General features: G+C 67.1%; 51 protein-coding genes (1 of these 51 cut by a window edge). 28 read left to right on the forward strand and 23 right to left on the reverse strand.

Features of this window, described 5'->3' with window-relative positions; translation table 11 throughout:
- The first annotated feature begins 144 nt into the window (after positions 1–144).
- Positions 145–1,104, forward strand: coding sequence for a GlxA family transcriptional regulator (locus tag U1E69_RS13375; RefSeq protein WP_322244868.1), 960 nt, complete (start codon positions 145–147; stop codon positions 1,102–1,104).
- Here U1E69_RS13375 and U1E69_RS13380 read toward each other — a convergent pair.
- The 4 genes from U1E69_RS13380 to U1E69_RS13395 form a co-directional block, all read right to left on the reverse strand.
- On the reverse strand, positions 1,101–1,568 hold the full coding sequence (locus tag U1E69_RS13380) for an MgtC/SapB family protein (RefSeq protein ID WP_322244869.1): 468 nt from the start codon (positions 1,566–1,568) through the stop codon (positions 1,101–1,103). The two genes, U1E69_RS13375 and U1E69_RS13380, sit on opposite strands and share 4 nt — an antisense overlap.
- Before the next feature lie 8 nt (positions 1,569–1,576).
- Positions 1,577–3,586, reverse strand: a complete 2,010-nt coding sequence (locus tag U1E69_RS13385) for a M3 family metallopeptidase (protein WP_322244870.1) — start codon at positions 3,584–3,586, stop codon at positions 1,577–1,579.
- 173 nt (positions 3,587–3,759) lie between these two features.
- Positions 3,760–4,554, reverse strand: a complete 795-nt coding sequence (locus tag U1E69_RS13390; protein WP_322244871.1) for an amino acid ABC transporter permease — start codon at positions 4,552–4,554, stop codon at positions 3,760–3,762.
- A 34-nt stretch (positions 4,555–4,588) separates the two neighbouring features.
- Positions 4,589–5,374, reverse strand: coding sequence for a transporter substrate-binding domain-containing protein (locus U1E69_RS13395; protein WP_322244872.1), 786 nt, complete (start codon positions 5,372–5,374; stop codon positions 4,589–4,591).
- Positions 5,375–5,656: 282 nt separating this feature from the next.
- On the opposite strand from U1E69_RS13395, the gene U1E69_RS13400 reads away from it, so the two are divergent.
- A complete protein-coding gene (locus U1E69_RS13400) occupies positions 5,657–7,030 on the forward strand; it encodes an amidase family protein (RefSeq protein WP_322244873.1) in 1,374 nt (457 codons plus the stop codon).
- A gap of 70 nt (positions 7,031–7,100) precedes the next feature.
- Here U1E69_RS13400 and U1E69_RS13405 read toward each other — a convergent pair whose 3' ends face one another.
- From U1E69_RS13405 to U1E69_RS13435, 7 genes are all read right to left on the reverse strand, one after another.
- The gene (locus tag U1E69_RS13405) at positions 7,101–7,265 is read right to left on the reverse strand and encodes a hypothetical protein (protein WP_322244874.1); all 165 of its coding nucleotides are present in this window, start codon (positions 7,263–7,265) and stop codon (positions 7,101–7,103) included.
- A gap of 102 nt (positions 7,266–7,367) precedes the next feature.
- Positions 7,368–7,655: a hypothetical protein gene (locus U1E69_RS13410; protein ID WP_322244875.1), complete on the reverse strand. Its 288-nt coding sequence runs from the start codon at positions 7,653–7,655 to the stop codon at positions 7,368–7,370.
- A 478-nt stretch (positions 7,656–8,133) separates the two neighbouring features.
- Complete coding sequence (locus U1E69_RS13415; RefSeq protein ID WP_322244876.1) at positions 8,134–9,168, reverse strand: molybdopterin-synthase adenylyltransferase MoeB; 1,035 nt, start codon at positions 9,166–9,168, stop codon at positions 8,134–8,136.
- Entirely contained in the window at positions 9,165–9,635 is a 471-nt protein-coding gene (gene dut, locus U1E69_RS13420; RefSeq protein WP_322244877.1) for a dUTP diphosphatase, read from the reverse strand. The genes U1E69_RS13415 and dut overlap by 4 nt, the downstream gene beginning before the upstream one ends.
- A gap of 49 nt (positions 9,636–9,684) precedes the next feature.
- Positions 9,685–10,878 (reverse strand): bifunctional phosphopantothenoylcysteine decarboxylase/phosphopantothenate--cysteine ligase CoaBC, encoded by a 1,194-nt coding sequence (gene coaBC / locus U1E69_RS13425; RefSeq protein WP_322244878.1) that lies wholly within the window; start codon positions 10,876–10,878, stop codon positions 9,685–9,687.
- Positions 10,879–10,932: 54 nt separating this feature from the next.
- The gene (locus U1E69_RS13430; protein ID WP_322244879.1) at positions 10,933–11,631 is read right to left on the reverse strand and encodes a gamma-glutamylcyclotransferase; all 699 of its coding nucleotides are present in this window, start codon (positions 11,629–11,631) and stop codon (positions 10,933–10,935) included.
- Positions 11,632–11,705: 74 nt separating this feature from the next.
- Entirely contained in the window at positions 11,706–12,584 is an 879-nt protein-coding gene (locus U1E69_RS13435) for an RNA polymerase factor sigma-32 (protein ID WP_322244880.1), read from the reverse strand.
- A gap of 66 nt (positions 12,585–12,650) precedes the next feature.
- On the opposite strand from U1E69_RS13435, the gene cobU reads away from it, so the two are divergent.
- The 4 genes from cobU to U1E69_RS13455 all read left to right on the forward strand — a co-directional run bounded on the left by cobU (position 12,651) and on the right by U1E69_RS13455 (position 16,504).
- Entirely contained in the window at positions 12,651–13,181 is a 531-nt protein-coding gene (gene cobU / locus U1E69_RS13440; protein ID WP_322244881.1) for a bifunctional adenosylcobinamide kinase/adenosylcobinamide-phosphate guanylyltransferase, read from the forward strand.
- Between the two features lie 64 nt (positions 13,182–13,245).
- Complete coding sequence (locus U1E69_RS13445; protein WP_322244882.1) at positions 13,246–13,809, forward strand: histidine phosphatase family protein; 564 nt, start codon at positions 13,246–13,248, stop codon at positions 13,807–13,809.
- A 73-nt stretch (positions 13,810–13,882) separates the two neighbouring features.
- A complete protein-coding gene (locus U1E69_RS13450; protein ID WP_322244883.1) occupies positions 13,883–14,755 on the forward strand; it encodes a glutathione S-transferase in 873 nt (290 codons plus the stop codon).
- A 231-nt stretch (positions 14,756–14,986) separates the two neighbouring features.
- A complete protein-coding gene (locus tag U1E69_RS13455; protein ID WP_322244884.1) occupies positions 14,987–16,504 on the forward strand; it encodes a YifB family Mg chelatase-like AAA ATPase in 1,518 nt (505 codons plus the stop codon).
- 63 nt (positions 16,505–16,567) lie between these two features.
- Here the strand turns inward: U1E69_RS13455 and U1E69_RS13460 are convergent, their stop codons facing one another.
- The 7 genes from U1E69_RS13460 to U1E69_RS13490 all read right to left on the reverse strand — a co-directional run bounded on the left by U1E69_RS13460 (position 16,568) and on the right by U1E69_RS13490 (position 24,140).
- Entirely contained in the window at positions 16,568–17,659 is a 1,092-nt protein-coding gene (locus U1E69_RS13460; RefSeq protein ID WP_322244885.1) for a sn-glycerol-3-phosphate ABC transporter ATP-binding protein UgpC, read from the reverse strand.
- Positions 17,660–17,662: 3 nt separating this feature from the next.
- Positions 17,663–18,658, reverse strand: a complete 996-nt coding sequence (locus tag U1E69_RS13465; protein WP_322244886.1) for a levansucrase — start codon at positions 18,656–18,658, stop codon at positions 17,663–17,665.
- Positions 18,659–18,670: 12 nt separating this feature from the next.
- Complete coding sequence (locus U1E69_RS13470) at positions 18,671–19,549, reverse strand: carbohydrate ABC transporter permease (RefSeq protein WP_322244887.1); 879 nt, start codon at positions 19,547–19,549, stop codon at positions 18,671–18,673.
- On the reverse strand, positions 19,549–20,622 hold the full coding sequence (locus U1E69_RS13475) for a sugar ABC transporter permease (RefSeq protein WP_322244888.1): 1,074 nt from the start codon (positions 20,620–20,622) through the stop codon (positions 19,549–19,551). Before U1E69_RS13475 ends, U1E69_RS13470 begins: the two co-directional genes overlap by 1 nt.
- Before the next feature lie 100 nt (positions 20,623–20,722).
- Complete coding sequence (locus U1E69_RS13480; RefSeq protein WP_322244889.1) at positions 20,723–21,973, reverse strand: sugar ABC transporter substrate-binding protein; 1,251 nt, start codon at positions 21,971–21,973, stop codon at positions 20,723–20,725.
- On the reverse strand, positions 21,970–23,058 hold the full coding sequence (locus U1E69_RS13485) for a LacI family DNA-binding transcriptional regulator (RefSeq protein ID WP_322244890.1): 1,089 nt from the start codon (positions 23,056–23,058) through the stop codon (positions 21,970–21,972). The genes U1E69_RS13480 and U1E69_RS13485 overlap by 4 nt, the downstream gene beginning before the upstream one ends.
- A gap of 101 nt (positions 23,059–23,159) precedes the next feature.
- Entirely contained in the window at positions 23,160–24,140 is a 981-nt protein-coding gene (locus U1E69_RS13490) for a radical SAM protein (RefSeq protein WP_322244891.1), read from the reverse strand.
- Positions 24,141–24,264: 124 nt separating this feature from the next.
- Between U1E69_RS13490 and U1E69_RS13495 the strand changes: the two genes are divergently transcribed.
- Entirely contained in the window at positions 24,265–26,337 is a 2,073-nt protein-coding gene (locus U1E69_RS13495) for a caspase family protein (RefSeq protein WP_322244892.1), read from the forward strand.
- Entirely contained in the window at positions 26,324–28,273 is a 1,950-nt protein-coding gene (locus U1E69_RS13500) for a hypothetical protein (RefSeq protein WP_322244893.1), read from the forward strand. Before U1E69_RS13495 ends, U1E69_RS13500 begins: the two co-directional genes overlap by 14 nt.
- On the opposite strand, the gene U1E69_RS13505 is transcribed toward U1E69_RS13500, so the two are convergent.
- Genes U1E69_RS13505 through U1E69_RS13515 form a run of 3 tightly spaced genes read right to left on the reverse strand, consistent with a single transcriptional unit; the run spans position 28,270 to position 29,648 of the window.
- Positions 28,270–28,827 (reverse strand): hypothetical protein, encoded by a 558-nt coding sequence (locus tag U1E69_RS13505; RefSeq protein ID WP_322244894.1) that lies wholly within the window; start codon positions 28,825–28,827, stop codon positions 28,270–28,272. The genes U1E69_RS13500 and U1E69_RS13505 overlap by 4 nt on opposite strands.
- Positions 28,824–29,120 carry a hypothetical protein gene (locus U1E69_RS13510; RefSeq protein WP_322244895.1) on the reverse strand — a complete coding sequence of 99 codons (297 nt, stop codon included), beginning with the start codon at positions 29,118–29,120 and terminating at the stop codon, positions 28,824–28,826. Before U1E69_RS13510 ends, U1E69_RS13505 begins: the two co-directional genes overlap by 4 nt.
- A 30-nt stretch (positions 29,121–29,150) precedes the next feature.
- Entirely contained in the window at positions 29,151–29,648 is a 498-nt protein-coding gene (locus U1E69_RS13515; RefSeq protein ID WP_322244896.1) for a hypothetical protein, read from the reverse strand.
- Between the two features lie 95 nt (positions 29,649–29,743).
- Between U1E69_RS13515 and U1E69_RS13520 the strand changes: the two genes are divergently transcribed.
- The 9 genes from U1E69_RS13520 to U1E69_RS13560 all read left to right on the forward strand — a co-directional run bounded on the left by U1E69_RS13520 (position 29,744) and on the right by U1E69_RS13560 (position 41,110).
- Positions 29,744–31,951, forward strand: a complete 2,208-nt coding sequence (locus U1E69_RS13520; RefSeq protein ID WP_322244897.1) for a hypothetical protein — start codon at positions 29,744–29,746, stop codon at positions 31,949–31,951.
- Complete coding sequence (locus tag U1E69_RS13525) at positions 31,948–34,149, forward strand: glycosyltransferase family 2 protein (protein ID WP_322244899.1); 2,202 nt, start codon at positions 31,948–31,950, stop codon at positions 34,147–34,149. The genes U1E69_RS13520 and U1E69_RS13525 overlap by 4 nt, the downstream gene beginning before the upstream one ends.
- 9 nt (positions 34,150–34,158) lie before the next feature.
- Positions 34,159–35,181, forward strand: coding sequence for a hypothetical protein (locus tag U1E69_RS13530; protein ID WP_322244900.1), 1,023 nt, complete (start codon positions 34,159–34,161; stop codon positions 35,179–35,181).
- A gap of 90 nt (positions 35,182–35,271) precedes the next feature.
- On the forward strand, positions 35,272–36,540 hold the full coding sequence (locus U1E69_RS13535) for a HEAT repeat domain-containing protein (protein WP_322244901.1): 1,269 nt from the start codon (positions 35,272–35,274) through the stop codon (positions 36,538–36,540).
- A 25-nt stretch (positions 36,541–36,565) separates the two neighbouring features.
- Entirely contained in the window at positions 36,566–37,630 is a 1,065-nt protein-coding gene (locus tag U1E69_RS13540) for a DUF2169 family type VI secretion system accessory protein (protein ID WP_322244902.1), read from the forward strand.
- Positions 37,623–38,708 (forward strand): 3-oxoacyl-ACP synthase, encoded by a 1,086-nt coding sequence (locus tag U1E69_RS13545; protein WP_322244903.1) that lies wholly within the window; start codon positions 37,623–37,625, stop codon positions 38,706–38,708. The genes U1E69_RS13540 and U1E69_RS13545 overlap by 8 nt, the downstream gene beginning before the upstream one ends.
- Positions 38,705–39,724, forward strand: coding sequence for a DUF4150 domain-containing protein (locus tag U1E69_RS13550; protein WP_322244904.1), 1,020 nt, complete (start codon positions 38,705–38,707; stop codon positions 39,722–39,724). The genes U1E69_RS13545 and U1E69_RS13550 overlap by 4 nt, the downstream gene beginning before the upstream one ends.
- Before the next feature lies 1 nt (position 39,725).
- Entirely contained in the window at positions 39,726–40,457 is a 732-nt protein-coding gene (locus U1E69_RS13555; RefSeq protein ID WP_322244905.1) for a hypothetical protein, read from the forward strand.
- Positions 40,454–41,110 carry a hypothetical protein gene (locus tag U1E69_RS13560; protein ID WP_322244906.1) on the forward strand — a complete coding sequence of 219 codons (657 nt, stop codon included), beginning with the start codon at positions 40,454–40,456 and terminating at the stop codon, positions 41,108–41,110. The genes U1E69_RS13555 and U1E69_RS13560 overlap by 4 nt, the downstream gene beginning before the upstream one ends.
- A gap of 105 nt (positions 41,111–41,215) precedes the next feature.
- Here U1E69_RS13560 and U1E69_RS13565 read toward each other — a convergent pair whose 3' ends face one another.
- Positions 41,216–41,620 carry a hypothetical protein gene (locus U1E69_RS13565; protein ID WP_322244907.1) on the reverse strand — a complete coding sequence of 135 codons (405 nt, stop codon included), beginning with the start codon at positions 41,618–41,620 and terminating at the stop codon, positions 41,216–41,218.
- Positions 41,621–41,631: 11 nt separating this feature from the next.
- Entirely contained in the window at positions 41,632–44,340 is a 2,709-nt protein-coding gene (gene tssH, locus U1E69_RS13570) for a type VI secretion system ATPase TssH (RefSeq protein ID WP_322244908.1), read from the reverse strand.
- 154 nt (positions 44,341–44,494) lie between these two features.
- Between tssH and U1E69_RS13575 the strand changes: the two genes are divergently transcribed.
- The 11 genes from U1E69_RS13575 to tssK form a co-directional block, all read left to right on the forward strand.
- Positions 44,495–46,600, forward strand: a complete 2,106-nt coding sequence (locus U1E69_RS13575; RefSeq protein WP_322244909.1) for a serine/threonine-protein kinase — start codon at positions 44,495–44,497, stop codon at positions 46,598–46,600.
- Between the two features lie 74 nt (positions 46,601–46,674).
- Complete coding sequence (locus U1E69_RS13580) at positions 46,675–47,817, forward strand: ImpA family type VI secretion system protein (protein ID WP_322244910.1); 1,143 nt, start codon at positions 46,675–46,677, stop codon at positions 47,815–47,817.
- Between the two features lie 30 nt (positions 47,818–47,847).
- Positions 47,848–48,372, forward strand: a complete 525-nt coding sequence (tssB, locus tag U1E69_RS13585) for a type VI secretion system contractile sheath small subunit (RefSeq protein ID WP_322244911.1) — start codon at positions 47,848–47,850, stop codon at positions 48,370–48,372.
- 3 nt (positions 48,373–48,375) lie between these two features.
- Positions 48,376–49,887 (forward strand): type VI secretion system contractile sheath large subunit, encoded by a 1,512-nt coding sequence (tssC, locus tag U1E69_RS13590; protein WP_322244912.1) that lies wholly within the window; start codon positions 48,376–48,378, stop codon positions 49,885–49,887.
- 41 nt (positions 49,888–49,928) lie between these two features.
- A complete protein-coding gene (locus tag U1E69_RS13595) occupies positions 49,929–50,405 on the forward strand; it encodes a type VI secretion system tube protein Hcp (protein WP_322244913.1) in 477 nt (158 codons plus the stop codon).
- 36 nt (positions 50,406–50,441) lie between these two features.
- Positions 50,442–51,173, forward strand: coding sequence for a type VI secretion system baseplate subunit TssE (gene tssE, locus U1E69_RS13600; RefSeq protein ID WP_322244914.1), 732 nt, complete (start codon positions 50,442–50,444; stop codon positions 51,171–51,173).
- Positions 51,173–53,038 carry a type VI secretion system baseplate subunit TssF gene (tssF, locus tag U1E69_RS13605; protein ID WP_322244915.1) on the forward strand — a complete coding sequence of 622 codons (1,866 nt, stop codon included), beginning with the start codon at positions 51,173–51,175 and terminating at the stop codon, positions 53,036–53,038. The genes tssE and tssF overlap by 1 nt, the downstream gene beginning before the upstream one ends.
- A complete protein-coding gene (gene tssG, locus U1E69_RS13610) occupies positions 53,002–54,030 on the forward strand; it encodes a type VI secretion system baseplate subunit TssG (protein WP_322244916.1) in 1,029 nt (342 codons plus the stop codon). The genes tssF and tssG overlap by 37 nt, the downstream gene beginning before the upstream one ends.
- Complete coding sequence (tagH, locus tag U1E69_RS13615) at positions 54,027–55,538, forward strand: type VI secretion system-associated FHA domain protein TagH (RefSeq protein WP_322244917.1); 1,512 nt, start codon at positions 54,027–54,029, stop codon at positions 55,536–55,538. The genes tssG and tagH overlap by 4 nt, the downstream gene beginning before the upstream one ends.
- On the forward strand, positions 55,528–55,986 hold the full coding sequence (gene tssJ, locus U1E69_RS13620; protein WP_322244918.1) for a type VI secretion system lipoprotein TssJ: 459 nt from the start codon (positions 55,528–55,530) through the stop codon (positions 55,984–55,986). Before tagH ends, tssJ begins: the two co-directional genes overlap by 11 nt.
- Before the next feature lie 32 nt (positions 55,987–56,018).
- A protein-coding gene (gene tssK, locus U1E69_RS13625) for a type VI secretion system baseplate subunit TssK (RefSeq protein ID WP_322244919.1) crosses the window boundary here: on the forward strand, positions 56,019–56,980 show its 5' portion. The gene runs 370 nt beyond the window's last position; 962 of the gene's 1,332 nt are visible here — the first part of the coding sequence; its start codon is at positions 56,019–56,021; the stop codon falls past the right edge of the window.

Raw genomic sequence — 56,980 nt, forward strand, 5'->3', positions numbered from 1 at the left:
CGGTCCTGAGTGCCACCCGATCCGGTGACGGCGCAGGTGATGAAGACTTCCTTGTTCATGTTCAGCGGCATGGCATCCTCCCAGGGGCTTGGGACCCACCATAGCCGCCTTGCACGCCGCCGCTTTGCGCTTTACGAAATCTTGATGACGGAAAATGCCATCTTCCAGCCCTCTGATCAGCCGCTCTCCTTGGCGCTTCTGGTCCTGCCGCAGGCGTCCATCCTGGAGGTCGCTTCCGCGCTTGACCCTTTGCGCAACGCCAACCGCCAGCTTGGGCACGAGGCCTACCGCTGGCGCGTCGTTTCCCCTGACGGAGCCCCCGTCCCCCTGACCTGCGGGATCGAACTGCCCTCCTCCGGCCCCCTTTCCCATGCCACAGGGGCCGAAGCGCTGATCGTCGTCGCGGGCTACCGCCTGGCCGAGGTCGCCACCCGCCCCCTGATCCGGGACCTGCGCCGCATCGCCCCGCGCTTCCAGCTGGTCGGCGGGATCGACGCCGGCCCCTGGGTCCTCGCCCGCGCGGGCCTTCTGGACGGCCACCGCGCCACCGTGCACTGGGAAGACCTGGAGGACCTCGCCTCAAGCCACCCCGAGATCGACGTCGTCCCCGACCGCTTCGTGATCGACCGCAACCGCGTGACGATCTCGGGCGCGGCTCCCGCCGCCGACTTCATGCTGCACCTGATCCGCAGCCGCCACGGCGCGGCGCTGGCCCGCCAGGTCGCGGCCAGCTTCCTTGCCACCGTCCGCAAAGGGTCCGAGCCGCAGATCGCGCAGGGCCAGGACCCCACCCTTGACCCCCGCGTCGCTGCGGCGCTGGCGCGGATGGAGGCGCAGATCGACGCGCCGGAACCGGCGTCACGGACCGCCCGTGCCGTCGGCCTTTCGCCCCGTCGCCTGGAGTCCCTGTTCCGCGCCGCCCTTGGCACAACGCCCGCCGCCCATGCGCTTGACCTGCGCCTGCAGGCCGCCCGCCGGATGCTGACCGACACCCCGCATCCTTTGGCAGAGGTGGCGCTGAGGACCGGCTTCTCCAGCCCCTCGACCCTGTCCCGGGCCTTCCGCGCCCGCTTCGGCCAGCCGCCCGGCAGCCTGCGGCGCTAGACCTTGTCCTCGTCCGAACCCGAGCCGTCCTGCACCACCTTGCGCAACGGCGTCATCACGACCAGCGTCAGCACCGTGACCAGGCTCAGGATCACCGCGATGTCCAATTGCCCATAGCCCACCGCCGCCCCGATGGCGCCCGTGGCCCAAAGACTTGCCGCCGTCGCCGTGCCCTTGGCCTGGTTGCCCTGCTTCAGGATCGCCCCGCCGCCGATGAAGCCGATGCCCGTCATCAGCCCCTCCATGATCCGCGACTGCTGTTCCGAGTCAGCCCCGATCACCTCGATCGCGATCATCACGAAGCCGCAGGCCGCCATCGCCACCAGCGGAAAGGTCCGCAGACCTGCGCTGCGTTCCTCGCGCTCGCGGTTCCAGCCGATGGGCAGCGCCAGCACATAGGCGACCGCCAGCGCGATAAGATGCTCCAACGCCGTGTCGGAATTCCAGCTCTGCAGCAGGTCCATTCAATCCCCTACGCCGCGTCCAGAAGACCGCGGCCCTTGAGCAGTGCCTCGACGCCCGGCATCCGCCCCCTGAACTTCAGATACAGCGCCTCGGCATCCTCGGAGCCGCCCGCACTCAGGATGTAACGCTCTAGCCGGGCCGCGGTTTCCGGGTCAAACGGATTTCCCGCCTCCTCGAAGGCCGCGAAGGCATCGGCGTCCATCACCTCGGACCACATGTAGCTGTAGTAGCCGCTGGAATAGCCGTCGCCGCTGAAGACATGCGCAAAATGCGGGGTTGCGTGGCGCATCCGGATCGCGCGCGGCATCCCCAGACTTTCCAGCACCTCGGCCTGGCGTTGCATCGGGTCCGCCGAGGGCGCCCCACTATGGAACTCCAGGTCGACCATCGCGCAGGCCACGAACTCCACTGTGGCAAAGCCCTGATCATAGGTGCCTGCGTCCAGAAGCCGTTTCAGCATGTCCGCAGGCATCGGTTCTCCGGTCACATGGTGCTTCGCATGGGCCTCCAGCACCGAAGGCACTTCCAGCCAGTGTTCATACAACTGGCTCGGCAGCTCGACGAAGTCGCGCGCCACGGACGTCCCGCTGATGAACCCATAGGTCACATCGGACAGCATCTGGTGCAGTGCATGGCCGAATTCATGGAACAGCGTCCGCGCATCGTCATAGCTCAGCAGGCACGGGTCGCCCTTGGCGAAGTTGCAGACGTTCACCACGATGGGCCGCTGCTCGCCCCCCAGCTTGCGCTGCGACCGCATCGCACTGCACCAGGCGCCTGACCGTTTCGATCCGCGCGCAAAGTAGTCCCCCAGAAACACCGCCACATGCGCGCCCTTGCGGGTAACCTCCCACCCCCGCACGTCCGGGTGATAGAACGGACCCTCGATCTCGCGGAACTCCAGCCCGAAAAGCCGGGTCGAACAGTCGAACATCGCCCCCAGCATCGCGTCGAGACTGAGATACGGCTTCAAGACCGCCTCATCCAGGTCATGCTCGGCGCGGCGGCGCTTTTCGCTGTAATAGCGCCAATCCCAGGGCTCCAGCGGCCCCGGATAGCCGTCCGCCCGCAGCATCGCCTCCAGCACCGCCGCATCCTCCAGCGCCTTCCCCCGCGCCGGAGCCCAGACCCGCATCAACAGATCCCGCACCGCATCGGGGGTTTTCGCCATCTCCGGCTCAAGCTTGAAGGCCGCGAAATCCGGGTAACCCAGCAGCTGCGCCCGTTCATGCCGCAAGGCCAGGATCTCGGCCGCAATTCCGCGGTTGTCCGTCTCGCCCCCATTGGCCCCGCGCGCGACCCAGGCCTCATAGGCCTTTTCGCGCAGCGCCCGGTTCGGCGAGAACTGCAGGAACGGCACGATCAACGACCGGTTCAGCGTCACCACCGGGCCGGTGCCCTTCTCGGTCCCCGCCGCCCGTGCCGCGTCCTGAACGAACCCCGGCAGCGCCGCCAGATCGGCCTGCGCAAGCGCCATGAACCACGACCGCTCATCGGCCAGAAGGTTCTGCCCGAACTGTGTCCCCAGCACCGCCAGCCGCGCCTTCACGGCCGTCAGCCGCTCTGCTTCGGCCCCCTCCAGCGCCGCACCCGAGCGCACGAACATCTGCCGGTAAAGCTCCAGCACCCTCCCCTGCTCTGCCGTCAGACCAAGGGCCTCACGCCCCTGCCAAAGCGCCTCGATCTTCGCCCAAAGCGCCTTGTTGTTGGTGACCTCGCTGGAAAACGCCGACATCTTCGGCGCAAGGTCGCGCATCAAAGCCTCGCGCGCCTCGGTGCTGTCCGCCCCCGCCAGATTGTAGAACACCCCCGCCACCCGGTCGAGGTAACCCTCCGCCAGCTCCAGCGCCTCGATCACGTCCGCGAACGAAGTCCCCGGCCCGTCAGCAATCGCCATTATCGCCGCCCGCGCCCGCACCAGCGCCTCGTCGAAAGCCGGCCCGAAATCCTCGTCCCGGATCGCCGCGAAGGGCGGCAGGCCAAAGGGCGTTTCCCAAGTCTGCAAAAGCACATTCATCGCAAATCTCCTTTGGCGTGAAAGCTAGGCGCGCCCTCGACCAAGGTCCACCCATGCCCTTTCACATTTGCCCAAATATCCTCTGGGGGTTTGGGGGGCGAAGCGCCCCCAACGACCGAGGAGGAGGCGAAGCCCGACGACGAGACAAAAGGCTTGCGCGGAACGCGCTCCGCTCAGTCCGCGTCCTGCCCGCGTGACCGCATCCGCGCCTCGAACCGTCGCAGGATCAGCGAAAGCCCGATGGTCATCGCCAGGTACAGGAACGCCGCGACGTTGTAGGTCTCGAAGTACCGGAAGTTCCCCGCCGCCGTGACCTTGGCCAATTGCGCGACGTCAGAGATTCCCAGCACCGCCACCAGGCTCGAGTCTTTCACCATTGCAACAAAATCATTGCCCAACGGCGGCAGGATCAGCCGAAAAGCTTGCGGAAATCGAACATGGCGGAACCTTTGCCAGCCGCTCAGCCCCAAAGCTTGCGCCGCTTCGATCTGGCCCTTGTCCACGGCTTGCAGGCCCGCCCGGAAAATCTCGGCAAGGAAGGCCGAATAGGCCAGCATCAGGGCAAAGACCGCCCGCCACAGCAACGGCACGTCACGCGTTCGCAGGATATCGTCGCCAGCCAGGGCGTTCACTCCGGCGACCACGCCCGGAACCAGCGCGAAGGCGACGTAAAGCAGCAGCACGATGATCGGGACGCCCCGCATCACCTCGATGTAAAGCCGCGCCGCCTGCCGCAGGACGACGTGGCGCGACATCCCCATCACCGCCAGCCCCAGGCCGATGGCACAGGCCCCAAGATAGGCGACCACTGCCACCGAAAGCGTCACCACCAGCCCCTTGGACAAGATGGTCAACGCCCCGGCGTAGAACGGGTCGGCCAACATCTTGTACAACAGCCAAAGGCCGGCGATCACCAGGATCACCAGCCACCAGGGAAAGTCCTTGTCGGGATCGGCGTTCGGCGCCATGTGGTTGCCCCCGGCCTGAACCGGGGGCCGCCTTTCACTCGCCCATCTTGTACTCGACGAACCACTTCTGGTTCAGGCCGTCCAGCGTCCCGTCCGCCTTCATCGACGCAATCGCCGCGTTCATCGGCGCCACCAGATCCGAGCCCTTGGGGAAGATGAACCCGAAGTCCTCCGACGCCAGCGGCTCGCCGATGATCTTCAGCCCTCCGTTCGAGGCCGCCACATAGCCGTTCGCCGCCGTCGAATCCGACAGCGTCAGGTCCACGTCGCCCGCCTTCAGCGCCTCCAGCCCGGCCCCAAAGGTCTCGAACTTGATGACGCGCGGGTTTTCCTCGTTGCCGTCCAGGATGTTGTAGATCGCCGCATAGAAGGGCGAGGTCCCGGGCTGGGCGCTGACCAGCAACTCGGGGATCGCCGCAAACGAGGCCGCATCGGTGAAGCGCTCCTCATCGCCGCGCACGATCATCAGCATTTCCGACCGCATGTAGGGCTCGGAGAAATCGACCTTCTCCTTGCGCTCGTCCTTGATGGTGATCCCGGTCATGCCAAGGTCATACTGGCCTTCCGACACGGCGGGGATCATCGCGTCCCAGCTGGTGTTCTCGTATTTGACGGTGATGTTCAGCCGCTTCGCGATCTCGGCCATCGCGTCGTATTCCCAGCCCACGGCCGCGCCGTCCTTGTCCAGGAACTGCAGCGGCGGATAGGCGTTTTCGGTGACCACGACGACCTCTTTGCCGCCGAGATCCGGCAGGTCCTGCGCCAGGGCAGGCAGGGTCATGGCAGCAAGTCCAAGCAGGGCAGCGGTGGTCAGTTTCATCGGTCAGGCTCTCCGGGCTGATTGATCAGGCAAAGACTATGCCACGGTGGTTTGCCGATGCAAGGCGGGGCTCGGGGATAGCCTTGGATGTGGGCGCGCATGTCGCGCTGTCGGGCGGCCCGCACCCAAGCCGGTAGGGTGGGCGCATCGCCCACCCTACTCCCCCGCCAGTCCTGAAACTTCATCTCCCATCCTGGCCGGCGTAGGGTGGGCGATCCGCCACCCTCCCCCCTTTCCAACCCGCGCGAACCGGTTCACCCTGCACCGAAGAAGGAGCGTCCGATGGATCCCGCCACCCTGACCGCCACCGCCCTTGCCAGCCTCATCCGCTCGCGCAAGCTCTCTGCCGTCGAGGCAACCCGCGCCACCCTGGCCCGGATCGACCAGCTGAATCCCGGCCTCAACGCCATCGTCCAACGCATGGATGGCCGGGCCCTCGCCGATGCCAGCGCCGTCGATGCAAAACTCGCTCGGGGCGAAGACCCGGGACCGCTCGCCGGGGTCCCCGTTACCGTCAAGGTCAACATCGACCAGGCCGGCTTCGCCACCACCAACGGCCTGCGCATCCAGTCCGACCTCATCGCCCCCGAAGACAGTCCGCCCGTCGCCAACCTGCGCCGCGCCGGGGCAATCATCGTCGGCCGTACCAACACGCCCGCCTTCAGCCTGCGCTGGTTCACCCGCAACTCCCTGCACGGAGCGACGACGAACCCCGCCTTCCCCGCCCTGACGCCAGGAGGCTCTTCCGGCGGAGCCGCCTCGGCCGTCGCTGCAGGCCTTGGCCCCCTCGCCCACGGCACTGACATCGCCGGATCGATCCGCTACCCCGCCTATGCCTGCGGCATCCACGGCCTTCGCCCCGGACTTGGCCGCGTCCCGGCCTTCAACGCCACCGCAGGCGACCGGCTGATCGGCGGGCAACTGATGGCCGTCTCCGGCCCCCTCGCCCGCTCTGCCGCCGACCTGCGCCTTGGCCTCCAGGCCCTCTCGCAGCCCGACCCGCGCGATCCCTGGTGGACGCCAGCCACGCCAGAGCCCTATGCCCGACGCGCGGCCCTCTCACTGACCCCAGACGGCCTGAAAACCGACCCGGCAATCCAGGACGCACTGACGGCAGCCGCGAAAACCCTCGAATCCCAAGGCTGGGAGATCGGCACCCCACCCCTCCCCCCCTTCCGCGAGGCGATGGAACTGCAACTCACCCTCTGGCTCTCCGAATTCGGCCTCGGCGGCACCGAGGCCATCGCCCGCGAAGCCGACCCCGACGCCAGCTTCGTCCACCGCGAACTCAAGAAACTTGCGCCACCGCCCACCCTCGAAAGCTTCATGCGTGCGCTCCAATCCCGCGCCCGCCTCGCCCGCCTCTGGCGCGGCTTCTTCGCCGACTGGCCGGTCCTTTTGACCCCGGTCTCCGGCGCCCTCCCCTTCCCCGACCACTACGACACCTCCAGCCCCGAGGCCTTCGCGTCCGTCATCCAGGCCCAGATGCCCCAGATCGCCCCGCCCTTCATGGGCCTCCCCGGCCTGACCGTCACCACCGGGCGCACCGCCACCCACCCCCTCGGCATCCAGGCCCTCGCCGACCGGGGGCGCGAGGACATCCTTCTCGACCTGGCCGACCTCCTCGCCCCCGAAATCCCCGCCGTGACCCCGTAGGTCGGGCTTCACCCCGTCTCTCCCCCGGTGCCGCAGGGTACGCTACAGCGCACCAGTCTGCCGAACCAACTCACTGTCGACGCACGAAGCCGCCTTGCCGAAGCACGGCAGGAAGGCTCCAGTCCACCGGATCAACCTTAGGAATGATTGCCGCCTCGGGATATTCCGGCATCCAGCCCAGAACCCGCCCCACCGTCACCTCTTCCTCAGTCATCTCCAGCGTCACCGCCTGCAACCGCACCCCTGCCCAAACACCGCCGAAAGGTCCTCCGGGTCCACCTCCCGCACCGTCTCGGGCCTGGAGATGTCATCAAACGTGACCAGCATCGGCCAACGGTCACGCGGGATATCCTTCGGCGGACCACTTACACTCTGCTCGATCATGCCCATCCGGCTGACGAAACCCCGCTCGACCGAAACCGGCTGAAAGATATCGCTCGCCCACCCCAGGCCCGTTGCTGATCAGCGCAAAAAGATAGCGGCCCGGCGCGACCTCGACGAAAGCGGCCTCGCCTACAAACGCAACCCCGATGCTCGGCGAGTCCATGAACAGGTTCGGCCCCATCCGCACACGCACCGCGCTGACCGAGGACACGGTGATCTCACCCGCAGGCGTCTCGACCATCAGGCTCAGCTTCTGGTGCCAGCCAAAGGACGGAAAGGTAAGCTGTCAAAGTATTCACGCGACCAAAAGCGGACCGCCTGCCCACCGCACGACGTTCGGGATACGCCTCTACAAAGTCGACCTCTCACGCAAGACTGCATCAGTGTCCTCTGCTCGAAGTCCTGGCGTCAACGGCCGCACCCGGTCGCGCACTGTCTGGACCCCATACCTTTCATCTGGCTCCAAATATCCCCGCCGGAGGCACCTCCGAGCCGGTTGGCCGCAGGCCAGAGGCGAGACAAAAGGCACGCGCGTCAGCGCTCCATTCAACTGCCGCCCCGACCCGCGACGCCGTTTGAAGCAAAGCGCCTCCCCTCCCCCTCCGTGGGGAGGGGCTGGGGGTGGGGGGCTGCCGCCGCAAACCTTAAGACCAGGTAAACAGAAAATCCCACCCCCTTGATCTCAAATCACTTCCAAAGTTGTCCACCGTGGACACCCCTCAGTGCCGCCCCCCGCAAACCTCACACTCCGCCCGCTTCTTCACCCCGATCACCCGGGTCTCCATATAAAGCGCATCGTGGATCATCAGCCGCCCCGCCAGCGTCTCCCCCGCCCCCGTGACCCATTTCACCGCCTCCATCGCCATCATCGACCCGATCACCCCCGGCAAGGGCGCCGCCACCCCCGCCTCGGCACAGGTCGGGACCAATCCCGGGGCCGGCTTCACCGGGAACACGCAGGCATAGCAGGGCCCCCCCTTCGCCGGATCGAACAGCGACACCTGCCCCTCCCACTGCGTGATCGCCCCGGAAATCAGCGGCACACCCGCCGCCACGCAGGCCCGGTTGACCAGATAGCGCGTGTCGAAATCGTCGGTCCCGTCCAGCACCAGGTCGAACTCCCCGACCAGTTCCCCCGCGATCTCCTCGGTCAGCCGCCGATGATAGGGCCGCACCTCGATGAACGGGTTCAGGGCGCGCATCGCCACCTCGGCGGAAAAGACCTTCGGCATCCCGATCCGCCCGTCGGTATGGATCACCTGCCGCTGCAGGTTCGACCCCTCGACCATGTCATCGTCGATCACTCCGATCACGCCGACCCCCGCCGCCGCGAGATAAAGCAGCACCGGAGACCCCAAGCCCCCCGCCCCCACGACCAGCACCCGCGCCCCTTTCAGCCGCTTCTGCCCCGGCCCGCCGATCTCGCGCAGGATGATGTGGCGGGCATAGCGGTCAAGTTCCGCCTCGCGGAAGGTCCCTGTGGGCGGCGGGGTCACCGGCTCTGGGGTCTTCCGCCGATGCACGGCCCGCAGGACCTCGCGGTAACCCAGCACGACCACGGCCAGAAGCCCGAACACCGCCCAGCCCCGGAAATCGCCACCCACGACGCGCGCGAACGGGTGCTCCATCTGGCTCGGCAGATGGACGACCATCAGGAAGACCCACCAGATCGCCGCCAGCACCAGCCAGCGCGCGCCCCAGCCCCGCCATCGACCCAAAGCCCAAAGGCCGATAAATCCCAGAAGACCGATCACGACCCAAAGCCCGTCGACCCGAACCCGCCCGTGCCGCGCGCGGTTTCGTCCAGCGCCTCGACAACCGCAAAGCCCACCTGCACCACAGGGGCCACCACCGCCTGCGCCACGCGGTCACCATGCCGCACGGTGTAAGGCGCAATCCCCAGGTTGATCAGCGATACCCCCAACGGCCCCCGGTAATCGCTGTCAATGGTGCCGGGAGTATTCGGCAGCGTGATCCCGTGCTTGGACGCCAGCCCGGATCGAGGCCGCACCTGCATCTCGAACCCCTCGGGGATCGCGACACGGATGCCGGTCGGACAGATCGCCCGCTCCATCGGTGCCAGCGTCAGCCCTGCCTCGCGCTGAGCTTCCGGGAAGTTCGCGCAGAGGTCCGCCCCCGCCGCCCCCGCCGTCTGATAAGCCGGCAAGGGCAGGCTCCGGTCGGCCCAATCCTCCCACAGCACCTCAACAACCGGCCCCATCGCCCCGCCTTTCATACTGGTCCAAATATCCCCGCCAGAGGCACTTATCTCAGCGCAGCGCCTCGGCAATGCGCGCCGCCAGCTTCCGCGCGACTTCGTCCTTGCCCATGCGGGGCCACACCTCGGCCCCGTCGCCGGTGATCAGCACCACTGCGTTCTCGCTGCCACCCATGATCCCGGTTTCTGGCGACACGTCATTGGCCACGATCCAGTCGCAACCCTTGCGCGCGCGCTTGGCCGTTGCGTGGGCGACGACATCCGTCGTCTCGGCGGCAAAGCCGACGACAAGCCGGGGCCGCGTCGGCCCGTTCGAGACCGTCGCCAGGATGTCCGGGTTCTCGGCAAACTCCAGCGCCGGGGCCTTGCCCGAGCCGTCCTTCTTCAGCTTCTGCCCGGCAGCATTGGCCACCCGCCAGTCCGCCACCGCCGCCGCCATCACCGCCGCATCGGCAGGCAGCGCCGCCTTGACCGCCGCCGCCATCTCGGCCGCCGTCTCGACCCGCACGACCTCTACCCCGACAGGGGGAGGCACTGCCGCCGGCCCGGTCACGAAGGTCACCCGCGCGCCCAGATCGCGAAGCGCAGCGCCCAGCGCCGTCCCCTGCGCGCCCGAAGACCGGTTGGCGATATAGCGCACCGGGTCGATGGGTTCATGCGTCGGACCCGAGGTCACGACCAGATGCTTGCCCACCAAAGGCCCGCCCCCCAGCGCCGCGCCAATGGCCTGAACGATGACCGCCGATTCGGCCATCCGCCCCGGTCCGTATTCGCCGCAGGCCATCTCGCCCTCGTCCGGGCCGACCATCCCCACGCCGTCCGACCGCAGCACCGCAAGGTTCCGCTGTGTCGCAGGATGCTGCCACATCCGCACATTCATCGCCGGGGCCACCAGCACCCGCTTGTCCGTCGCAAGAAGCAGGGTCGAGGCCAGATCATCCGCCCGCCCAGACGCCATCTTCGCCAGAAGGTCCGCCGTCGCCGGGGCCACCACCAGAAGGTCGGCCGAGCGCGACAGCTCGATATGTCCCATCTCGGCCTCCGAGGTCAGGTCGAACAGCGCTTCATGCACCGTCGACCGCGCCAGCGCGCCCACGGACAGCGGCGTCACGAATTCCGCCCCCGCCCGGGTCAGCACCGGCGTGACCGCGCCGCCCGCCTTCTGGATCAGCCGGATCAGCTCCAACGACTTGTAGGCCGCGATCCCGCCGCCAATGATCAGAAGTATGCGCTTGCCAGCCAACATCGGCAGGTCCCCCTTGCGGCCTGCCTCAAGGTGTAGGGGTGGACCCCGGCAAACTCAAGGTGCAGGCATCCGGCCGATCTCGTCAGCCACCAGCGCCTGCAACCGCCACAGGCCCGCGTCGCGGATGCCACGTGCGTCAAGCTCTGTCACCGTGTTCAGAAGATACTCGGCCCCGGTCCCCCAATGGCCGCAGGCCCGGGACAGCGTCCGGGCCACGTCCTCGGGGGGCAGGCCACCGGCATAGTAGGGCGAGGCGCGGTTCATCACGAAGCCCAGCGCCCGCAGCGGCCCGTCCGGGGTCTGCACTGTCAGCCAGCGCGGCATCGAGTTGATCGGCTTGACGGTGAACTCGCGCCGAAACAGCCGGTCCAGCTGTGTCGCGGGGTCCTCGGGCGGCAGTTCGTAGATCACGCCCCGGCATTGCCCACCCCGGTCCAGCGCCATCATCAAGCCGGGCCGGTCCGGAGTGCCCCGAAAGCGGTGCGTCCGCAGGCAGAAGGACCGGTGCCAGCCCCGCGCCACGGCTGGACGCTCGGCGCGATGCTCCAGCTCGGGTTTCCAGATCAATGAGCCATAAGCGAAAAGCTGGATCGGTCGGCCCAAGGCGGGATGGTCTCGCAAGATCCGCGCGACCCAACCGGCATAATCGTCGTCCGTCTGCTGTTCGACACCCGGGGCGGGACCGGCGTCGACGACAGCGCGATGCACGCGGGCAACGTGATCTGACGTCAGGCGCGGTCTGGTGACGGGCATTGGCACCCCCATGAAAGCCCGAACGGTTCCACCATGCGGGACCTTGGTCAAGCCGGGGCGATCGACACGTGCCGCTAGACCAGGAAGTGCCGCACCTCGCGCGACTGGCCTTCCAGGCTTTTGCGCATCTTGGCGAAGGCGGCGGCCTCCAGCTGACGCACGCGCTCCTTGGACAGGCCAAGCTCTTCGCCCAGGCTTTCCAGCGTCCGGCTTTCTTCCTTCAGCTTGCGCTCGGCCACGATATAGCGTTCCCGCGCGTTCAGACCCTGCATCGCCTTGACCAGCCAGTCGCGCAGCCGCGCGCCGTCATGGGCACCCTCCACGGCCTCGGAGGCCTGCACACCGTCATCTTCCAGCGCGTCGATCCATTCCCGGCCATCCTCGTCCGAGGACTGGGTGGCGTTCAGCGAATAGTCGCTGCCGGAAAGCCGGCCTTCCATCATCTCGACGTCATGGACCGGCACGCCGACCTCGGCCGCGACCATCTGGCGCAGCTGATGCTGATCCAGCGTCTCGCCGCGCTGGGATGCCTCACGCTCCAGCTTGGCCTGCACCCGGCGCAGGTTGAAGAACAACGCCTTCTGGCTGGAGGTGGACCCGGTGCGCACCATCGACCAGTTGCGCATCACGTAATCCTGGATCGAGGCCTTGATCCACCAGACCGCATAGGTCGAAAACCGCACGCCGCGTTCGGGATCGAACTTGTCGGCGGCCTTCATCAGACCCAGGCTGGCTTCCTGAATCAGGTCGTTCATCGGAGCGCCATAGCGGCGGAACTTCGACGCCATGCTGATCGCCAGCCGCATGTAGGCGGTGATCAACCGGTGCAAGGCCCGCTCATCCCGATGATCGCGCCAGGCGCGGGCCAGACGCAACTCGGTTTCAGCGTCCAGAAGTTCGGCCTTCATCGCTTTGCGCGACACGCCGTAATCGGTATATCCGTCCAGTGCCATGACCACCTCCAGATTGTCGTGCCGCGGCTTTTCCGCCTGTTCTTGTCCCTTCTACGAGGCAATCCCGTGACCGGATCACTCCCACCCCTCACTCTTGTCATCGGCGGCGCGCGGTCGGGCAAATCCACCTTCGCCGAGGGTCTGATCACGGCGACCGGCCGCCCCCGCCGCTACATCGCCACTGCCGAGGCCTGGGACGACGAGATGCGCGACCGCATCGCACGCCACCGCACCCAGCGCGGCCCGGTCTGGACCACGGTCGAGGCCCCGCTTGACCTTGCCGCCGCTCTGACCCAGGCGCGGGCCGAAGAAGCCGTCCTTGTCGATTGCGCCACGCTGTGGCTGACCAACCACCTTCTGGCCGACCACGACCTCGACGCCGAGGGTGCGCGTCTTCTGGTCGCACTGGCCGGGTGCAAGGCGCCTGTCGTCATTGTCTCCAACGAGACAGGCTGGGGCATTGTTCCCGAGAATGCGCTGGCCCGGCGGTTCAGGGACGAACAGGGCCGCCTCAATCAGCGCCTTGCAGCCCAGTCCGGGCTGGTCGTCACCGTGATCGCGGGACTGCCGCTGGTGCTGAAGGGCACGCTTCCCTGAGGCCGGGAAGGTGGGCAATACTGCCCACCCTACGCCCCTGCTTTCCTTTTTGACCGAGACCCCCATGACGCGCTTCTGGCTTGTCCGCCACGGCCCCACCCATGCGAAGGCGATGATCGGCTGGACCGATCTCGCCGCCGATCTTTCCGACACGGCCGCCCTCGCACGGCTTCGGGCGCACCTTCCCGCCGGCGCCCCCGTCATCTCCTCCGATCTCGTGCGGGCGATTGCCACCGCCGACGCGCTTGGCCCGCGCCTGCGACTGGCCCACGACCCCGACCTGCGGGAAATCCACTTCGGTCAGTGGGAAAACCGGGGCTTTGCCGAGGTCGAGGCCGAGACCCCCGACCTGATCCGGGCCTTCTGGGAAACCCCGGGCGACATCCGCCCGCCTGGCGGCGAAAGCTGGAACGACCTTGGCAGCCGCACCTGGGCCGCGCTTGACCGGCTGCACGGCCAGGCCCCTGACCTGATCGTCGTGGCGCATTTCGGCCCGATCCTGGCGGCCTTGCAGCGCGCGGGGGGCATGACGGCGACCCAGGCCTTTGGACACAAGATCGACAACCTCTCGGTCACCTGCCTGACGCTTGATCCGCCCCAGGTGCACGGGGTCAATCACCGCCCGTGATGGGCACCCGCACAATTCATCGTTTCCCTTCCCGACCGCGACCCGCTTGACTGCACGCGAAAGGACAAACCTCATGACCTATGATCTCGTGATCGGCGATCGCGCCTATTCCAGCTGGAGCCTGCGGGGCTGGCTTCTGTTCGACGCCTTCGGCATCCCCGTGCGCACCCTCTCCGCCCGGCTTTACACCGACGAACTGGCGGCAGTGCTCAAGGACTTCTTCCCCGCGAAGACCGCACCCACGATGCGCACCCCCGACGGCGCGATTGTCCCCGAAACCATCGCCATCGCCGAGGAACTGGCCAGCCGCCACCCCGACGCCGGGATCTGGCCCACGGACCCCCACGCCCGCGCCACCGCCCGCGTCCTTGCCGCCGAGATGCACGCAGGCTTCACTGCGCTGCGCAGCCACTGCCCGATGAACCTGCGCGTCAGTTATGCCGACTGCCAGCCACCCCCCGAAGTGCTGGCCGACCTGCGGCGGCTGGAGACGCTCTGGTCCTGGGCGCGCAAGACGACGAACGCCGCCACCCCCTGGCTCTGTGGCGCCTATTCCGCCGCCGATGCGTTCTTCGCCCCGGTCGCCACCCGGATCGCCACCTACAACCTGCCGGTGAACGCCGACGCCATGCTCTACGTCAATGCCCACCTCGCCCATCCCAGCTTCCGGCGCTGGCGCGCAATGGGCCAAGTGGACGGTGCGGACCAAGACTTCTACCGCCGCGACTACCCGCGCCGCGACTGGCCCGGCCCTGTGCCGCTGCCTGCCACGCCGGTGGACTGCGCCGACACCGTGAACGCGACCTGCCCCTATTCCGGCCAGCCCGTCACCCACGCCTTGCAGCTTTACGGCCGCCGCTTCGGCTTTTGCAACGCCTTCTGCCGCGACAAGACAATGTCCGACGCCGAAGCCTGGCCGAAGTTCATGGCCCTTTACCATTCGTAAACCATTCCGCCCTACCCGTTAACCAAGGTGAATCGGGTAGGGCAGAATGCGCGGACGTCACGACAAAGATCAGGGCCTATCGAAGAAACCTGATGCCTTTCACCTGGCACCAAATATCCCCTGCGGAGCATGTCCGAGCCGGTTGCGCGCCCTTCGCGCGCAGAGGCGAGACAAAAGGCTTGCGCGGAACGCGCTCGATTCACGAACCGCCCCAGCCGAGGGGCGCGCCGCATGACCGCCCGCGCCTACACCGTTGCCTTCGAGGGTGTCGAGGCCCGTCTGGTCGAGGTGCAATGCGCCGTCTCTCCCGGCTCTCCCGCCTTCACTCTGGTCGGCCTGCCCGACAAGGCCGTCTCGGAAGCCCGCGAACGCGTCCGTGCCGCCCTGCAAGCCCTGTCCATCGCGCTTCCCGCCAAACGAATCACCGTCAACCTCTCGCCTGCCGACCTGCCCAAGGAAGGCTCGCACTTCGACCTGCCCATCGCCATCGCCCTCCTCGCCGCGCTGGAGATCATCCCGCGCGAGGATGTCGAAGGCACCGTCGCGCTGGGCGAGCTGTCGCTGGATGGCCGCATCGTTCCCGTCGCTGGCGCCCTGCCTGCCGCGATGGCCGCCGCCGTCGAGGATCGCGCGCTCCTTTGCCCCAAGGCCTGCGGGGCCGAAGCGGCCTGGGTCGGCGCGACCCAGGTCCTCGCCGCCGCCTCGCTCGAGGAAGTGCTGCACCACTACACGGGCCGCGCGCCGATCCTGCCCGCCGAAGCGGGCGAGGTGACCGGCAGCCGCAACCTGCGCGACTTCCGCGAGGTGAAGGGCCAGGAACGTGCCAAGCGGGCCCTGGAAATCGCCGCAGCGGGCCGGCATCACCTGTTTCTTGTCGGCACCCCCGGCTCGGGCAAGTCGATGCTTGCCGCCCGTCTGCCGGGCATCCTGCCACCCCTGACGGCACCCGAGGCGCTGGAGACCTCGATGATCCATTCGCTTGCGGGACTTCTGTCGGAAGGGGGCATCTCTCGCGACCGGCCGTTCCGGGAACCCCACCACACCGCGTCGATGGCGGCCATCGTCGGCGGTGGCAAGGGTGCGAAGCCGGGCGAGATCAGTCTGGCCCACAACGGTGTCCTCTTCCTGGACGAGTTTCCCGAATTCCCGCGGGCGGTCCTGGACACGCTGCGCCAGCCGATCGAGACAGGAACGGTCATGGTTGCCCGGGCCAACGCGCATATCCGCTATCCGTGCCGCTTCCTGCTGATCGCCGCTGCGAACCCCTGCAAATGCGGCTACCTGTCGGACCCCTCCCGCGCCTGTGGCCGCGCGCCGATCTGTGGCGAGGATTATCTGGGCCGCATCTCCGGGCCGCTGATGGACCGGTTCGACCTGCGGGTCGAGGTGCCGCCGGTGGCCTTCGCCGACCTTGATCTGCCCGCATCAGGCGAAAGCTCGGCCACCATCGCGGCGCGCGTTGCCGCCGCGCGGGACCGGCAGGCCGCCCGGTTTGCCGACGCCCCTGAGTTGCGGGTCAACGCCGATCTCGAAGGCGGCGCGCTGGAGGAGCACGCCGCACCCGATGCCGAGGGAAAAGAACTGATCGGGCGGGTTGCCGAACGGATGGGGCTGTCGGCGCGGGGCTACCACCGGGTGTTGCGGGTGGCGCGGACCATCGCCGACCTGGAGGCAAGCCCAACGGTCAGAAAGCCCCACATCGCCGAGGCGATCAGCTTCCGGCTGGCCTCGGCGATCGGGGGGATCTAGGGCCCGTCCACGGGGGGCAGGTCCAGCCCGATCCAGATAATTCAGCGCCGTGCTTGCGGCCGATCAGTGTTTGTTGACACTTCCCGCGCCCGGCTCGTTCGGGAAAAGATGCGCCTTGTCCGGGTCGAAATCCAGGTTCATCTGCGCCCCGATCTCGAACACCGCATCATGTGACAGGGCCGCGATCAGCGGGTTGCCGTCCTTGAGCGCGATTTCGACCACCGTCTCGGCCCCAAGCCGTTCGGTCAGCGCGACCGCGCCGTGCAAGCGCCCTGCCCCCTGAGCAACCCCCAGATACTGCGGGCGCAGGCCCAGGATCGCCTCGTCGCCGACCTTGAACAGCGCTCGCTTGCCCGAAACTTCGACCGGGTCCAGCGCACCGTTCGACACCAGCACCTTGCCGCCGTTCACGCCCAGCACCTTGACCTTCAGGAAGTTCATCGACGGCGCGCCCAGGAAGCCCGCGACGAACAGGTTCGCCGGGTCGTGGTAAAGGTCCATCGGCGCACCGATCTGCATGACCATTCCATCCTTCAGGACCACGATCTTGTCGGCCAGGGTCATCGCTTCGACCTGGTCGTGGGTGACATAGATCATCGTGGCGCCCAGCTGGTTGTGCAGCTTGCCGATCTCCATCCGCATGTCCATGCGCAGGGCTGCGTCCAGGTTCGACAGGGGCTCGTCGAACAGGAACACCTGCGGTTTGCGGACGATGGCGCGACCGATGGCGACGCGCTGGCGCTGTCCGCCGGACAGCTGCGACGGGCGGCGGTCCAGAAGATGCTCCATCTGCAGGATGCGGGCAGCCTCGGCGACCTTGGCGTCCTTTTCCTCCTTGGACGCGCCCGAGATCGTCAGCCCGAAGGCCACGTTCTCGCGCACCGTCATGTGCGGGAAGATCGCGTAGGACTGGAACACCATCGCCACGCCGCGCTGCGCGGGGGGAAGGTCGTTCACCACCTTGTCGCCGATCTGCAATTCGCCCGAGGAGATGTCCTCCAGCCCCGCGATCATCCGCAGAAGGGTGGATTTCCCGCAGCCCGAGGGGCCGACGAAGACGCAGAACTCGCCATCGTCGATCTCGATGTCGACCCCCTTGATCACATGGGTCTGGCCGTAGCTTTTCTTCAGGTTCTTCAGGGAAATCCGGGCCATGTGCTACTCCGCCGCCTGTGCGAGGGTTTCAACGTGAAGAAGGCCGTCCGGGCCGATGCTGACCGGCTCGGGGTCCATGACATAGCCGCCGAAGGTCGCCTTGCCGCTGTCGGCAAAGCCCAGGATCACCAGGCCCTGCGGACCATCGACGATGCGGGCGGCGTAACGGCGGCAGGGCTCGGCCCCGTCAAGGAAGGGACCGGGCGCGATGCGCCAGGGGCCGCGGGGGTGGTCGGCGATCAGGTAGTGGGTGCCGGTGACGGGCGTCTCGGGGTTGTCGCGGCGGTACTGGTCGGACCAATGGTATGAGCCGGTGCAGAAGAGGCAATACCAATGCGCGCCGACCTGGAAGACCTGCGGCACCTCAAGCTGGCCGAAGCCGCCGTGGAAGACCGGGGGCTGCAAGGTCCAGGTGACAAGGTCCGGGGAGGTGGCAAAGCCGACGGCCCCGCCGGCGTTCGGTTCCGGCACGCCGGGGACGCGGGCGGTGAAATACATCAGCCAGCCGCTGCCGTCCGGGTCGCGCGTCACCCAGGGGTCGCGCATGGCCCGGTCGTGCCAGTGGCCAATGGCATGGTCCTTTTCATAGCAGTCGGCGTTGGGCCCGGTCAGGTCCAACGCCAGCCCGTCGCCGACGCGGGTCCAGTTGTGCAGGTCCTTGGACGTCGCATGGCCAATGCGCTGATAGAGCGACTGTTCGGACTTCTGCGTGCCGGTGTAGAACAGGTGCCACAGGCCGTCGTCGCCCTTGACCACCGATCCGGTCCAGGTCGTGCTGTCGTCCCAGGCCGCGCCATTGCGCTGGGGCTCGAACGTGGTGCCCATGTCGGTCCAGTTCGTCAGGTCACGCGACACCGCATGGCGCTGGGTTGCGTTCAGGTGGCGGGCGTCGGGATCGATCAACGACTTCGGCGCTTGCAGGAAATAGCCGTGCCAGATGTCGCCATCCTGGACATACCAGCTGTCCCAGAACCAGAGATCTTTGTGTTTGAAGGACATATTCGGACTCCGTTAGCCCTTCACGCCGGTCGAGGCGATCGACGCGATGAAGGCTTTCTGCAGGTAAAGGTAGAAGGCGAGGACGGGAACGGTGATCATGCTCAGGTAGGCCATGACCTCGCCCCAGGCGACGTTGAGCTGGAAGAAGTATTGCAACCCGACCATGACCGGGCGGTAGCCTTCCTCTTGCGTGACCATCAGCGGCCAGAGATACTGGTTGTACATGACGAGGAACTTGAGGATCGCCGCCGTGGCGAAGATCGGGCCGGAGAGCGGCATGACGATCTTGCGGTAGATCTGCCACCACGAGGCGCCCTCGACCCTTGCGGCCTCGATCAGTTCGCCGGGCAGGTCCTTGAAGTACTGGACGAACAGGAAGACCGTCAGGCCGTCGGCGATGAAGGGGATAATCTGGACGCGGTAGCTGTTCAGCCAGCCCCAAGACACGCCGTCGAATCCGACCCAAGGCAGGTGCGCGACCATCATGAGAAGCGGGATGGCGATGGTCTCGAACGGCAGGATCAGCGTGGCGAGGAGAAGGGCCAAAAGCGTGTTGCGGCCCTTCCAGTTCACGAAGACGAAGGCGAACCCCGCGGCCGAGCAGATCAGAAGCGACAGCGCCACCGTGACCCCGGTCACGAGTACGGAGTTGAAGACGAACGTGGCGACCGGCGCGCGCTGGAAGGCGTCGGTGTAGTTCTGCAGGCTGATGTCGCCCACCGGCAGGAAGGCGCGGAGGTTGCCGGAGTCCTGCAAGAGTTGCTGGTCGGGTTTCAGGCTGGACATCAGCATGAAGACCAGCGGGAAGACGAAGATGATCGCGATCAGGACCAGGACAGCGTAGCGCGTCACCAGCCGAAGGCCGCGGTTGTCGGCAGCTATCATGGCCATCAGGTTTTCTCCCGCGTCAGCCAGCGTTGGATCAGGGAAATCGACAGCACGATCACGAACAGGATCACCGAGATCGCCGAGCCGCCCGAGATGTCCTGCTTGCCATACCCGCGCTCGATGGCCTGGAAGACGATGGTCTGGGTGCTGTCCAAGGGGCCTCCGTTGGTCATGACGTCGATCTGGGCGAACAGGCCGAACGCCTGCATGGTGATGACGATCAGGATCAGGACGGCGGTGTTCCGCAGGCCCGGCCAGGTGATGTAGCGGAAGACCTGCCATTTGGACGCGCCCTCGATGGCGGCGGCCTCGTAGAGGGTGGGCGAGATGGTTTGCAGGCCCGACAGCCAGATCACCATGTGGAAGCCCACGGCCTGCCAGATCGACATGGCGATGATCGACCCCAGGGCGGTGGAAGGGTTGCCCAGCCAGTCTATCGGCGGGATCAGGCCAAAGCTGATGGAGCCAAGAAGGTTGTTCAGAAGGCCCGACTGGCCGTCGTAGATCAGCCGCCAGAGCAGCGAGACGACGACGATCGAGACCACGACCGGCATGAAGTAGATCGCCCGGAAGACGTTGATGCCGCGCAGGCGCTGGTTGATCAGAAGCGCCAGGCCGAGGGCAAGGGCGGCCTGCACCGGGGCGACGATCAGGACGAAGATGAAGGTGTTGACCACGGCCTTCATGAAGACCACGTCGCGGGCAAGGACGTAGGTCCGATCCTCACCGCCCAAGGAGAAGCTGAACCATTCGCGCATCCCGGCAAGCTCGGGGCGGTCGGGGTTGTTGCGGGTCAGTGCCCGCAGCGAGGGGTATTCCGGCGCGCCGTCCTTCATCACGATGGCACCGCTGTCGTCGCGCACCGGCTCCAGCGTGACCATCGTCACGCCCAGAAGCTGGCGATAGTTCGACAGGCCCACGAACTCGGTCGGGTTGGGCGAGATCAGGCGCTGGTTGGTGAAGGAAAAGGCAAAGGCCAGGAAGAAGGGCAGGATCACGAACCCGGCGATCAGAAGGACCGCAGGTCCCGCCATCAGCCAGCCCGTCCGGTTGGACACGGTGAACTTCGACGCCATGATCGCCTCGATGCGTGAAGGGGAAAGGTGGCTGGCGGCGACACCGCCAGCCGAGGTTCTGGGGAGAACCCGGTCCCGGATCGCTCCGGGACCGAAGGCCTTAGTGGCCGTAGCCGCCGTTCTTTTCGATGTCGGCGTTGATCTCGTCCGTCGCAGCGTCCAGCGTTGCGGCCACGTCAGCCCCGTTGGCGATATCGGCCAGGGCCTTTTCGAAGACCTTTGCCTGGACCACGTAGCCCGGCGTCACCGGACGGACCAGCGCGGTCTTGGCCGAGTAGTCGACAAAGACCGACAGCGGGCCACCGGCCTTGTAGTTGTCGACCATTTCAGCCGCCGAAGCCGTCGCCGGGATCAGGCCGATACCGTTCGAGAAGGCGGCCAGGTACTTGTCCTGCAGCGCGAACTCGATGAAGGCCGCAGCGCCTTCCGGGTGCTTCGAGGTGGCCGAGACGCCGAACTGCCAGCTTGCGCCGCCGATCTTCGGGCCGTTGCCAAAGTCGGGCGCGGGCAGGAAGACGGTGTCCTCGAACGCGCCAAGCGCGCCAAGGGCCGCCCAGTTGCCGTTCCACGAGAAGGCGTACTTGCCCGCCGCGAAACCGCCATCGCGGTCAGCCGGATCCTGCGTCGCCTGGGCATAGCCTTCGGTGAAGAGGCTCTGCCACCATTCGCCGAACGCAAGCGCCGCTTCGCCGTTCAGCGCACCTTCGGCGGTCTTGTAGGTCGTCCGGTCAACGATGTCGCCGCCGAAGGACTGCAGGAAGGGCGAGAAGGCGTAGGGGTACCATTCGCCAGTCCAGGCCATGCCAAGGTCAAGCGCGTATTCCCACTTGCCCGCGGCCTTGGCCTTGGCCAGGGCATCCATGAATTCGTCCTTGGTCCAGGGCGCATCGACCGTCGGCGTGCGCAGACCCAGCTCGTCCAGCGTGGACTGGCGGGTCACGAGTGCCACGGCGGCATCCCAGAGGCCGATCGAATAAAGCTGGCCGTTCCAGACGCCCTTGGTGCCGGGCAGGAAGTTGGCGATCTTCGATTCGTCGATCTTCAGCGGCTGCATGTAGCCAGCCCAAGCCCAGTTCGGCATGACCGGGCCGTCCACGTCCAGGATGTCCGGCAGGTTGCCCGCCAGCGCGCCCGCGACGACGGAATCGTTGTAGGCCGCCTGCGGGAAGCTTTGCAGTTCCACTTTCCAGTCGGCTTGAGCACCGTTGAAGTCTGCGATGACTTCGTTGATCAGCTTGAGTTCGACTTCGTTGCCCGCGCCATGATACCACATGGTCAGCGTTTCCTGCGCCTGGGCGACCGAGGCCCAGCTCAGGATCGCGGCCGAAGCCGCGACTGTGAACATCTTCATTTGATTTCCTCCCTCAGGGTTTTGAAAGACACGACGTTCTCGGGGCGCAGCTCGGTGACCGAGGCACGCCAGTGGACTGGCCCGGCCACCAGGACCGGACTGTGGTCATTCCGGCTTTCGCCGGAAATCAGGTGAATCAGACGCTCTCCCGCCCGGACGCCGAGGGCGTTGTAGGGCAGGTCCACCGTCGTCAGCGGGGGATACAAGGTCTCGGCGATGGCGCGGTAGTTGTCGAAACCCGCCACGCCGATCTCGTCCGGCATCTTGCGACCCATCGACCGCAGGATGCCGTAGACCATCATCGCCATCTGATCGTTGCCGCAGCACAGGACCGTCGGCGGCTGGGGCAAGCGCAGCATCCGGTCGATGGTGTCCCACAAGAGCTGCGGTCCGGTCTCCGGCTGGTCGAAATCCACATTCGCCAGAAGGGCAGGATCGAACGCCAGCCCCGCCTCCTCCAGCGCCTCGCGGTAGCCTTGCGGGCGCAGGCGGCCCGCCACCATGTCCGGGCGCAGCGACAGATAGGCGATGCGCCGATGCCCCGCGCCGATCAGCCGGCGCACAAGGTCGCACTGCAGCCGCCGGTCGTCCGGGACAACCGCAGGCGTCCCGCGCGCGTCGAAACAGTTGGCAAGCACCAGCGGCGTGTCGTCGGGCAGCTGCGGCAGGTTCACTTCCTGATGGTATTCGGCGACGTAGATCAGCCCTTCGACGCGGTGCGACAGGAAGGTGTCGATCAGATGCGGCACGCGCTCGTTGCGGCCCGCGGTGTCGGCGATCATCACCGTCATGCCGGAGGATTCCAGCGCGCGCTGAATACCCTGCACGATGTAAAGGTCGGGCAGGCCCTGCTGGGTCGAAGGCTGGTTCTTGGTGGAAATCGCGCCGGTGATCAGCCCGATGATCCCGGACTTCTGCGCCCGCATCATCCTTGCGGCGTTGGACCGGACATAGCCCAGCTCGCGCATGGCGGCTTCTACCGCCTCACGCGTCTTTTCGCCCACGGGACCGTCCGAGTTCAGCACCCGGCTGACCGTCTTCGGCGAAACCCCGGCACGGCGCGCAACATCATAGATTGTCGACATGCCCCCTCCCCGAAGCTTGCGACCTCACCGAGCGAGTGACATCGGTGTCATGACATCGATGTCATAGACGACCAGATTCTGTCAAGGCCCACCTTTTCCTGTCAGGGCCAGGCGGGTAGCGGGTCGGTCCGGGGGCGGCTCTTGGTGATCAGGATGTCAGCGGTGCATGAACAGACTTCGGCCGCGCACAGGACCGGTCCCTGCGGCAGGGCGATGGGGCCGCCAAGCCGACCGATGTCACCGCCGACCGCGCAGACGGCCCGGGTGATGGTGCCATTGTCCCGCACCCGCAGCGACTCCAGCCCCGCGTTGCAGAGATAGCCGCGCCAGCGGTTCTGGCCTTGCAGGACAAACTCGTTGGCGCGGCGATTGGCCCGCCTGCCGTCGGCCCCCTGCACGGTCATCAGGCCGCGCGGCATGATCCCCTGCTGCGCCGAGGTCTGGGCCAGCCCGCCCTGCATGACGGCAAGCTGATCCGCCGTGTAGTCAAAGAGCGTATCGCCAAACCCCACCCGCAGCGGCTTCAACGTGATCGACACGGCTGGCATCGCCGCACGCAGGGCCTGGGCTTCGTCATAGGTCCGGTCAAAGTGGTCAGGCCGCATCGTGATGTTGACATGGACCGCCATCCGGTCAGCCAGAAGCCGCCCCACCGCGCGGAAATGGTCAAGCTCGGCGAATTCGTTGTGATAGGTCAGGATCACGCTGTCCAGGTGGGGGGCGATCTTCTCCCAAAAGCGCAGAGTGCGTGAGCCGTTCGAGATCAGGCTGACCGAAAACCCCTGGGCCGAGGCCGCCTCAAGAAGCCGGATGATCTGGGGATGCATCGTCGGCTCGCCCCCGGTGAACTGCAGCCAGACCCGCTTGCCACGAAAGTCCATGTAATGCGCGCGCAGCTGGTCGTAAAAGGCAACCACATCCTCGACCCGCTGCCAGGCGACCGATCCGTCGTGCAGCGCCTTGGGGCAATAGCTGCAGGCATAGCTGCAAGCATTGCCCAGCGTCCAGTCCACCAGAACGACGCGCGAATGGTCGGCATTGGCGTGTTCGATCAGATCGAAAGGGTGCAGAGGATCAGACATGAAATCAATAGATTAGTGGAGCATGCCACGAGCATTTGACTCGTCCTGCGCACAGAATATGCTAAGGTTGGCTTGATTGATACAGATGTTGTTTTGCCGACCCCTCCCTCGGTCAGGTAGGTCCATGACGACAGGGTTTCCCTTCCTGATGCTGCTGCGGGCGATCCTGGTGATGGCCGGCGTCCTGGTGACCGCAGTCGCAGGGCACGCGCAGGACCGCTGGGCGCTGGTCCTGGGCATCGCGAGTTATGACAGCGACCGCATCGCCTCGCTGAAGAACACGCTGAACGATTCCCGCACGATCGCCGCAGCGCTGAACGACAAGGGCTTCAAGGTCTACTACCTTGAGAACGCCGCAAAGGGCGAGATCGACAGCGCCATCGAGCTGATCGAGACGGAACAGCGCAACGCCGAGATCGGCCTGCTGTATTTCGCCGGTCACGCGATCCAGCTGGATGGCGAGAACTTCATCCTGCCCTCGGACCTTGATCCGGCCCGGTCGACACCGCTGCGCGAGCAGGCGATCTCGGTCAATGCGGTGGTGACGCGGATCAACGCGATGGGCACGAAAAGCCTGGTCGTGATCCTGGACGCCTGCCGCAACTCGCCCCTGCCCGGCGAAAGTGCAGCGGGCACCGGCCTGGCCCTGGTCGATGCGCCCGCGAACACGATCATCGCCTATTCCACCGCGCCGGGTGAGGTGGCCTTTGACGGGACTGGGGTGAACAGCCCCTATACCGCCGCACTCGCCTCGGCGCTGGACGGGGCCGAGGCGGACATCCGCGACGTGCTGCGCCTGGTGCGCGCGCGGGTCCGCCTGGCCACCGGCGGGGCGCAGATGCCCTGGTACATCGACAACACCCGCACGCCGATCCCGATCAGCCCGCGCAGCGGAACGGCTCCCGCGGCGCTGGTGGACCTGGTCAAGGGCCGCGAGATCGATCTGTCGACCACCGCCTGGCTGACCGTGGCGGCCAGCGCCGACCCACGCGACTTCCAGCTATTCCTGGACCTTTTCCCGCAGGACCAGCTGGCCGAGGCTGCTGAACGCCAGCTGGTCCTGATCGAGGCCGAACCCGCCCCCGACTTCCCGCTGATGGAGATCGAGGTCGACGGGCCGGGCCGTGAGATCCCGGATGGGCTGATGGCCGAGGTCACGGCCTGCGACCTGCTGGCGACCGGCGTCGGCGATGTCATGGCGGTGACCGATCCGGTGCCGCATGACCTGGTGAACACCCGCGCCGCGATGCGCGCCTGTGTCGAGGCGGTGAAGAACGACCCGGAAAACCCTCGGCTGGTCGGCATCCTGTCGCGTGTCCTGCGGCTGGCGAACCGCTATGACGAGGCGTTGCATTATGCAGAACTCGCGGCCGAACTGGGCAACCCGACCGCCTATCTGGGCGTCGCCAGCTTCTACCGGCAGGGCATTGGCGTGACCCCGGACTATGCCCGCGCCTTCCAGGCGGCGCGCAAGGGGGCGCTTCTGGGCTCGCCCCAGGCGCAGATGGTCACCGGGGTCTATTTCCGCGAAGGCTGGGGTGTGGAACAGTCCTACCCCGAAGCCCAGCGCTGGCTGCGGCTGGCCATGCAGAATGGCCATTCGCACGCCTTCGTCGCCTACGGGGATTTCTACCGCAAGGGCTTTGGTGTGCCAGTCGACGAGGCGAAAGCGCTGGACTACTACCGGCAGGCCGCCGTCCTTGGCAGCTCGGACGCCAAGAACCTGATCGGTATCGCCTACCTGCGTGGCAAGGGCGTCAAGCAGGACCGGGAAACCGGCATCCAGTGGCTGGTGCAGTCCAGCGACGAGGGCAACCCCTTCGCGGCCTTCCAGCTTGGCCGCGCCTTCCAGGAGGGGTTGGGGGTCAAGCAGGACCTCAAGACCGCGCTGGCCTATTACCGGCTGTCGGCGCAGCGCAACTACCTGGGCGCCTATATCCGCATCGGCGACATGCTTCGCCAGGGTGCGGGGGGCAAGGCAGACCTGCCCGAGGCCCTTGCCAACTACATCATCGCGCGTGAGGCGGCGATCCTGCGCGACACGATCGATTCCAAGGAAGAACTGGCCGAGGCGCAGGCCCGCATCGCCGAAGTCACGGCCGAGATGACGCCCGAGCAGACAGCGGCGGGAGAGACCATCGCCGCCGACTGGATCGCACAATACGGGCTTCTGGACTTCAACCTTGTCAGCGAATGACACGGCGCGGCTGCGTGACTTTCCTGCGGTCTTCCTGTCCTACGACGAACCCTGGGCCGACCGGAACTGGCTGGACCTGAAGGCAATCCTCCCACGCGCGGTCCGGGTGCATGGGGTCAAGGGGCTGGACGCCTGCCACAAGGCCGCCGCCGCAGCGGTCCCGGGCGACTGGGTGGTGACGGTCGACGCCGATACCCGGATCAGCCCGGCCCTGGCCGATGCGCCAGTGGACGCGTCCCTGCTGACCGGCAACTTCCGCCTGGACTGGCTGGCGCGCAATGTGGTCAACGGGCTGTGGAGCGGCAACGGCTGCGTGAAGCTGTGGCCCAAGGCACTGATTGCCGAGATGCGCACCCACGAGGCCGCGCCCGACGGCACCTTGTCCCTGGATCACGACGTGGCGGCGATCCGGCACGGCAAGTCGGCCCAGGTCACCATGCCCGAGCGCGCGGTGCGAACCGATCCGGCGGCGACGGCCTTCCACGCCTTTCGGGCCGGTCTGCGCGAGACAGCCTTCCTGCGCAGCCTGGCCGAGCAGTCGGCCCAGCGGCAAGGCAAGGCGGGCTGGCAGTCCGAATCCGACCTTCTTCGACTGATCATGATCTGGTGCATGGTCGGTCGGCAGGCGCTCAACGGTCGCTGGATGCTTTATGGCGCGCGGCTGGGTATGGCGCTTGCCGACCTTTGGCCGGACTGGGACCTGCGGCAGATCAACGACCATGACGCGATAAGCCAGCTTTGGACCCAACGGATTCAGCCGAGGTTCCAGCGCGGAAGACCCAGGTCCAACGAGGGGGTGGCCTGGAATTGGGCGGCGCTTGAGGCTGATCTGGCCGAACTGGCCCGCAGAATCTCGGATCTGGGCGGGCCGGAGCTGCCTGAACTGGATGCCGCCAAGTCGGGCGCGCTGGCGCGGACGGACCTTCTGGCCTCTCCCGTCCGTCCTGCCCGTCTGGACGCGCTTGGGGTTCGGCTGCTTGCTGCGGCACGGACACCGGAAGCAAAGGCCGTGGCCCGCGCTGTGCTGGAGCAGGCAGCGATCCAGGGCCATCCGGCTGCGCATTTCAACCTGGGCAGGTTGCTCGAACGCCCGTCCAGCCCTGATCCTGCGCGCGCCGCCTGGCATCTGGCCGTCGCGGCCCGGCTGGGCAACGCCGCTGCGCAGACCCGGTTGCAGGCCCTGCGGACCGAGGGGGCCGATCTGCCGACGGCGCGGCTGGCGGCAGAACTGCCCCTGGTCCGGCCCGGCGCAAAGGGTGCCACGCGGCCGACCGGCGCTACCCTGTGCCTGGCGCTGGACAAGGGCGTGACGCTTCTGCCGCAAGCGGCGTTGCATGTGCCGGACCCGGCCCTGGTTTCGGCCGGGACGGTGCTTGGCTACCTGTCGATCTGTCCCGTCACCGGCCTGCCGCGCCCGCGCGGCATCCGGTTGACCCGAGCCGACCGGCTGGCAGAGCCCGCCGCTGCGGTCCTGCCGCTGGTGCTTGGCAGCTTGCCGCCGCCTCAGGATGCGGCGACAGCCCTGCAGGGCGGGTTGGCCGACCCCCTGGCCGACCTGCCGCCCGTCCTGGCCACCCTGGGACGGGACGCCCCGTTCGGCGATCACTGGGTCCTCGGCAGCCTTCTCGCCCGCCTTGGGCACGTGCCGCGGGGACCTGAGCTGCAGCAGCTTGCCACACGGTCGCCGCAGGCGCTGGACACGCAGATTGTCAGCCTGGCCCGCCAGCTTGAGCTGCAGGCCGACGCCGAGGTCCCGGTCTGGTCCGCCGCGGAAAGCCGCGCGGTGAAGCGCAAGCTGCCGCTCGTGGCGTCGCGCGCGGCCTGGGTGGCCACCGCCAACGCGCTGTCCGGTCTGGGACCGACCCGGCAGCGGCAAGCGGCACTGTTTCATGCGGCGGCGCGGTCGATCTGGGGGGATGACCCGGTCGGCCGCTAGCGCAGCAGGGTCGCGACCAGACCCGAAGACCGGCAGAGGCTTCCGTTCGTGAAGGTCCCCGCCGACCCTTGATCAAAGGCCACGGTCGCCTTTGACCGCGCGCTGCTGCCAAGCGCCTGATAGCGCCGGGTGACCGAATGCACCTCGGATATCGCGTAGCCCGAGCCGTCAGCCGCGCGGGTCAGGCGGACCGTCGATCTGCTATCAACCGCCCGCTGGATCAGGCCGGGCGTCGTGAAGCCTTCCATCAGCACCGCCTCGGGTGCTGTGGCCGGAAACTCGGCACGGTTGCCCATCGCGACCTGAACATAGGTGCCGCAATCGATCAGCCGCAGATCGCGTGAGGACAGCGTCACCGAGGTCGCCCCGGCCCGGACGGTCCCAAGTCCCGCCTCGCGCAGGATCATCGCGACCGCGGCGGGGTCCTTGTCGGTGGCCACGAAGTCGACGCCCTTTGTCGCGGGAGCGGTGTAGTACAGCCCGTCCTCGGCCGGCGCGGTGCCGACGCAACCGGCAAGCCCAAGGCCCAGGACAAGGATGACGGTCCATCTCATTGGTAGGGCGCTCCTACGGTCCGGGGGGCCTTGGGACGTGCCGGGGCGACGGGAGTGATCGCCCGCGGCTGGCCGATTGCCCCCAGCTTGCCCAGTGCCGCAACCGCTTCGTCGACATAGTCTCCGGCGGGGTAAAGACTGAGATACAGATAGAAGGCGTCGGGGGTGTTCTGCTTCAGCGCGGCTTCCCAGGCCTCGACCTCGCCCCGAGTGGCGGCCGAGGCGAAGGTGCCACCCATCAGCGCCATGAAGAAGGCTTTCCAGAACGACGCAAGTCGTGAAACCCGGGCCATGCGCAACCTCTCAACCATGTGAGGGACGGTCTACCTGCCTGATGACGGTAGCATGAGTTCCCGTGATTGAGAAGTGTTCCCTGTGCTGGACCGGGCCGCAAGGATGGCCGGATGCGCCCAGCCGGGTGCAACCCGCAAGAGGTCCTGCGCCCTTTCGCCGTCCCAGTCGCAGCCGACGACCTGCCAGAAGTCGAAGACCCGGCCCAGACGCCGAAAGCTGTGATCGACTGCAGCGGCATGTCCGCCGGGGACCAACAGCGCCGAACGGGCCGGCCAGGGCACGAACTCGAACCGCACCTCGCGCGAGGTGACGCAAAGCTGCGGAATGTCGTCGGCCACCAGAAGGCACTGCACCCCGCGGCGCAGGCAGAAGGCCCGGTGTGCTGCCAGACGGGGCACCAGGTCACGCGCGTCACCGACATGGACCAGCGCCCAGCTGACCGGGCTGGGGGCAGCATCGGGTGCACCGTCGGGCGCGCGTGCGGCCTGCCGTCCGGCGGCCAGCGCCCTGGAAATGCGCCTGAACATCGCTTGCCCCCCTCTTGCCCCTTGGCTTGGACCGCCAACCGGTGTGCAATGCCGGTGTGCAAGGACTGTGACGCCGAAACCGGGATGCAGCAAGAATGCAGGTGGACGTTCTTATCGTAGGCGACTTCCGGTTTCCTGGCGGCACGTCCACGTCCATCGCCTCGGAAGCGCGTGCGCTGGCGGCGGCCGGATACCGGCTTGGCCTTCTGTCGATTGCCACCGGGCCACTGTCCGATCTCAGGCCGATCCACCCCGAGATCAGCGCATTGGCCGACACCGGGCTGGCCCGTTTCGTCCCCCCGCGCCAGCCGGTGACGGCGGAACTGACGCTGCTGCACCATCCCTCGGTCTTCGAACGGCTTCCCGCCGTGCCGCCCCGCGTCACCAGCCACCGCAGCCTGATGATCGTGCACCACCCGGCGGTCGATGCGGCGGGGGTCGCGCAATATGACACGGCGCAAGTGGCCGCCCTGGCCGAGGCGCTGTTCGGCCCGGTGACCTGGGCCCCGGTCGGCCCGAAGGTGCGCGCCAGCCTGGAGCAACGGGTGTCACCCCCCCCGATGACGCCCGAGGACTGGGTCAACATCATCGACCCGCAGGATTGGACGGCCGACCACCCTTCCCTGCCCCGCGAAATTCCGGTGATCGGCCGCCACAGTCGGCCCGAGATCGCGAAATGGCCCGACACCCGCGACACGTTCCTGGCCGCCTATCCCGACACGCCGGACCTTGCCGTGCGCCTTCTGGGCTATTCCGAGGCGCTGGACGGGATCGTGGGCGAAAGGCCGGCGAACTGGGATGTGCTGCCCTTTGGCGCGATGCCTTCCCGCGACTTCCTGCACAGTCTGGACTACTTTTCGTATTTCCACAGCTCCCGCTGGATCGAGGCTTTCGGCCGGTCGATCCTTGAGGCGATGGCCTCGGGCCTCGTCTGCCTGCTGCCGCCGCACTTCGAAGACCTGTTCGGCAATGGCGCCGTCTATTGCACCCCCGCCGAGGTCGCGGGCCATGTCCGCCGTCTGGAACGCGATCCCGGGGCCAAGGCGGCCCTGTCGGACCGGGCGCGTCGGATCGTGGCGGACCGCTATGGTCCCCGCGTCGCCGTGGCCCGCGTTGCCGCCCTGATCGGCCCGCCCCGGTCGCAGGCTGTCCCTGCCGACATTGTCCGGCCGCGCGTGCTGTATTTCACCTCGAACGGCGTCGGGATGGGGCATCTGACGCGCTGCATGGCCTCGGCCCGCCGCCTGTCCCCGGCTGTCGAGCCGGTCATCGTCACGATGAGCAAGGCCTTCGGGGTGGTCCGCGACGAGGGCATGCTTGTCGAATACCTGTGCTATTTCAGGGCTCTGGACATCCCGCATTCCGTCTGGACGGCCAAGCTCTCTGGCGAACTGGCCGAAATCCTGGACTACTATGCCCCCGAGGTTTTCGTCTTCGACGGCAATGTCCCTTACGAAGGCATGCTGGCCGCTTTGGACCTGCATCCCCAGATCTGGCGCGTCTGGCAGCGGCGGCCCTTGTGGCGGCCCGGCACGGGGGACGAGGCGCTTGATCTAAGCAAGGAATTCGATGTTGTCATCGAACCGGCCGAGCTTGCGGCACCAGTGGACCGGGGACCGACGGTTGATCGCACCGACCGCAGATTGAAGGTCCCGCCAGTCCGCTTCCTGGACAGGGACGAGGCCCTGCCCCGCCCTGCGGCGCGCGCCCTTCTGGGGCTGGACCCGGACCGGCCTGCGGTGCTTTTGCAACTGGGGGCGGGCAACAACTTTGACTTCGGCACCGCGGCGCACCTGGTGTTCGATCTGGCCGAGCCCTTACTTGGACCGCGCAGCGATCTGCAGGTCGTCTTTGCCCGCTGGCGGATTTCCGAAACCGCCACGCCGCTGCCCGCGCATGTCCGCCTGCTGGACACCTTCCCGATCTCGCGCCACCTGAACGCCTTTGATTTCGCGGTCGCCTCGGCGGGTTACAACACGTTCCACGAGAACATCGCCGCCGCCTTGCCCACGCTCTTTGTGGCCAACGACCACCCCGAGCAGGATGAACAGTGGCTGCGGGCCGACTATGCGGCGCTGCGGGGCCTCGCCTTGGCGGCGCGGGCCGACGACATCCACGCCTTGCGCCGCGGCCTGGACGCGCTCTTGCGCCCCGACATCCGCACCCGGATTGCCGCCGCCTGCACAGCCGCCAGCCTGACGAACGGAGCCACTCCGACGACGCGGTTTCTGGAGGGGCTTGCGATGACCCGCAAAGCCAGCATCCTTGCCTTCCGCCCCGTCGAACCCGAGGCCGCGGGATGACCGCAGCCCACGCCCAGGTGACGGTCGGGATGCCGACCCTGAACAACGCGGGCACGCTGCAGCGGGCCATCGCTTCGGTCCGCGCCCAGACCTTTGGCGACTGGCAGTTGATCATCAGCGACGACGGCTCGGTCGACGGCACCGACCAGATCGCCCGGCGCGCGGCCGATGAGGACCCGCGCATCCGGCTGATCCGGCAACCGGTGCGGCTGGGGTTCCTGAACTTCAAGGTCCCGCTGGATCAGGCCACGACGCCCTTCTTTGCCTGGCTGGCCGGAGACGACCATTGGCATCCAGATTTCCTGCGCCTGACCCTGCAGGCCCTGCAGGCAGCGGGACCGGCCGTCTCGGCCCTGCCGCAAGCCGCCTTCATCGGTCCGGCAGAGCGGCCCATCCCGAACCTGGGCTTTCTGAAGGGCGACGCCGCGGGGCGGATCCGCCGCTACCTGGCCCATCCCGGCGGCACCCGGATGTATGGGTTGATACGGACCGACCTCGTGCGGGCGGCCTTTCCGCCCAAGGGGTTCCACGCCTTCGACTGGTATCTGATGGTCCGGCTTCTGGCGGAAGGACCACAGTTGTCACTGCCGCAGACCCTCCTTTACCGCGAAGAGACACCCTGGTGGCGCTATGCCAAGGATCATGCCGCGACGCATCCCACGGGGCTGTCGGGGGCGTTTCCGGCGCTGGAGATGTCGCGGCGCCTGATCCGCGACAAGGCCATCCCCGCGCGCGCCCTGCCCGCCCTGATCGGGTTGAACCTGCGCAAGCACGAAGAGATCGTCGCCCTGACCCGGCCCACAGCGTTCCGGCATCGGCGGCTGATCTACCGCAGCCTTGGGTTGCCCATCGCCCGCGACCCCACCCGCCAGCGCCAGATCGCCGAAGGGCTCGCCGGACCGGCACTCTCCCCCGCCCAGCCGCGCCGGACCGACGCCCGCACCGACGTGACGGCGATCCTGACGTTCCGCAACGCGTCCCTGACCCTGGCCGCTGCGCTGGATCACCTGGACAACCTGGGCTGCCGGGTGATCGCCATCGACCACGGCTCGACCGACGCCAGCCGCAGCATCGCCGCCGCCCGGCTGGGAGGGCTGGTCGACAAGCTGATCGACGAGCCCTGGACCGGAACCTTCGACCTGCAGCGCCAGTTGCGGCTGAAGCGGCAGCTGATCAAAGCTGCAACAACAGGCTGGGTCCTGCACGCCGACGCCGACGAGTTCCTTGACCCGCCCACCGGCACGACACTGGCGGATGCCCTGGCCCAGGCCGACGTGTCCGGGTCCCAGGCCTTTGCCTGCGATGAACAGCTCTTCGTTCCGCTGCACGAGGACGAGGAACACGATTCCCTGACCTTCCAGGCCACGATGACCGCGCGGGTCACCCTGCAGGAACACGATCCCAAGCAGCGCCTCTTTCGCCGCGATGCCGGTCTGGACCTTTGGCTGCGGACCGGCGGCCACAGCGTCACCCGGGACGCGGGCCGCCTTGCCGGGACGCGCCTGACACTGCGCCACTATCCGGGGCTGTCGCTGGACGATCTGCGGGGGCAGTATCTGGCGCGGGTCTTCGCCCCGGACGACCGCGCCCGCCACTGGCACTCAAATCGGGCGGCAGCGCAGGGCTTCCGGATCGTCGCGCCGGACCCGCGGCTTCTTGCGCAAGAGACCACTGTCCGGCACCTGCCGTTCCTGCAAGCCCAACCGCTGCCCGCAACCCGGCCGCTGCCCCTGGGGGCCGACGTTTTCCTGCTGTCGGACCGCAGCGACCCAAGCCTTGCGGCCCGGATCGCGGCGCTTTTGCCCGGATTGCGGGTGGCCGCGGTTGCGGTGACCGACCTTCCGGCAATGCGCCGCATGTGCCCGGTCCTGCATGTCCTGTCGCATCCCGCGCGCCTGCACGGCCGCGGCGTCCAGCGCAGCCAGGAGCGCAGCCGGGCAGAGGACTGGACCCGCCGCATCGCCCTGGCCCGGCATTGGGCGGTCGACCGCAACGCGGCCTATGCCGAGATCCGGGGCGAAGAGCTGGATACCCCTGACCTTTGGTTCGACCGGCTGGTCCGGCTTTGGCAGCCGCCAGTGCTGCGGGGTGCGGAGGGCTTCCTGCCTTCCGCCTCGACGGATATCTGCGCCGCACCTTGGGCCAATCCGGTGCGCAGCATCACCCGGACGCTCGCCGCCGACCTTGGCTACCGGTAGGGGGGGGCGATGGTCGCGACCGTCATCCTGCATGTCGGCCCCTACAAGACCGGCACGACCGCGCTGCAAAAGGCGTTCAGCGCGAATGTCGACCTTCTGGCCCGCCACGGCATCCTCTATCCCCGGACGGGCCGGACCAGAGACAGCCACGCCATCCTTGCCGAAGCGCTCTTCCGCGGGGACCCGTCCGGACTTGCGGACCTGGCCCGCGAAAGCGAAGGATGGCGGACCGTCCTGATCTCGTGCGAGCATCTTTCGGCGCTGAACCAAGACGGCCTGACGGCCCTGCGGGGCGCCTTTCCGCAAGCGGCATTCCGCGTCGCCTATGCGCTGCGCCGATTGGTCCGGCTTTGGCCCTCGCATTGGGCCGAGCTTGTGAAGCACGGCCAGGTCCTGTCCTTTCCCGGATACCTGGACCGCGTGGCCCAGCGCGATGACAGGCCCTTCTTCGCCCCGATCCTGCCCGCGCGGCAGTTGGACCGGCTGGCCGATGTCTTCGGGGTCAGCGCCCTGCACCTGTCGCTCTACGACCAGGCACAGGCCGAGAGCTTGGACCTGGGCCCGGCCTTCATCGACGACCTTCTGGGTCTGGGCCAGATCGCACCGGCCTTTGCGACCCGCCGTGCGAACCCCAGCCCCTCGGGCCTGGAAACCGCGCTGGTCTATCTTCTTGGCCGTCATGCGGGACCCCGGACCAACCATCCGACAAAGCGCGTGGCGCGGGCGTTGCTGCTTGATCTGCTGCGCCACGACCCGCCGCCCTGGCGTCAGCCGCTGCAGGACGCCCTGGCGCAGACCGATCGCATCGCCTTTGACAACACTCATCCTTTGGTCACCCTGGAACAGGCGGCGCTGGCTGCCCGCTATGCAACCCAGGTCCCCGAAGGCGTCAAGGCTTACCTGCAAGCCGACCGCACAGAAGTGCCCGATCTGGAGAAGCTGCGGCTGGACCCCGATCCGTCACGACTGTTGGCCCGGACCTTCGACAGCCTTATGTCCGCTGTGCAGCCGGACTGGACTCCACCGGGCTAACCGCGAGACGGGTCTGGAAAGCTGGGCTTGGATTTGTCCCGGCTTGGTCTAAGCTGCATCCATCGCAGCCCTTCCCGGGACCATTCGCGGATGAATTGCAACGCGCCATTGATCAACCGCCGGATTTTGCGGCTGCATGCGGAAAACGCCGCTTTCGTCGCGTCGCAACTGCGGCTTGGTCAGGACGGCCCGAACTTCCGCCTGGTCGAACTTTTCGATCTGGAATGTCGTCTGGGCGGTCATCTTGACGCGCTGGTTATGGGCCGCGAGGCCGGAGTGGACCTGGCGCTGGAAGCGCTGGCCACCGCTGCCGAATTCGGTGAGGTCTTCACCGCCTTTCACGTCTGCCTGCACGCCCGCCCCGACCTGCCCCTGGCCAGCATCGCCCCGTCCGAGGCGCTGATCTGGGATCAGGTCTCGGCCCTTGGCGCGGCGGCGTCGTGGTGCGCGCCCGACCTGATGGCGGCCAGGATGCGCGATTGGATCGGCGGGCTCGACCCGATGGCCACCTGGATCGCGCTGGACGTCTGCGGGTTGCGCCGGATCGATCCCAAGGGGCACCTGAAGCCGCTTCTGTCGCACCGGGACCCCCGCGTCGCCGCCCGCGCCATGCAGCTTGCTGCCGAACTGGGCCGCGCCGACCTGGCCGCGGACCTGGCCCGGCTGGCCGAAAGCCCGGACCCCAGCTTGCGCTTCCGGGCCGCCTGGGCCGCGGCGTTGCTGGGCGACCGGCGCGCGGCTCCGGCGATCCTGGCGGCGCTTGTGACCCCCGCCACTCCGGCCCGCGAGGCGCGGCAGGTGGCCGAGCTTCTGCCGCTGATCCTGGACGACCGCGCCGCGCGGGCCGCCATCGCGCGGCTGATGTCCGACCGGCAGACCGAACGCTGGGGGATCGTGGCGACCGGGGCGCTGGGGGCAGCCGACACGCTGGACTGGCTCTTGCATCAGATGGCCGAGCCGCTGATGTCGCGGATCGCAGGCGCTGCCTTTTGCCGGATCACCGGGGCGCGGCTTTCAGCTGACTCGCTGGAACTGGCCGAATTCCCCGACGACCCCGACGACCCGGTCGTCGCCTCGTGCCCGCAGGAAAGCTTCATCGAGGCCAAGCTTTACTGGCCCGACCCCGAGAAGCTGGCCCCTTGGCTGGCGGCAAACCGCAGCCGCTTTGTGACCGGCACCCGCCATATCCTTGGCCTGCCCGCCTGGACGATCCAGCCCCCGATCGAGACCACCGCGACCTACCAGCTGGACCAGCGCGCCGTGGCGCTGGAGCTTGCCGTGCGTGCCCCCGACGCCCCCTTGCCGAACTGGCGCGGTGCCGTGGTGCCCCAGCCCAGGGGGTTCACCCGCAAATGGTAGACCGGGCGCAGATACGAGGGCGGGCATGAGGCTGGAAAACACCACGCCCTTCCCCGCGAACTTCACCCTTGCGCTGGACAAGCAGGGGCATGAACAGATTGTCCTGGTGGTCCGCGCGACCATCACCTTGTCCCCCGACCGGACCGCACCCAGCTACGTCGCGTCCCGGCAATTGCCCCTGATCGAGGCCGACGTCTTCGGCCCCGAGCCCGCCTGGGACGCCCCGGTCTTCGAGACCGACTTCGCCCATTTCCGCCCGCGCTGCGACGTCCTGGCCCAGGCCCGCGCCCATGCCCCCCGCGGCGAGCCGGTGACCAGCGTGGATGTCGGCATCCGGCTGGGCGGCTGGGCCAAGAAGTTCACGGCTCATGGCAGCCGCATCTGGCTGCGGGGTGCAGCTGGACATATGCCGTCGGAAAAGCGCCCTTTCCTGGTGCAGGACATCGGCTATGACCACGCCTATGGCGGCATCGACCCCGAGGCCGACACCCCGGCCCTGGCCAAGACCTACCCCGAAAACCCGGTGGGCCTTGGCTACTATCCGAACTCGGTCAATCGCGAAGGCAAGCCCCTGGCGCAAACCTCGGAGTTCGGGGCGGACGCAGTGTCCCCCGATGGGGGCTTCCCCCCGATGGCCTTCGGCCCCCTCGGTCGGACCTGGATGCCGCGGCGCCAGTATGCCGGAACCTATGATCAGGTCTGGCTTGACAACCGCGTGCCGCTTCTGCCGATGGACTTCGACGACCGTTACTTCCAGGCCTCGGCCCCCGACCAGCAGATCCCCTATCCGGTGGGCGGCGAGCCGGTCGAGCTTGTGAACCTTTCGCCCGAGGGCCGCCTTTCCGGCGAAATCCCCCGCACCCAGATCGTCGTGACCTTCGAACGGAAGTCCGGCCGCATCACCCAGCGCATCGCCAATCTCGACACCGTCCTCTTCCTGCCCGAAGACCGCGTGATGTGCCTGACCTGGCGCACCCGGATCACCGCCGAGCGTGACCTGCACGAATTCGCCCGAGCCCTCATCGTCGAACGCCCGCTGGAGGGCGCTTCGCATTGGCCCGGCGGCGTGAAAGGCGGCCCGAATGGCTGAGCAAGGCATCGCCCCCGGCCTGTCGGTCATCGGCTACGGCATCTGGTCCGCTCTGGGTCCCGACGGCCCGTCGACCATCGCCGGCATCCGCGGCCAGATCATTGGGTCCGAGATCGGCAATCTCTGGGACCCCACGGCCGGCGCGAACCTGGGCTCTTTCCGCGTCGCCGCGCACCAGTGGTGGGAGGGGCCGACCTTCCTGCCCGATCTTGCCACCCCTCCCATCGAGGAATGTCTGGCCCAGGTCGCCCACCTGCCCTCCGCCCTCCGCCGCGCCGCCGCGGACATCCCGATCCTGATGACTGTCGCGCCGAAGGACCGCCCCGGTCGCCCCGCTGATCTGGAAACCCTGCTCCTCGATGGCCTGGCCCGCAAGCTGGGCCGCCCCCTCCCCCCCGGCTCTGGCGTCATCGGCGGGGGCCGGTCAGGCCTGCCCCACCTGCTGGCCACCGCCGCCCGCCAGTCCGACCGCTATCCGCTGCAGATCCTGGTCGGCGTCGAAAGCCTGCTGCGGCAGGTCATCGTGGAACACTACATCGCCAGGAACCGCCTTCTCTGCGGTGCCAACACCTCGGGCTTCACGGTGGGCGAGGCCGCCTCTGCCATCCTCGTCGCCCGCACCGGCGCCGTACAGGGCCCGGAGCTGGCGATCACCGGCATGGGCACAGGGCTTGAGCCCAGCCGCGACGGCGGCAGCCGCGAGCAGGCGGTGACCGGCCAGGGCCTGACGCAAGCGATCCGCGCCGCGCTGGCGGTGACGGGCAATCCGTTCTATGATTTCCCCGCATTGATCGGTGACCTGAACGGCGAGCATTTCAAGTTCAAGGAGCAGATGATGGCCCAGATGCGCCTTGACCGCGCCCCGCCCGAAGGCCGCTCCCGCCGCCCGCGCGGCTATACGGAACACTGGAACCTGATCGAATACGCCGGCGAGATCGGCGCCGCGCTGATGCCCGCCCAACTTGCCTGGGCCTTCGAGATGGGCCGTGCAGGCCTTTTGCCCCAGAACCGAGCCCTGTGCTTTGCAGGCGAAGACGACGGCCGCCGCGTGGCGCTGACGGCGGAGATGCGGGCATGAGCGTCTTTGCCAACGGGCTGGAGGTGTCGGGCAAGGCGACGCCCAACAAGACCATCGCCGCCATGCCCGACGTCTGCATGTCGCCGCCGCCGCCACCGGCAGGGCCGGTGCCGATCCCCTATCCCTTGACCGGTATGGCCTCGGACACCACGGACGGCTGCACCAGCGTCTTCGTGAAAGGGAAGGAAGCGGGGAAGAAGAACGCCTCGAAATACTCCAAGACCACCGGGGATGAGCCCGCGACGAACAGCTTTGGCGCGGGCGTCGTGACGCACAAGATCACCGGCCCGCTGAAGTTCGCCGCCTATTCCTTCGACGTCATCTTCGAAGGCGGAGGAGCGGAACGATTCACCGACCTGACCACGCAGAACCACATGAACTCCGGGAACTGCTCGGTGGGGGTCAGCGCAGCCCAGGCGGCGGCCGGAATGGGGGCCAGCGACAACCCCTGCGCCAAGCTGGACGAGGCGAACAAGGCCGTCCGGTCCGACATGGCCAGCAAGGGCAAGGAGGCCGGGGCCACCAAGTCGACGATCACCCACGGCGTCTTTCGCAAGAAGGGGGCCAAGAAGGCGTCCTATGTGCGCGCCTGTTCAAACAAGGCGGATTCGGCCTATCTTGCGGGAATGTCGCAGGGGCTTACCCCCCATCCCAGCGACGGCGCGGCGCAGGGCAAGAAAAGCAAGGCCTGCGGCGGCCACATGTACAAGCAGGCCAAGGCCAACATGCGCCCGCATACCAGCCACACCGAGGCGCGCATCATCGAGGACCTGTTCAAGGACGGCCCGGGCAAGGCGACAGGCGGCACTCTGATCCTGGCGATCGACTGGAAGACGGCGCGACCGAAGTCGAAACGCCAGCATGCCTGCAAACACTGCCAGAAGCTGCTTTGCGCCGTCGGCGGCGAGGATGGCTGCATGACGATCAAGGTCTGCGTGAAGGGCGAAAAAGGGTCCGAGCCGAAGGATGTGAAGGACCTCTATTGCAAGAAGGGTGCGCCGCACGCGGCCAGATGACATGGATACGCTGAGCTCCTTCATCCCGGCGACGATTGCCGACAGCCCCCTGGATTTCCCCTGGGAGGGCGCGAACATGCATATCGGCCCCGTGGAAAGCCAGACCCCGCTCTACTCGGCGCTTTTGGGAAAGACCTACAACGGGACGGTCCTGATCGCGGCAGGCGTTGCGGCATGGGGGTTCCAGCGCCTGCGCGGCGCGTTCCGGGTCGAGAACTCGATGGCCCTGTGCGAAGCGGCCTTCCTGCAGATGCCCGATGACCGGCTGATCGACCTTGATGCGCTGCGCCGCGAAATCACGCCCGACGAGCCGAAGCTGTTCTCGGCCCACCGGAACCTGCGCGAACTTCTGGGCGATGCACTGCATCCACCGATGTGGAGCGGGACGATCGATCAACCCGTCTCGGAATGCTTTCATCTCGTGCATCTGACGCGCCATCTTCTTGACCCCGCGCACCGTTCGCTGTTCGACAGCTGGCTCGTTGCGCTTGTCCGAAGACTGGACGCCAGTGCCGCGCATCCGCCCTTGTCCGACGAGGACGAGGACCCGGACGGCTTCGCAGAAGCGCGACTCCGCGCGTTTCGCGGTCGGCCCCTGCCGGCTGAACTTCTGGAAGGTGTTGTCCCGGAGGACAGCCTTGCCACCCGCTTCTCCGCCTTTGCCACCGAGCCGCGGATGCTGGCCAACCCGTTCATCCATGCAGCCGTCTTCAGGGAGATCTGGCCGCTATGACATTCGACAGCTTCCTTGCGCAGATCGGGCCGCAGGCCGACCAGGGCTACAAGTGGGATACCTGGAAGATCCACGAAGAGAAGGACGCCGCCGATACCGGCTACCGGGACCGGCTTTACGCCTTGGGCGAAGCGCAGGCCTTTGTCGTCTGTCTGGCAACGGCCGAATGCATCGTTGCGGGGATAGGCGCGCATGACCCGGAAAACTGGATTCGAGATTATGTGCAGTCGGCATGGGCAGGCTTTTCCGATACGACTGGCCCACGGTATTTCGAAACGGACGACGCCGATTGGCGCGGACCGCAGCGCGAGATGCTGGCCCTGACCCTGATCGTGGTGAACGACGCGCTGTTCTGCCGGGACGAACGGTCGCACATCGCCTACCGCGCCGACTGGCTGCTTTTCTACGGGCAGAAGCTTTACGGTCGTCTCCCTGCCTTCAACGGCTGGGTAGAGACCCTTGTCACACGGCTGGAAGCGCTTGGGAAAGGACCGGATGACACACCGATCGAGTCAAACGATCTCCCGCTGCGCCCAACTTTCTCGCGCCGGTTCCTGAACTTCGACAGGGCTTATGACGAGGCCGCCGAGACCGCCGCGCTGGAAGCCGACCTTGCCCGCTGGACGGGTCAGGGCAATCTGTTCCTGAACTAGATCCGTCTGCCCGGACCATCGCTGGGTTGCCGAACCGTTAACGCCCGCAGCCAGCCCCTTGATTTCATTCACCTCAAAAAACTGTCCACCGTGGACACTCCACCCTCAGTTCAACTGAACCGAGGCCCCCTGCACCCGGTTCGGGCCGTCCGACCGGCTCAGGACCTGCGTTCCCCGGATCGTGACCCGCCCGTCCGCCGTCAGGTGGATGCTGGCCTTCCCGCAGCGCAGCGTGACCTCCTTCCGGGCCTCCAGGACCAGCTTCTCTCCGTCGGCCTCAACCTCGGGGACCAGCGGCTGGATCAGGCCCAGCACCAGCGGCTCCTCTTCCATCATCACCACGGCTGCCTGCCGCCCCACCGCTTCTGCCGGGACCAGGACCAGCGACCGGGCCAGCAAGGTCGTCTCCCCCAGCGCTGGAATCAGCACTCTGGGACGGCTGTCAGGACCGAAGCCGACGATCTGGGCGCGGTGGACGCCCTGCAGGCCGAGGAAGGTTCCGTCATGCATGTCGGTGCTCCCTATTCGAAGGCATAGGCGAAGCCGGCGTCCGAGCCGGTCACGGTGACGCGGGTCAACTCGGCCCCTTCCAGTTTCCGGTTCAGGACCTGTCGGGAAAGTTCAGGCAACAGGGTGTTCGTGAGAATCGCGTCGATCATCCGGCCGCCGCTTTCGATTTCCGTGCAGCGGGCCTTGATCGTGTCCATCACGCCCGCGCCAATCACCAGTTCTGCGCCGTGCCCAGCCTCCAGCCGCCGGGCGATGCCGCGCAGCTTGTGGCCGGCGATGGCCTCGATCATCTGGTCCGAGAGCGGGTAGTAGGGGATTGTCACCACCCGGCCCAGAAGCGCCGCCGGGAACACCTTCAGCAGCGGCGCGCGAAGGGAGCCGGTCAGTTCCTCCAGATCGGCGCCGGACTTGCCGTCGTCGGTCATCGCCATGATCTCCTCGGACCCGACGTTGGAGGTCAGGAGGATGAGGGTGTTCTTGAAGTCGATCCGGCGGCCTTCGCTGTCGTCCATCATGCCCTTGTCGAAGACCTGGAAGAAGATCTCGTGCACGTCGGGGTGGGCCTTTTCGACCTCGTCCAGCAGGATCACCGAATAGGGGCGGCGGCGGACGGCCTCGGTCAGGATGCCGCCCTTGCCGTAGCCGACATAGCCGGGCGGCGCGCCTTTCAGGGTGGAGACGGTGTGCGCCTCCTGAAACTCGGACATGTTGATCGAGATGAGGTTCTGCTCGCCGCCATAGAGCGTCTCGGCCAGCGCCAGCGCGGTTTCGGTCTTGCCGACGCCCGAGGGGCCGCAGAGCATGAAGACGCCGATGGGTTTTTCCGGCGCGCCAAGGCCTGCGTAAGAGGTCTGGATGCGGTTGGCGATCATGCCCATCGCGTGATCCTGGCCGACGACCCGTTCCGACAGGGTCCCAGCCAGTTGCAGGGCGCGCTCGGTCTGGCTGGCCAGCATCCGGCCCATCGGGATACCGGTCCAGTCCTGGACGATGGCGCCGACGGCAAGGCGGTCCACGGCGGGAAGGATCAGCGGGCGTTCGCCTTGCGCCTCGGCCAACGTGGCCATGCGGGCGCGCAAAGTGGTCAGCATCTCGGCCCGGGCTTCGGGGGTCAGAGGCTCGGGCTCGGCAGTTTCCTCGGAGGCTTCGGGCGGGGTTTCCCCCGTCACACCGGTTTCGTCGACCGGCTGGCCAGCACCGCGCAGGGTGGCCCGCAGCGAAAGCACTTCCTCGACAAGCGCTTTTTCGGCGTCCCAGCGGGCCTTTGCGGCCTCCAGCTCGGTCGAAGCTTTTGCAAGCGCGGCCTCCACCTCGGTCTTGCGGTCGCCAACGTCGATGCCGATGGCTTCTTCGCGGCTGATGATGCCCTGTTCGACCTCCAAGGAGGACAGGCGGCGTTCGATATCCTCGACCTCGGCGGGGGTGGCGTGCTGGGACACGGCCACGCGGGCGCAGGCGGTGTCCAGAAGGCTGATCGCCTTGTCGGGCAGCTGGCGCGAGGGGATGTAGCGGTGCGACAGCGTCACCGCCGCCTCGATCGCCTCGTCCAGGATTTCGACCATGTGGTGCTTTTCCAGAACGCCCGCCACGCCACGCAGCATGCGGACGGCGGCGTCTTCGGAGGGCTCCTCGACCTTCACCACTTGGAAGCGGCGGGTGAGGGCGGGGTCCTTTTCGATGTGCTCTTTGTATTCGGCCCAGGTCGTCGCCGCTACGGTCCGCAACTCGCCCCGCGCCAGCGCCGGTTTCAAGAGGTTCGCGGCGTCGCCCGTCCCCGCGGCCCCCCCTGCCCCGATCAGGGTGTGGGCTTCGTCGATGAAAAGGATGATGGGTTTCTCGGACGACTGGACCTCGTCGATGACCTGCTTCAGGCGCTTTTCGAATTCGCCTTTCACGCTGGCCCCGGCCTGCATCAGGCCCACGTCCAGCATGTGCAGTTCCACCGCCTTCAGTTGCGGGGGCACGTCGCCCCGCGCAAGGCGCAGGGCAAAGCCTTCGACGACGGCGGTCTTGCCCACCCCTGCCTCACCCGTGAGGATCGGGTTGTTCTGGCGGCGGCGCATCAGGATGTCGATGATCTGGCGGATTTCAGGGTCGCGGCCGATCACCGGGTCGATCTTGCCCGCGCGGGCACGCTCGGTCAGGTTCGTCGCATACTGTGACAAGGCCGACTTGCCGCCGGGGGCCTGCTTGGCCTTTGGCGCCTCGGCCTCGGGCTTCGCACCTTCCACCGACTCGGCCAGAAGATCGCCCAGCTGACCGGACATCGACGCCGGGTCGATCTTGTCGAACTCCAGGCTGATCTTGAACAGAAGGCCTTCCAGCACCGGGACCTTCAGGGCACCCAGCAGGATATAGGCCGACCGCACCGTGTCGTCGCCAAAGTCGAGGCTGCCGAAGGTCCAGCCTTCCTGGATGGCGCGGAAGATATGGTCCGAGAATTCCTCGACTGACCCCGCGCCGTGCGGCAACGCATCGACGGCCCGGGTGATGTCGGCGGCCAGCTTCGAGGCATCGACCCCGGCCGAGGCGCAAAGGATGTCGAAGTCAGACCGCGTCGATTGCGACAGCGCCTCGACGAAGTGGACCAGCTCGACATAGGGGTTGCCCCGCGCCTTGGCGGTTTGCGCCGCCGCCGAAAAAGCCTTGAGGCATACGGGGTTGAGCTTGCCGACAAGCTCTTTGCGCTTGATCGTCTCGGTGCCGCCACGTGGGGCCATAATTCTTGCCCTTTATCGGTTTTGAATATGCTTGCTCATCACGGCGGAAAGACGCAGGCTTTTCCGTAAGGTCAATCTAAACCGGAATTTTCCACATGGCGAATGTTTTGGTGATTGTCGCGGGTACCGAAACCCAGACCCTTCGAGGCGCGGCATGATCGGTCCGCTTCCGGGCGACATCTTCCGCCAGGGCCAGGTGCTGAACCACACCTACGAGATCGAGGGCGTGCTGGGCCGTGGCGGCACGGGCGAGGTCTACCGGGCGCGCAACCAGATCTCGGGGCGGATCGTCGCGATCAAGGCGCTGAATGCGCAGTTTTCCGGGAATGACGACTACATCCAGCTGATGCGGCGCGAAGAGCAGATGCGCGACGTCATCAACGACGCCGTGGTGCGCTATTCCGAATGTTCGCGGACCGACCAGGGACATGTCTTCCTGGTGATGGATTTCATCGACGGCCCGTCGATGAGCGACATCATGATGCGGCGGCGAATGGACCCGCGGGAACTGATGATCATCGCGCACCGGGTGGCCGAGGGGCTGGTCGCGGCCCACACCCGCGGCATCGTCCACCGCGACCTGTCGCCCGACAACGTGGTCCTGCGCGACGGGGCGCCGGAAAAGGCGACGATCATCGACTTCGGCATCGCCAAGGACACCTCGGCCGGGGCGAAGACCATCGTCGGCAACGAATTCGCCGGGAAATACGAATACGCCGCCCCCGAGCAGCTGGAGGGGCGGGCCGAAAAGCGGTCGGACCTTTATGCGCTGGGGGCGACCTTGCTGGCGGCCTATCGCGGTCAGGTGCCGTTCGGCGGATCGACGCCGGGAGAGATCGTGCGCCGCAAGCAGACGCACCTGGACACCGAGGGCGTGCCGGAGCCGTTGAAAGGCCTCATCGACTGGCTCTCCGCCCCCGCCTTGGCGGACCGCGCGCCCAGTGCCGAGGCGGTGGTCGCCCGGCTGGACCAGGCGCTGAAGCCGGTCTCGACCCGGGGCGGGCGGCAGGCTTCACCCGCAGGTCAGCCGCGAAAGGGCCGGGGTGGGACGCTGGCGCTGCTGGTGGTGCTGCTTCTGGGCCTGATGGGAGGCGGCGCCTGGTATGCCGGGCTTCTCGGCGGGATCAGCGAACCGCCACTTGCCGTGGCGGCGCCCTACCAACTGACGGCAAGCTTCGGCCCACAGGGGTCCGCTTTCGCTGCCAATGCCCCCGATGAGACCGCTGCGGCGCTGCTGCGCCAGGCCTTCGCCGGGGCCGCCGGGGCGCCCGCGCCCGAAGGATCGGTGACGCTTGCGGCCGGTGTGCCCGATGCGCTTTGGGTCAGCCATGTGGTGACTGGCCTTGGCTTGATGCAGGGGCTGGCGGAGTGGGAGATTGCGGTGACCGACACGGCGGTCATGGTGAACGGCCTGGCCGACAGCCGTGACCTTGCCGCGGGGAAGACCACGGCGATATCGGACTGGGCGCGGCAGGCCGGGCTGACCGCCCGCGTCGACATCGTGCCTGGCCCCCGCACCCTGCCCGTCGCCACGGTCGAGGAGATGATCCAGCCCTTTGCCACTTGCGGCCCGCTTGGCCCCGACCAGCCGCCCGCGTCGGGCTATGCGATCGGCGAAACGGTCGTCGTTTCGGGCGCGCTGGACAGTGAAGCAGCGCGGGACAAGCTGCAAGGGGTTCTGGACGCCGGGATCGGCGAGCGCACGGCCCGCATCGACGCGACGATCCTGAACGCCGACCTCTGCGCGATCCGCAAGGTGCTGCCGCCGCTTGAATCGGACGACCTGACGATCTGGCTGGGCGATGGGGCAACCGGCGACGTCAACCTGTCGGGCATCTACCGCGCCGGCGAAAACCCGATTGCCGAGGTGCTGGCCCCCGCCGATCTGACCGGCCTGTCGCTTTGGGTCGTCGTGGTCGACAACACCGGGTCCGTCTACAACCTGCTGCCGAACCTTCAGCAGGAGGCGCACGAGATCACCGACGTCGGCGAGGTGGTGAATGGCCAGCGCCGTATCCGGGTCCTGTTCTCGGTCGAGGACCTGCAGGCGAAGCGCGGCTTTCTTGGCACCGTGGTCAGCGAGGAAAGCTTCGGCAAGTCCGAGGTGATCGCGTTTCTGTCGAAAACCTCGCTGTTCGGCATCCGTAGACCCAAGGACGAGTCCGTCGCCTCCTTCGCCGAGGCCCTGGCGGACATCCTGCGCGAAGAGCCGGGAAACATCGTTTCGATCGCCTCAAGGGTCATCGATGCAAGACCTTGACTTTAAGTCAAGTGGTGCAAGACTTGCCCGCGTAGATTGTGGATTGCGCGTTTCGCAGAAGGCTTTGGACACAGATGGACCTTGAACCATTCCTGGTTCCATTGGGCGACGGGAATGCCTCGGGGCAGGACCTGCGCAACGACGCGCGATTCCACGGAATCGAGCGGATTCTGGAGCCAGCCGCGCGCGCCGCCCGGATGGAGAATGTCCGCAGTGGTGGCATCGGCGGCGTCAACATCGACTGGTCCGGCCTGCTTGATCAGGCGGTCGACCTGGCGGCGACCGGCCGCGACATCCGGCTTTTGGTCATCGTCGTGCGCAGCCTGTCGGGTGCCGAGGGTTTTGCGGGGCTGGCACAAGGCCTGGACCTGCTGACCGCGACGGTCGAAGGGTTCTGGGACAGCGTCCACCCCCTTCTGCGCGAAAGCGCCTCTGCGCGCGAGGCGGCGACGCGGCGGATCAACTCGTTGTTCCAGCTGGAAAACGGGGACAACGGCCTGTTGTGCGACCTGGAATTTGCAGTCGTCTTCAGCCCGCGCGGCATCGGACCGATCACCGGGTCGGACCTTTCTGCCGGGGGGCTGACGCGCAATCAGGCGCAGGGCGAACTGCCCTCGGGCCTTGGCGAACGCGAAGTGGCCGAGCATCTGGCCCGGCACGAGGCGCTGCAGAACCGGGTGACGGCGGCTTGCCGCGCCCAGGCCGCCGAACGGCCCGAGGAGTTGTCAGCCCTTCTTCAGGCCATCGAAGCCGCCCGCGCCGCTCTGGCCCGGCTGGAAGCGGCACTGAATGCCCGGGTGATGGAAAACGGCGTCGGCGTCCGGTTCAAGGAACTGGACAAGATCCTGACCCGCATGACCGCGCCCCTTGCCGCCGCCCGGGCCCAGACCGCCACCAGCCCCACCCCATCCGAGGCGACCGCCATGACTGACACAGTCTTGCCCGCGCCTGCCCTGAACGGCGCCCATCCGGCCCCCGCCCAGGGTGGCATCCCCGGCTCGGTCAATTCGCGCCGGGATGTCGAGCGCTGTCTCGACATGATCATCGACTTTTACGAACGCACCGAACCCTCCAGCCCGATCCCGCATCTGGCGCGGCGGATGCGGAAGATGGTGCCGATGAACTTCCTGCAGCTGATGGAAGAGATCGCCCCAAGCGGAATGAAGGAATTCAAGAACGTCGCCGGCGTGGACGACAAGAAATCGGCCGCGCAATAGGCCGCACGACAGTCAGGAGAGGTCTGAGACATGGCAAGTGAAAGCAAGGCAAAGGTGATCGAACGCAACCGCGCCCCGCGTGTGCAGATCGCCTACGACGTCGAACACTACGGCAGCCCGACGACCATCGAACTTCCCTTCGTGATGGGCGTGATGGCCGATCTTGCGGGCAAGTCCGAGACGAAAGAGGCGATGAAGCCCGTCAATGACCGCACCTTTGTCGACGTCGACGCAGGCCGCTTCGGCAAGTTCATGGAGGCGCTCGCCCCCCGCGTGAAGGCCCGCGTCCCGAACCGCCTTGGCGGCAAGGACGGTGCGGCGGATGACGAGATGTTCGTCGACCTGACGTTCAAGAACATGTCCGACTTCACGCCCGACAAGGTCGCCGAGCAGGTCCCCGCTCTGGCCGAGCTTCTGAAGATGCGTCGTCAACTTGAAGAACTTCTCGGCTACATGGACGGCAAGGTGAACGCCGAAAAGCGCATCGCCCAGCTTCTGCAGAACGAGCCCCTGCTGCAGCAGGTCGCCGAAGAAGCCACCAAGAAGGAGGGCTGAGGAATGGCCGAACAGGAAAAGCAGGCGTCCGCCGGTGTCGCAGAGGCCCAGGCCGTCGATCTGGGCGAATTCAGCGACCTTCTTGAAAAGGATTTTCGTGTCAAGGAAGACGAAAGCCAGAAGCTGCACGCGCTGGTGCAGAACCTGGCGCTGGCCGCCACCGAACGGTCTGGCACGGCCACGATTTCCGGCAATGCGGTCAAGTCGATCAAGAACCTGATCGCCGGGATCGACAGCCTTCTGACCACCCAGATGAACGAGATCATGCACGCCCCCGAAGTGCGCGAGATCGAAGGCACCTGGCGTGGTCTGCACTATCTGGTCAACAACACCGAGACCGACCAGAAGCTGAAGATCCGGGTGATGAACATCACCAAGGACCAGCTGGCCGACACGCTGGAAGATTTCGAGGGCCAGATGTGGGACCAGTCCCCCATCTTCAAGAAGCTTTACACCGACGAATACTCGATGTTCGGCGGCGAGCCCTTTGGCGCCATCGTCGGCGCTTACGAGTTCAGCCACCATCCGCGCGACGTGGGCCTTCTGCGCAACATGTCGGGCATCTGCGCCAGTGCGCATGCGCCCTTCATCGCGGCGGTTGCTCCGCAGCTTTTCCGGATGGAAAGCTGGCAGGAACTGCCGAACCCGCAGGACCTGCAGCAGATCGTGTCCTCGCCCGACTATGCCAGCTGGCAATCGCTGCGGGAAAGCGAAGACGCCCGCTACATCGGCCTGACCATGCCGCGTGTCCTGGCCCGCCTGCCCTACGGCGCGGCGACGATCCCGGTGAAGGGCTTTGCCTTCGAGGAAGAGATCGACGGCAAGCATGACCACTATGTCTGGATGAACGCGGCCTTCGCGATGGGCGTGAACATCAACCGCAGCCACAAGCTTTATGGCTGGGGCACCCAGATCCGTGGCGTGGAATCGGGTGGCGCGGTGGTGAACCTGCCGGTGCACAGCTTCCCGACAGACGACGGGTCGATCGCGATGAAGTGCCCGACAGAGATTGCCATCGACGACCGGCGCGAGGCGGAACTGGCCAAGCTTGGCTTCATGCCGATCCTGCACCGCAAGAACACCGACATCGCGGCCTTCATCGGTGCGCACAGCCTGCAGGACGACGAAACCCGCGCCGGGCGTCTGGTCGACCCCGATGCCCAGTCCAACGAGCGGCTGTCGGCCAACCTGCCCTATCTCTTCCCGGTAAGCCGGTTCGCCCACTACCTGAAGGCCATCGCCCGCGACAAGGTCGGGACCTACAAGGAACGCGGCGACATGCAGAAATGGCTGTCGGAGTGGATCAACCGCTATGTTCTGGCCAACCCGGAACTGGCGGACGACAAGTCCAAGGCCAAGCGGCCCTTGGCCAAGGCGGAAGTCCAGGTCGACTCGGTCGAGGGTCGGCCCGGCTATTACGCGGCGCGGTTCTATCTGCGGCCGCACTACCAACTGGAGGGGATCAACGCCAGCTTGCGGCTGGTGTCCGAACTGCCTTCGGTCAAGAACGGATGATTTTCAAACCCCCAAGACATCAACCCTGAAGGAGTTAAGCTATGGCAGCCGGAATTTTCATCGACCTCGGCAATGGCATCAAGGGTGAGAGCACCCAGGTGGGATACGAGGACCACATCGCCGCATCATCGCTGCAATGGGGCGTCGGGCGCGGTATCGGCTCGTTCACCAGCGGCATCCGCGAAACCAGCCGTCCCAACTTTTCGGAACTGACCTTCACCAAGACCGTCGACATCTCCACCAACGACATTCTGGTGGCCATGTCCAAGGGCAAGGCGCTGGCGACGGTGATGATTTCCTTTGTCCGCGATAACGGAGAGGACGGGTTCACCTTCCTGACCTACGAGCTGAGCGACGTGTTCATCTCGTCCTACTCGGCCTCGTCGGGCGGAGAGACGCCGATGGAAAGCGTCAGCCTGAACTATGCCAAGATCAAGTCGGTCTACAAGAAACTGGGTTCCGACCACTCGGATTCCGGTGAAAACGAGTTCGAGTACGATCTCAAGGCGCAGGTCTGAAACCGGCAGGCCGCGGAAGGATGAGGCAACCCAGCGATGTCTGATCCGACCCTGGCACCCCAGTCACGACGCGAGGCGGTCCAACCCAGCCTGTGGGACCGCCTTGTGGACGATCTGCCCGGGATCGTGTCGGAAACCGACCGGCAGCGCGCCGATCTGGTGGCGCGGATCGGGGCCGACAAGGTCCAGGCCGTCCTGGTCGGCGGTGCGCGCGCGATCCAGGGGGACGCCGACCTGGATGACGACACCCGGCGCGACCTGCATCTGTTTCTGACCCAGATGGCCCGCCGCGCGTTCCTTGAGGAACGCGGCATCGTGGTCAGCGCCTCGGTCCTGCGCGAGGCGGTCCGCCGCGACATCGAGGCGCTGTTCAATGTCGAGCGGTTCGAATCCGGGCTGCAACTGTCGGACCTTGAACGGAAGGGCTACGAGACCCCCGAAGAGATGATCGCCGACTTTCCCCATGTCCGCCGGTCGGTGATCAATTACGGCGTGCCGTCCTTCTCGGGGCGCAGCATCGCGGACTTCGACCTTGCCGCCCTGGCGAAAGAGCTGCGCGAAGTGATCGCCGTCTTCGAGCCGCGGCTCAAGCGCGACAGCATCCGCGTCAGGGTCGCCCCGGGTGGCCGTGACCAGCGTGACCGGGCGGGCATGAAGATCGAGGTCGACGCGATGCTTCTGCTGTCGCCCGTCCCGGAACGCCTGCGGCTGTCCACGATGGTCGACCTGGACAACGGACGCGCCACCACAGTGGTCGAGGACGCGTGATGGACCGCAATTTCCTGGCCTATTACGAAGACGAACTCGCCCATATCCGCGAGCTTGCGACCGAGTTTGCGGCCCTGCACCCCACGGTCGCCCGGAACCTGTCGCTCGACTCGGTGCCCTGCCCCGACCCTTACGTGGAACGCCTTCTGGAAGGCGTGGCCTACCTGTCGGCCCGCACCCGGCTGAAGGTCGATGCCGAAAGCAGCCGCTATGTCCGCAACCTGCTGGATGAGCTTTACCCCGACCTTGTGTGCCCCGCACCCGCCATGACGATGGCGGTCCTGCACCCCGGCCCCCAGGTGCAGACCATGCTGGACGGCCACCTTGTCCAGCGCGGCACGCGGTCCGTCGCCGCCTACCGCGAGGGGATCGCCACCCGCGCCACCTACACCACCGCGCAGGATGTCACGCTGTGGCCCATCGCGCTGGAGAAGGTGGACTACCTGCAGGACCGGGGCGCGATGAATGCCGCGGGCCTGGACCACGCCGAGGCGGAAGCCGCACTCCGTTTCACCCTGACCCGCGTCGGACCGGGCAGTCTGGCAGAGCTTTCCCTTGACCGGCTTGACCTGTGGTTCGTGGGCGGCAGCCGGGGGGGCGCGATCTTCGACGCGATTTTTGGCCACGGGGCCCTGGCCGTCGCCCGCCCACCAAAGGGCAAGGCACAGCCGCTGACCGGTCCTTCCCTCGTCGGCGTCAGCGACCGCGAGGGCCTGTTGCCCCGCGTCCGCCCGTCCTTCGAAGGTTACCGGCTGATGCGGGAATATTTCCTGATGCCCGACCGCTTTCACTATCTGCGGCTGGACGGGCTGAACCCGGCGCTGCGCACCTGCACCTCTGGCCCGTGCGAGGTCGTCGTCTACCTTGACGCCGCGCGCCCCGAGCTGTCGGACATCGCCGCGAAGGACTTCCGCCTGTTCGTCACGCCGCTGGTCAACCTTTTCGAAAAAGAGTGCAACGTGATCGAGATCGACGGCCGCTCCGCCGCCCATGTCGTTCACGCCGACCGCACCCGCCCGCGCGACTTTGAAATCTACCGGCTGACCAATGTCGAGGACGCGGACAGCGACGGCCCCGAAGCCAGGGTCGAGCCACTGTATTCGGTGGGCCAGCACCGCGGGTCCGGCCTGGTCTATACCACCGAGCGCCGTCCCCGCCGCCCCGGCGAGGATGAGATCCGACGCGGCCAGACCCGCACCAGTTACACGGGCGACGATCTTTTCCTTTCGATCGCTCGCCCCGCCGACGTGACCGTGACCAAGGCGATCCGGCGGCTGGACATCCGCGCCCTGTGCACCAACCGCGATCTGCCGATCCTGGACGACAACCCGAAGCTTTCACTGGAAACCGGCGACCCGGTTGGCCGGATCGAACTGATCGCCCCGTTCCGCCGGCCGCGTTCGTCGGTCGCTTCGGCCCTGCCGAACATCGTCTCGGGCGGGGAAAGCCAGCTGGATGACCTTGCGTGGCGGTTGGTTGCGCAGCTGTCGCTGAACCACCTGTCCCTGGCCGAGCCGGGCCAGGATGCCGAGCCCCTGCGCGCGATGCTGGACCTTTACGCCGGCCGCGGGGACCCCGCCCTGTCGCGCCACGCCCGCGCGATCACCCGGGTCCGGTCGCGCCAGGTGGTCGAGCGTCTGGGCATCCCAGGGCCGATCTGCTTTGGCCACGGCGTCGAGATCACGCTTGATGTCGAAGAAACGATCCTGGCCGGTGGTTCGGTGTTGCTTCTGTCGGCGCTTCTGAACCAGCTTTTTGCCCGCAACGCCGCGATCAACTCGTTCGTGCGCACAAAAACCCATCTCATGCAAAGACAGGAGGACGTCTCGTGGCCGATGACGCCGGGCAACCGCGCCCTGATCTGACCGGGGATGTGCCTTCGCCCGAAAGCATGGGGTTCTTCGAGCTGTTGCGTCGGCTGGAACGCGACCAGATGCGCTTTGGCCGCTCGGGTGGTCCGTCAAGGGAACCCGCGCGCCTGGGGCAGCGCGCGCGGCTGACCTTCGGCACCCGCGACGTTTCAGGCTTTCACCCCGGCACGCCGCCCAAGGTCGATGTCGAGGTGTTGGGCCTGCTTGGCCCCGAGGGGGCCTTGCCCCTGCACCTTACCCGCTGGGTGCTGAGCCGTCTGTCCGAACGCTGGTTCAGCGAGGGCAGCGATGCGGCCTCGGACACGACGTTCCTGGATTTTTGCAACCTCTTGCAGCACCGGATGATGGCGCTTTACTGGCGCGCCTGGGCCGATGCTCGCCCCGAGGTACAGATCGAACATGGACCAGGAGGCCGGGTGCAGGCGCTGGCCGAGGCCCTGGCCGGGGTAAGCCTGCCCGGCACCAAGCCCCGGGTTCCCGACGCCCGGACCCGTCTGAAACTGCGCCACGCCACCGGGCTTGGCCGTCAGGTCCACAGCGTCGAACGCCTGACGGCCTATCTCGGCGACGTGCTGGAGGCTCCTGTGTCGCTGGTCGAGTTCCTGGGCACCTGGACGCAACTGCCGCACCGCCTGCAATCCCGCCTTGGTCGGCAACACGCCCAGCTGGGCCGGTCCGCCGTGATCGGCGCCCGCAGCTTCCAGCGCCAGACGCTGGTCGAAGTGCGGGTCGGCCCGCTGCCGCTGCCCCGCTTTGCCCAGTTCCTTGCCGACCCTGATCTGGTCGGTCGGCTGCGTCACGCGATCCGGCATGCGATGGGCCGCGAGATGGAGTTCAACCTGCGCCTCGTCCTTGCCAAAGACGACATCCCGGCCACCCGACTGGGCCACAGCCAGCTTGGCCGCACCGCCTGGCTTGCGCCGAAACGCCAGCTGGATGCCGACGACCTCTGCCTCACCCGCATCGCCCAGGTGGAGGCCGCATGACCCTGCGCCTGACCATCGAGCACAGCCCCCACCCCCAGGACCGCCGCGAGATGCGGCATCCCGGGGGCGAATTCAGCATTGGTCGCGGGGCGGAATGTTCGTGGCAGATCCATGATCCCGACATGTATGTCTCGCGCAAGCATTGCGTGATCACGGGCGAGGCCGGGCAGTTCATCGTGACCGACGCCAGCCGCGGTGGGCTTTTCATCGACGGCAAGGACCAGCCGCTTGGCCCCGGCAATGCCGCGCGGCTGGAAACGGGGATGCGCCTGCGGCTTGGCGACACGGTGATCCGGGTCGAGATCGAAGCCGCCACCCCGGTCGCCCCCCCCCGCACGCACGCCCCCGTTCCGCGTCAGCTGACGCAGGATGAATTCTTCTCGGCCCCCGTCACGCCGCCGCCGCCCGTCCACCGCCCGCAGGGCCTGCCGCAACCTTTCGAGACCGGCCCCACAGATGCCCGCCGCTATGACACGGGGCCGGACCGCAGCGCACCGCCGCCTCTCTTTGACGATCCATTCACTCTGGACCGCTCTGTTGCCGGGCGTCCTGCGGGCAGCGTGCCCGAGCCCATTGCCCCGCGCGGGACGGATTTCGGCTTCGGCTCGTTCTTCGACGAACCTGCCAAACCGCGCGCGCCGGAAGCGCCTTCGGCTCAGCCCGCCACGCCCCCGGCCTCGGACGACTGGTGGGCCATGCCGCCGCCCGTCGCCCCAGAGCCCCCGCCCCCCGCGCCCGAACCGCCCGCGCCCGAACCGACCGCGCGGTACCCGCAGGCCGCCGAACCGCTTCAGCCGATCCCGGAAGCCCCCGGCGCTGCCCCCGTCATCGACGAGGAAAACCGCACCCGCCAGCGTGGCGAACCGGCCCCGCCTCCACCAGCCCCGCCTGCACCAGTACCGCCGCAAGCCCCTGCCCCGACCGATGCCGCCCTGCGCGACGCGTTCTTCCGGGGACTGGGCCTAGCCCCCGGCACAGCCACTGACCCAGAAGCCGAGATGGAGGCGATGGGCCAGCGGTTCCGCCTCCTGGTCGAAGGCCTGTTGCTGATGCTGCGCACCCGCGCCAGGGAAAAGCAGAACGCCCGCGTGGCGCAGACAGTGATCAGCAACACCGACGTCAACCCGCTCAAGTTCCTGGCCACCACGAACGAGGCGATTGCGGCCTTGGTCTCTTCCAAGGGACCCGGCTACCTTGACCCCGACACCGCGATCAACGGCGCGTTCCGCGATCTGGCCGACCATCAGGTCCGGTCCTGGGTCGGGGTCCAGTCCGCGCTGCGCCGGATGATCGACCGCTTCGATCCGGCGGCGGTGGAAAAGGACCTGGAAGACCTTGGCATGCTGGAAAGCCTGCTCTCCGGGGGGCGCAATGCCAAGCTCTGGAAGGCCTATACCGACCGCTACAAGGACATTGCCCGCGCTGCCGAGGACCGGTTCCTGGGCGAAGTGGGTGCCGATTTCCGCGACGCATATGAAGGCAACAGGGAGAAGACCAATGACCCATGAGTTTCCACGCCGTGCCTTTCTGATCGGCGGCAGCGCCGTCCTGCTGGTGTCCTGCGCCCCTGCCGGCCCCGGATCGGTGACCATCGTCGCGCAAGGCGCGGCGGGCATGAACCCCGGCCCGGACGGTGCCGACCGCCCGCTGACGCTGCAAGTCCTGCAACGGCGCGGTTCGGGGGCCTTTGACGGGGCCGATTTCTTCGGGCTGCAGAACGCCTCGGCCACTTTGGGCGGCGACCTCGTCAAGGCCGACACGATCACGCTGGCCCCCGGGGGCAAGGCGACGAAGACCGTGGCGCTTGAGGCCACCACGGCGATGATCGCCGTCGTTGCGGGCTTCCGTGATCCGGCGGGCAAGCAGTTCCGTGCGAAGTCCTCGGTCTCGCCGACCGATGCGGTGACGTTCGCGCTTGACGTGACCGCCAGCGGGATCAAGCTGACCCCGATGTGATCGCCGCACATGCGCAGGAACAGGACTGAAGAATGAGTGACAAGAACAAGGTCGTCTGGTCCGAAGGGTTGTTCCTGCGCACCCAGCACCTGCAGCAGCAGGACCGCTATACCGAAGGCCTGGTGCGCGGTGCGCTGCAGGCCGCCCCCCTGCAGGCCTGGGGGTTTCGGTCACTGACGCTGGACAAGCCTGCGCTGGACGCGGGCCGCGTTGCCATCGCGTCAGCCTCGGGCATCTTCCCCGACGGCACGCCCTTCGCGATCCCCGACACGATGTCCGCCCCTGCCCCGGTGCCGATCAAGGCCGACATGGCGGGGCTTGTCGCGCTGGCGATCCCCCTCGAACGCCCCGGTGCTGCCACCATCGACCCCGCGCATGCCGAGCCCGCAGGTCTGCGCTACCACGGTGCGATCCAGACCGTCCGCGACGCCATTCGGGGTGGCGCGGAACCAGAAGAGATTGAGGTGGCCCGCCTGTCATCCCGCCTGATCCTGCCGGGAGAGGACGCGGCGGGCTACGTCGCCCTTCCCGTCGCCCGGGTCGAGGGCTTGCGGGCCGACGGCTCGGTCGCGGTGTCCGAGGGCACGCTTGCCCCGGCCCTCTGTCTGTCGGCCAACCCCTGGTATGCCGGTCTGGCGCAAGAGGTCGTCACCGGCCTTGACCGCATCGCCGAGGCGCATGGCAAGCTGGTCCTGGGCGGCGCGGGGCGGTCGATCGAGAACCTTCTGCTGCTGGAACTTGCCAACTCTGCCCGCCCGCGCATCGCACATATGCTGGCGCAGAACCTGCACCACCCGTCGGAGTTCTTCATGGAACTGGCGGGGCTGGCGGGTCGGATGGCGACCTATGGGTCGTCGTCCCGCCGCCTGTCGGACCTGCCCGCCTATGATCACCTCGACCCTCAGCCCGCCTTTGCGGCCCTGGCCGACACGCTGCGGTCACTGATGCTGTCCTTGCGCCATGTCGAACCCAAATCCCGCGCGCTGCAGGTGGC

It is taken from the genome of Tabrizicola sp. (genome assembly GCF_034366665.1).
GTDB lineage: Bacteria > Pseudomonadota > Alphaproteobacteria > Rhodobacterales > Rhodobacteraceae > Tabrizicola.

Excerpts from the sequence above, each read along its gene's own strand:
- U1E69_RS13375 (WP_322244868.1), top strand. The coding sequence starts at position 145 with ATGACGGAAAATGCCATCTTCCAGCCCTCTGATCAGCCGCTCTCCTTG.
- U1E69_RS13380 (WP_322244869.1), bottom strand. The coding sequence starts at position 1,568 with ATGGACCTGCTGCAGAGCTGGAATTCCGACACGGCGTTGGAGCATCTT.
- U1E69_RS13385 (WP_322244870.1), bottom strand. The coding sequence starts at position 3,586 with ATGAATGTGCTTTTGCAGACTTGGGAAACGCCCTTTGGCCTGCCGCCC.
- U1E69_RS13390 (WP_322244871.1), bottom strand. The coding sequence starts at position 4,554 with ATGGCGCCGAACGCCGATCCCGACAAGGACTTTCCCTGGTGGCTGGTG.
- U1E69_RS13395 (WP_322244872.1), bottom strand. The coding sequence starts at position 5,374 with ATGAAACTGACCACCGCTGCCCTGCTTGGACTTGCTGCCATGACCCTG.
- U1E69_RS13400 (WP_322244873.1), top strand. The coding sequence starts at position 5,657 with ATGGATCCCGCCACCCTGACCGCCACCGCCCTTGCCAGCCTCATCCGC.
- U1E69_RS13410 (WP_322244875.1), bottom strand. The coding sequence starts at position 7,655 with ATGGTCGAGACGCCTGCGGGTGAGATCACCGTGTCCTCGGTCAGCGCG.
- dut (WP_322244877.1), bottom strand. The coding sequence starts at position 9,635 with ATGGGGCCGGTTGTTGAGGTGCTGTGGGAGGATTGGGCCGACCGGAGC.
- coaBC (WP_322244878.1), bottom strand. The coding sequence starts at position 10,878 with ATGTTGGCTGGCAAGCGCATACTTCTGATCATTGGCGGCGGGATCGCG.
- U1E69_RS13430 (WP_322244879.1), bottom strand. The coding sequence starts at position 11,631 with ATGCCCGTCACCAGACCGCGCCTGACGTCAGATCACGTTGCCCGCGTG.
- U1E69_RS13435 (WP_322244880.1), bottom strand. The coding sequence starts at position 12,584 with ATGGCACTGGACGGATATACCGATTACGGCGTGTCGCGCAAAGCGATG.
- U1E69_RS13445 (WP_322244882.1), top strand. The coding sequence starts at position 13,246 with ATGACGCGCTTCTGGCTTGTCCGCCACGGCCCCACCCATGCGAAGGCG.
- U1E69_RS13450 (WP_322244883.1), top strand. The coding sequence starts at position 13,883 with ATGACCTATGATCTCGTGATCGGCGATCGCGCCTATTCCAGCTGGAGC.
- U1E69_RS13455 (WP_322244884.1), top strand. The coding sequence starts at position 14,987 with ATGACCGCCCGCGCCTACACCGTTGCCTTCGAGGGTGTCGAGGCCCGT.
- U1E69_RS13460 (WP_322244885.1), bottom strand. The coding sequence starts at position 17,659 with ATGGCCCGGATTTCCCTGAAGAACCTGAAGAAAAGCTACGGCCAGACC.
- U1E69_RS13465 (WP_322244886.1), bottom strand. The coding sequence starts at position 18,658 with ATGTCCTTCAAACACAAAGATCTCTGGTTCTGGGACAGCTGGTATGTC.
- U1E69_RS13470 (WP_322244887.1), bottom strand. The coding sequence starts at position 19,549 with ATGGCCATGATAGCTGCCGACAACCGCGGCCTTCGGCTGGTGACGCGC.
- U1E69_RS13475 (WP_322244888.1), bottom strand. The coding sequence starts at position 20,622 with ATGGCGTCGAAGTTCACCGTGTCCAACCGGACGGGCTGGCTGATGGCG.
- U1E69_RS13480 (WP_322244889.1), bottom strand. The coding sequence starts at position 21,973 with ATGAAGATGTTCACAGTCGCGGCTTCGGCCGCGATCCTGAGCTGGGCC.
- U1E69_RS13485 (WP_322244890.1), bottom strand. The coding sequence starts at position 23,058 with ATGTCGACAATCTATGATGTTGCGCGCCGTGCCGGGGTTTCGCCGAAG.
- U1E69_RS13490 (WP_322244891.1), bottom strand. The coding sequence starts at position 24,140 with ATGTCTGATCCTCTGCACCCTTTCGATCTGATCGAACACGCCAATGCC.
- U1E69_RS13495 (WP_322244892.1), top strand. The coding sequence starts at position 24,265 with ATGACGACAGGGTTTCCCTTCCTGATGCTGCTGCGGGCGATCCTGGTG.
- U1E69_RS13505 (WP_322244894.1), bottom strand. The coding sequence starts at position 28,827 with ATGAGATGGACCGTCATCCTTGTCCTGGGCCTTGGGCTTGCCGGTTGC.
- U1E69_RS13510 (WP_322244895.1), bottom strand. The coding sequence starts at position 29,120 with ATGGCCCGGGTTTCACGACTTGCGTCGTTCTGGAAAGCCTTCTTCATG.
- U1E69_RS13515 (WP_322244896.1), bottom strand. The coding sequence starts at position 29,648 with ATGTTCAGGCGCATTTCCAGGGCGCTGGCCGCCGGACGGCAGGCCGCA.
- U1E69_RS13520 (WP_322244897.1), top strand. The coding sequence starts at position 29,744 with ATGCAGGTGGACGTTCTTATCGTAGGCGACTTCCGGTTTCCTGGCGGC.
- U1E69_RS13525 (WP_322244899.1), top strand. The coding sequence starts at position 31,948 with ATGACCGCAGCCCACGCCCAGGTGACGGTCGGGATGCCGACCCTGAAC.
- U1E69_RS13530 (WP_322244900.1), top strand. The coding sequence starts at position 34,159 with ATGGTCGCGACCGTCATCCTGCATGTCGGCCCCTACAAGACCGGCACG.
- U1E69_RS13535 (WP_322244901.1), top strand. The coding sequence starts at position 35,272 with ATGAATTGCAACGCGCCATTGATCAACCGCCGGATTTTGCGGCTGCAT.
- U1E69_RS13540 (WP_322244902.1), top strand. The coding sequence starts at position 36,566 with ATGAGGCTGGAAAACACCACGCCCTTCCCCGCGAACTTCACCCTTGCG.
- U1E69_RS13545 (WP_322244903.1), top strand. The coding sequence starts at position 37,623 with ATGGCTGAGCAAGGCATCGCCCCCGGCCTGTCGGTCATCGGCTACGGC.
- U1E69_RS13550 (WP_322244904.1), top strand. The coding sequence starts at position 38,705 with ATGAGCGTCTTTGCCAACGGGCTGGAGGTGTCGGGCAAGGCGACGCCC.
- U1E69_RS13555 (WP_322244905.1), top strand. The coding sequence starts at position 39,726 with ATGGATACGCTGAGCTCCTTCATCCCGGCGACGATTGCCGACAGCCCC.
- U1E69_RS13560 (WP_322244906.1), top strand. The coding sequence starts at position 40,454 with ATGACATTCGACAGCTTCCTTGCGCAGATCGGGCCGCAGGCCGACCAG.
- U1E69_RS13565 (WP_322244907.1), bottom strand. The coding sequence starts at position 41,620 with ATGCATGACGGAACCTTCCTCGGCCTGCAGGGCGTCCACCGCGCCCAG.
- tssH (WP_322244908.1), bottom strand. The coding sequence starts at position 44,340 with ATGGCCCCACGTGGCGGCACCGAGACGATCAAGCGCAAAGAGCTTGTC.
- U1E69_RS13575 (WP_322244909.1), top strand. The coding sequence starts at position 44,495 with ATGATCGGTCCGCTTCCGGGCGACATCTTCCGCCAGGGCCAGGTGCTG.
- U1E69_RS13580 (WP_322244910.1), top strand. The coding sequence starts at position 46,675 with ATGGACCTTGAACCATTCCTGGTTCCATTGGGCGACGGGAATGCCTCG.
- tssB (WP_322244911.1), top strand. The coding sequence starts at position 47,848 with ATGGCAAGTGAAAGCAAGGCAAAGGTGATCGAACGCAACCGCGCCCCG.
- tssC (WP_322244912.1), top strand. The coding sequence starts at position 48,376 with ATGGCCGAACAGGAAAAGCAGGCGTCCGCCGGTGTCGCAGAGGCCCAG.
- U1E69_RS13595 (WP_322244913.1), top strand. The coding sequence starts at position 49,929 with ATGGCAGCCGGAATTTTCATCGACCTCGGCAATGGCATCAAGGGTGAG.
- tssE (WP_322244914.1), top strand. The coding sequence starts at position 50,442 with ATGTCTGATCCGACCCTGGCACCCCAGTCACGACGCGAGGCGGTCCAA.
- tssF (WP_322244915.1), top strand. The coding sequence starts at position 51,173 with ATGGACCGCAATTTCCTGGCCTATTACGAAGACGAACTCGCCCATATC.
- tagH (WP_322244917.1), top strand. The coding sequence starts at position 54,027 with ATGACCCTGCGCCTGACCATCGAGCACAGCCCCCACCCCCAGGACCGC.
- tssJ (WP_322244918.1), top strand. The coding sequence starts at position 55,528 with ATGACCCATGAGTTTCCACGCCGTGCCTTTCTGATCGGCGGCAGCGCC.